At 43.1% G+C, this 57,671-nt stretch carries 45 protein-coding genes, 3 tRNA genes, 3 rRNA genes and 1 other annotated feature (1 of these 52 only partly in view); of the genes, 41 read left to right on the top strand and 10 right to left on the bottom strand.

Features of this window, described 5'->3' with window-relative positions; translation table 11 throughout:
• Window positions 1-158: 158 nt before the first annotated feature.
• The 3 genes from selD (at window position 159) to ACZ5NG_RS04680 (ending at window position 2,113) form a co-directional block, all read left to right on the top strand.
• A complete protein-coding gene (gene selD / locus ACZ5NG_RS04670; protein WP_464252830.1) occupies window positions 159-1,199 on the top strand; it encodes a selenide, water dikinase SelD in 1,041 nt (346 codons plus the stop codon).
• A 12-nt stretch (window positions 1,200-1,211) separates the two neighbouring features.
• Window positions 1,212-1,829, top strand: a complete 618-nt coding sequence (gene yedF, locus ACZ5NG_RS04675) for a sulfurtransferase-like selenium metabolism protein YedF (protein WP_464252831.1) — start codon at window positions 1,212-1,214, stop codon at window positions 1,827-1,829.
• Between the two features lie 207 nt (window positions 1,830-2,036).
• A tRNA-Pro gene (locus ACZ5NG_RS04680) sits at window positions 2,037-2,113 on the top strand.
• Window positions 2,114-2,200: 87 nt separating this feature from the next.
• Here ACZ5NG_RS04680 and ACZ5NG_RS04685 read toward each other — a convergent pair.
• The gene (locus ACZ5NG_RS04685; RefSeq protein WP_464252832.1) at window positions 2,201-3,169 is read right to left on the bottom strand and encodes a zinc-binding dehydrogenase; all 969 of its coding nucleotides are present in this window, start codon (window positions 3,167-3,169) and stop codon (window positions 2,201-2,203) included.
• 223 nt (window positions 3,170-3,392) lie between these two features.
• On the opposite strand from ACZ5NG_RS04685, the gene ACZ5NG_RS04690 reads away from it, so the two are divergent.
• Window positions 3,393-4,040: a cyclase family protein gene (locus ACZ5NG_RS04690; protein ID WP_464252833.1), complete on the top strand. Its 648-nt coding sequence runs from the start codon at window positions 3,393-3,395 to the stop codon at window positions 4,038-4,040.
• A 14-nt stretch (window positions 4,041-4,054) separates the two neighbouring features.
• On the opposite strand, the gene ACZ5NG_RS04695 is transcribed toward ACZ5NG_RS04690, so the two are convergent.
• On the bottom strand, window positions 4,055-4,996 hold the full coding sequence (locus tag ACZ5NG_RS04695) for a hypothetical protein (RefSeq protein ID WP_464252834.1): 942 nt from the start codon (window positions 4,994-4,996) through the stop codon (window positions 4,055-4,057).
• Window positions 4,997-5,531: 535 nt separating this feature from the next.
• Between ACZ5NG_RS04695 and ACZ5NG_RS04700 the strand changes: the two genes are divergently transcribed.
• A complete protein-coding gene (locus ACZ5NG_RS04700; protein ID WP_464252835.1) occupies window positions 5,532-6,950 on the top strand; it encodes an SLC13 family permease in 1,419 nt (472 codons plus the stop codon).
• Between the two features lie 118 nt (window positions 6,951-7,068).
• On the opposite strand, the gene ACZ5NG_RS04705 is transcribed toward ACZ5NG_RS04700, so the two are convergent.
• Window positions 7,069-7,506 (bottom strand): hypothetical protein, encoded by a 438-nt coding sequence (locus ACZ5NG_RS04705; protein ID WP_464252836.1) that lies wholly within the window; start codon window positions 7,504-7,506, stop codon window positions 7,069-7,071.
• Window positions 7,507-7,696: 190 nt separating this feature from the next.
• Between ACZ5NG_RS04705 and ACZ5NG_RS04710 the strand changes: the two genes are divergently transcribed.
• The 3 genes from ACZ5NG_RS04710 to htpG all read left to right on the top strand — a co-directional run bounded on the left by ACZ5NG_RS04710 (window position 7,697) and on the right by htpG (window position 11,118).
• The gene (locus ACZ5NG_RS04710) at window positions 7,697-8,191 is read left to right on the top strand and encodes a sigma-70 family RNA polymerase sigma factor (protein WP_464252837.1); all 495 of its coding nucleotides are present in this window, start codon (window positions 7,697-7,699) and stop codon (window positions 8,189-8,191) included.
• A 4-nt stretch (window positions 8,192-8,195) separates the two neighbouring features.
• Entirely contained in the window at window positions 8,196-9,083 is an 888-nt protein-coding gene (gene rsiV, locus ACZ5NG_RS04715) for an anti-sigma-V factor RsiV (RefSeq protein ID WP_464252838.1), read from the top strand.
• 145 nt (window positions 9,084-9,228) lie between these two features.
• Entirely contained in the window at window positions 9,229-11,118 is a 1,890-nt protein-coding gene (gene htpG, locus ACZ5NG_RS04720) for a molecular chaperone HtpG (RefSeq protein ID WP_464252839.1), read from the top strand.
• 51 nt (window positions 11,119-11,169) lie between these two features.
• Here htpG and proC read toward each other — a convergent pair whose 3' ends face one another.
• Genes proC through proB form a run of 3 tightly spaced genes read right to left on the bottom strand, consistent with a single transcriptional unit; the run spans window position 11,170 to window position 14,366 of the window.
• Complete coding sequence (gene proC, locus ACZ5NG_RS04725; protein WP_464252840.1) at window positions 11,170-11,994, bottom strand: pyrroline-5-carboxylate reductase; 825 nt, start codon at window positions 11,992-11,994, stop codon at window positions 11,170-11,172.
• 36 nt (window positions 11,995-12,030) lie between these two features.
• A complete protein-coding gene (locus ACZ5NG_RS04730) occupies window positions 12,031-13,278 on the bottom strand; it encodes a glutamate-5-semialdehyde dehydrogenase (protein WP_464252841.1) in 1,248 nt (415 codons plus the stop codon).
• Window positions 13,269-14,366: a glutamate 5-kinase gene (gene proB / locus ACZ5NG_RS04735; protein ID WP_464252842.1), complete on the bottom strand. Its 1,098-nt coding sequence runs from the start codon at window positions 14,364-14,366 to the stop codon at window positions 13,269-13,271. The genes ACZ5NG_RS04730 and proB overlap by 10 nt, the downstream gene beginning before the upstream one ends.
• A gap of 51 nt (window positions 14,367-14,417) precedes the next feature.
• Window positions 14,418-14,630, bottom strand: a binding site (T-box leader).
• Between the two features lie 178 nt (window positions 14,631-14,808).
• Here proB and ACZ5NG_RS04740 point away from each other — a divergent pair.
• Window positions 14,809-15,009 carry a hypothetical protein gene (locus ACZ5NG_RS04740; protein WP_464252843.1) on the top strand — a complete coding sequence of 67 codons (201 nt, stop codon included), beginning with the start codon at window positions 14,809-14,811 and terminating at the stop codon, window positions 15,007-15,009.
• Between the two features lie 95 nt (window positions 15,010-15,104).
• Here the strand turns inward: ACZ5NG_RS04740 and ACZ5NG_RS04745 are convergent, their stop codons facing one another.
• Window positions 15,105-16,607, bottom strand: coding sequence for a potassium/proton antiporter (locus ACZ5NG_RS04745; protein ID WP_464252844.1), 1,503 nt, complete (start codon window positions 16,605-16,607; stop codon window positions 15,105-15,107).
• 217 nt (window positions 16,608-16,824) lie between these two features.
• Here ACZ5NG_RS04745 and ACZ5NG_RS04750 point away from each other — a divergent pair, with 217 nt between their 5' ends.
• The 4 genes from ACZ5NG_RS04750 (at window position 16,825) to ACZ5NG_RS04765 (ending at window position 21,250) form a co-directional block, all read left to right on the top strand.
• Window positions 16,825-18,099: a double-cubane-cluster-containing anaerobic reductase gene (locus tag ACZ5NG_RS04750; RefSeq protein ID WP_464252845.1), complete on the top strand. Its 1,275-nt coding sequence runs from the start codon at window positions 16,825-16,827 to the stop codon at window positions 18,097-18,099.
• A 1-nt stretch (window position 18,100) separates the two neighbouring features.
• Complete coding sequence (locus ACZ5NG_RS04755; RefSeq protein ID WP_464252846.1) at window positions 18,101-18,859, top strand: acyl-CoA dehydratase activase; 759 nt, start codon at window positions 18,101-18,103, stop codon at window positions 18,857-18,859.
• Window positions 18,860-19,177: 318 nt separating this feature from the next.
• On the top strand, window positions 19,178-19,714 hold the full coding sequence (locus ACZ5NG_RS04760) for an RNA polymerase sigma factor (RefSeq protein WP_464252847.1): 537 nt from the start codon (window positions 19,178-19,180) through the stop codon (window positions 19,712-19,714).
• Between the two features lie 15 nt (window positions 19,715-19,729).
• The gene (locus ACZ5NG_RS04765; RefSeq protein WP_464252848.1) at window positions 19,730-21,250 is read left to right on the top strand and encodes a sigma-E factor regulatory protein RseB domain-containing protein; all 1,521 of its coding nucleotides are present in this window, start codon (window positions 19,730-19,732) and stop codon (window positions 21,248-21,250) included.
• A gap of 71 nt (window positions 21,251-21,321) precedes the next feature.
• Here ACZ5NG_RS04765 and ACZ5NG_RS04770 read toward each other — a convergent pair whose 3' ends face one another.
• Window positions 21,322-21,903, bottom strand: a complete 582-nt coding sequence (locus ACZ5NG_RS04770; RefSeq protein WP_464252849.1) for a YjgB family protein — start codon at window positions 21,901-21,903, stop codon at window positions 21,322-21,324.
• A gap of 108 nt (window positions 21,904-22,011) precedes the next feature.
• Window positions 22,012-23,211, bottom strand: coding sequence for an HD-GYP domain-containing protein (locus ACZ5NG_RS04775; RefSeq protein ID WP_464252850.1), 1,200 nt, complete (start codon window positions 23,209-23,211; stop codon window positions 22,012-22,014).
• A 439-nt stretch (window positions 23,212-23,650) separates the two neighbouring features.
• Between ACZ5NG_RS04775 and abc-f the strand changes: the two genes are divergently transcribed.
• From abc-f to ACZ5NG_RS04900, 25 genes are all read left to right on the top strand, one after another.
• Window positions 23,651-25,405, top strand: a complete 1,755-nt coding sequence (abc-f, locus tag ACZ5NG_RS04780) for a ribosomal protection-like ABC-F family protein (protein ID WP_464252851.1) — start codon at window positions 23,651-23,653, stop codon at window positions 25,403-25,405.
• A gap of 115 nt (window positions 25,406-25,520) precedes the next feature.
• Window positions 25,521-25,925 carry a PaaI family thioesterase gene (locus tag ACZ5NG_RS04785; RefSeq protein WP_464252852.1) on the top strand — a complete coding sequence of 135 codons (405 nt, stop codon included), beginning with the start codon at window positions 25,521-25,523 and terminating at the stop codon, window positions 25,923-25,925.
• 142 nt (window positions 25,926-26,067) lie between these two features.
• A complete protein-coding gene (locus tag ACZ5NG_RS04790; RefSeq protein WP_464252853.1) occupies window positions 26,068-27,039 on the top strand; it encodes a sulfite exporter TauE/SafE family protein in 972 nt (323 codons plus the stop codon).
• A gap of 151 nt (window positions 27,040-27,190) precedes the next feature.
• Window positions 27,191-27,670: a spore coat protein gene (locus ACZ5NG_RS04795; protein WP_464252854.1), complete on the top strand. Its 480-nt coding sequence runs from the start codon at window positions 27,191-27,193 to the stop codon at window positions 27,668-27,670.
• 262 nt (window positions 27,671-27,932) lie between these two features.
• Complete coding sequence (gene lpdA, locus ACZ5NG_RS04800; protein WP_464252855.1) at window positions 27,933-29,312, top strand: dihydrolipoyl dehydrogenase; 1,380 nt, start codon at window positions 27,933-27,935, stop codon at window positions 29,310-29,312.
• Between the two features lie 127 nt (window positions 29,313-29,439).
• Entirely contained in the window at window positions 29,440-30,597 is a 1,158-nt protein-coding gene (locus ACZ5NG_RS04805) for an iron-containing alcohol dehydrogenase (protein WP_464252856.1), read from the top strand.
• Window positions 30,598-30,618: 21 nt separating this feature from the next.
• Window positions 30,619-32,607 (top strand): GAF domain-containing sensor histidine kinase, encoded by a 1,989-nt coding sequence (locus ACZ5NG_RS04810; protein WP_464252857.1) that lies wholly within the window; start codon window positions 30,619-30,621, stop codon window positions 32,605-32,607.
• A 6-nt stretch (window positions 32,608-32,613) separates the two neighbouring features.
• Window positions 32,614-33,252 carry a response regulator transcription factor gene (locus ACZ5NG_RS04815; protein ID WP_464252858.1) on the top strand — a complete coding sequence of 213 codons (639 nt, stop codon included), beginning with the start codon at window positions 32,614-32,616 and terminating at the stop codon, window positions 33,250-33,252.
• Window positions 33,253-33,540: 288 nt separating this feature from the next.
• Entirely contained in the window at window positions 33,541-33,825 is a 285-nt protein-coding gene (locus ACZ5NG_RS04820) for a hypothetical protein (RefSeq protein ID WP_464252859.1), read from the top strand.
• Window positions 33,826-33,843: 18 nt separating this feature from the next.
• Complete coding sequence (gene nuoE, locus ACZ5NG_RS04825; RefSeq protein WP_464252860.1) at window positions 33,844-34,374, top strand: NADH-quinone oxidoreductase subunit NuoE; 531 nt, start codon at window positions 33,844-33,846, stop codon at window positions 34,372-34,374.
• Window positions 34,367-36,166 carry an NADH-quinone oxidoreductase subunit NuoF gene (gene nuoF, locus ACZ5NG_RS04830; RefSeq protein WP_464252861.1) on the top strand — a complete coding sequence of 600 codons (1,800 nt, stop codon included), beginning with the start codon at window positions 34,367-34,369 and terminating at the stop codon, window positions 36,164-36,166. Before nuoE ends, nuoF begins: the two co-directional genes overlap by 8 nt.
• Window positions 36,167-39,574, top strand: coding sequence for an NAD(P)-binding protein (locus ACZ5NG_RS04835; protein ID WP_464252862.1), 3,408 nt, complete (start codon window positions 36,167-36,169; stop codon window positions 39,572-39,574).
• Window positions 39,575-39,644: 70 nt separating this feature from the next.
• Complete coding sequence (locus ACZ5NG_RS04840; protein ID WP_464252863.1) at window positions 39,645-40,703, top strand: NADP-dependent isopropanol dehydrogenase; 1,059 nt, start codon at window positions 39,645-39,647, stop codon at window positions 40,701-40,703.
• A 122-nt stretch (window positions 40,704-40,825) separates the two neighbouring features.
• Window positions 40,826-41,566, top strand: a complete 741-nt coding sequence (locus ACZ5NG_RS04845; protein ID WP_464252864.1) for an SDR family NAD(P)-dependent oxidoreductase — start codon at window positions 40,826-40,828, stop codon at window positions 41,564-41,566.
• 332 nt (window positions 41,567-41,898) lie between these two features.
• Entirely contained in the window at window positions 41,899-42,480 is a 582-nt protein-coding gene (locus ACZ5NG_RS04850; protein ID WP_464252865.1) for an accessory gene regulator ArgB-like protein, read from the top strand.
• Entirely contained in the window at window positions 42,480-42,599 is a 120-nt protein-coding gene (locus ACZ5NG_RS04855) for a cyclic lactone autoinducer peptide (RefSeq protein ID WP_464252866.1), read from the top strand. Before ACZ5NG_RS04850 ends, ACZ5NG_RS04855 begins: the two co-directional genes overlap by 1 nt.
• Window positions 42,600-42,611: 12 nt before the next feature.
• Window positions 42,612-43,067, top strand: coding sequence for a hypothetical protein (locus ACZ5NG_RS04860; protein WP_464252867.1), 456 nt, complete (start codon window positions 42,612-42,614; stop codon window positions 43,065-43,067).
• A gap of 43 nt (window positions 43,068-43,110) precedes the next feature.
• Window positions 43,111-45,051, top strand: coding sequence for an ATP-binding protein (locus tag ACZ5NG_RS04865; RefSeq protein ID WP_464252868.1), 1,941 nt, complete (start codon window positions 43,111-43,113; stop codon window positions 45,049-45,051).
• A gap of 395 nt (window positions 45,052-45,446) precedes the next feature.
• Window positions 45,447-46,982: ribosomal RNA gene (locus ACZ5NG_RS04870) — 16S ribosomal RNA — on the top strand.
• A 181-nt stretch (window positions 46,983-47,163) separates the two neighbouring features.
• A 23S ribosomal RNA gene (locus ACZ5NG_RS04875) occupies window positions 47,164-50,110 on the top strand.
• 302 nt (window positions 50,111-50,412) lie between these two features.
• Window positions 50,413-50,527: ribosomal RNA gene (gene rrf, locus ACZ5NG_RS04880) — 5S ribosomal RNA — on the top strand.
• Together the 16S, 23S and 5S rRNA genes with 2 tRNA genes alongside form the textbook arrangement of a ribosomal RNA operon.
• A gap of 11 nt (window positions 50,528-50,538) precedes the next feature.
• Window positions 50,539-50,613, top strand: a tRNA-Asn gene (locus tag ACZ5NG_RS04885).
• 9 nt (window positions 50,614-50,622) lie between these two features.
• Window positions 50,623-50,699, top strand: a tRNA-Arg gene (locus tag ACZ5NG_RS04890).
• Window positions 50,700-51,238: 539 nt separating this feature from the next.
• On the top strand, window positions 51,239-52,108 hold the full coding sequence (locus tag ACZ5NG_RS04895; protein WP_464252869.1) for a radical SAM protein: 870 nt from the start codon (window positions 51,239-51,241) through the stop codon (window positions 52,106-52,108).
• Window positions 52,109-52,318: 210 nt separating this feature from the next.
• On the top strand, window positions 52,319-52,519 hold the full coding sequence (locus ACZ5NG_RS04900) for a hypothetical protein (protein WP_464252870.1): 201 nt from the start codon (window positions 52,319-52,321) through the stop codon (window positions 52,517-52,519).
• A gap of 201 nt (window positions 52,520-52,720) precedes the next feature.
• Here ACZ5NG_RS04900 and asnS read toward each other — a convergent pair whose 3' ends face one another.
• A complete protein-coding gene (asnS, locus tag ACZ5NG_RS04905; protein ID WP_464252871.1) occupies window positions 52,721-54,010 on the bottom strand; it encodes an asparagine--tRNA ligase in 1,290 nt (429 codons plus the stop codon).
• Between the two features lie 365 nt (window positions 54,011-54,375).
• Here asnS and ACZ5NG_RS04910 point away from each other — a divergent pair, with 365 nt between their 5' ends.
• The 3 genes in view from ACZ5NG_RS04910 to ACZ5NG_RS04920 are tightly spaced (at most 18 nt apart) and all read left to right on the top strand, a layout consistent with a single transcriptional unit that may run on beyond the window.
• A complete protein-coding gene (locus ACZ5NG_RS04910) occupies window positions 54,376-54,831 on the top strand; it encodes a MarR family winged helix-turn-helix transcriptional regulator (RefSeq protein WP_464252872.1) in 456 nt (151 codons plus the stop codon).
• An 18-nt stretch (window positions 54,832-54,849) separates the two neighbouring features.
• Window positions 54,850-55,956, top strand: a complete 1,107-nt coding sequence (locus ACZ5NG_RS04915) for an efflux RND transporter periplasmic adaptor subunit (protein ID WP_464252873.1) — start codon at window positions 54,850-54,852, stop codon at window positions 55,954-55,956.
• 1 nt (window position 55,957) lies between these two features.
• Window positions 55,958-57,671, top strand: the 5' portion of a protein-coding gene (locus ACZ5NG_RS04920) for an efflux RND transporter permease subunit (RefSeq protein WP_464252874.1). Its footprint extends 1,418 nt past the window's final position; only the first 1,714 of its 3,132 coding nucleotides appear in the window; it begins with the start codon at window positions 55,958-55,960; its stop codon lies off the right edge, out of view.

The raw sequence follows: 57,671 nt of genomic DNA on the forward strand, positions 1-57,671 counted from the left end.
TTTATGTATTGAGCACAATTTATAACACTGTGTTTGTTAACTGATAAAAATTGTTATATATTACTAATTGGAATACAAAAAATAAAGGGTTATTTATTTTAAAAATAAAATTACTTTAGGGAAGACTAAAGATGACATGAGATCAAGGGAGGCCTATAATGTCAAATAGTGAAATTAAACTCACCCAACTGACCAAAGCAGCGGGGTGAGCGGCGAAAATCGGTCCGGATACTTTGGCGCAGGTGCTGCGCCAATTACCTATAAAAACTGATCCTAACCTGCTGGTAGGGGTGGATACCTCTGATGATGCCGCCGTTTATCGTTTAAATGACGACTTGTATTTAATTCAAACCATTGATTTCTTCCCGCCAATGGTTGACGAGCCGGCGGTTTTCGGACAAATTGCCGCCGCCAATGCGTTAAGTGATATTTACGCAATGGGTGGTCAGCCCACCTTGGCTTTAAATATCGTTTGCTTTCCCAATTGTTTGCCCACTGATGTGCTGGCGGAAATTCTGCGGGGCGGCGCGGAAAAAGTGCATGAGGCCGGTGCGGTAATTGCCGGCGGTCATTCGGTGGAAGATGAGGAACCTAAGTACGGCTTAGCGGTAACCGGTTTGGTGAAAGCACAAGATCTGTTAACCAATGCCGGTGCACAAATGGGGGATGTCTTGATTATTACCAAGCCGCTGGGTTCGGGAATTATCAATACCGCCATAAAAGCAAACATTGCCGCTAAGGAAGTGGCGGAGCAGGCGGTAAAGTACATGGCAATGCTAAATGCGGCAGCCGGTAAGGCGATGACAGAAGTAGGCGTGAACGGATGTACGGATATTACCGGTTTTGGCTTGTTAGGCCATGCGGCGGAAATGGCACGGGCCAGCAATAAAAGTATCGAGTTGTGGTCGAAAAATTGCCCCTTTTTGCCCGGAGCATTGGATTTAGCCCGCATGGGTATTATTCCCGCCGGCGCTTACAACAACCGCCATCACCTAGGCGAACAGGTTTCTTTTGCCGACTCGGTCGTTCGGGAGGTACAAGATATATTATTTGATCCGCAAACTTCCGGCGGTCTATTAATCAGCTTGCCGGAAGATAAGGCCGACAGTTTGCTAAATAAGCTGCAAAAAAACGATGTGCCTGCGGCGGCAATCGGACGGGTGATTGCCCGACAGGAGCAATTAATTAAAGTTATTTAGGAGGGGACAAAAGTGGGTTATAAAGAAGTAAATAATTGCGGACTGAATTGCCCTCAGCCGGTAATTAATACTAAAAAGGCGTTAGATGAAATGACTTCCGGCACGGTGGTATCAATTGTAGACAACGAGGTGGCCAAAGAGAACGTGCTGCGCTTTGCCCAAAATGCCGGCTACGAGGTGACAGTGGAGGAAGCGGAGGGCAATTATCTAATTACCATTACCAAAGGAGAAAAAGCCGCCCCTCAGGTGGAAAAAGCGGTGATAAATAAAGCGGTAACCGATAATAATGGGCGTGAAAGCACCGTTTATTTGGTGATTACCGACTCTATAGGGCAAGGTTCACCGGATTTAGGCTACACCCTAATCCGCAGTTTTTTTAAAACCCTGCGGGAATTAAATCCTGCTCCGGCGGCATTGATTTTCATGAATGCCGGAGTAAAATTGGTGGTTGAAGGTGCCCAAACATTGGAGGATATAGTTGCTTTGCACAATAAAGGTACTGAAATACTGGCCTGCGGCACCTGTTTGGATTATTATAAAATTAAAGAAAAACTGGCGGTCGGTGTAGTAAGCAATATGTTTGAAATAGTAGAAAAAATGGGTACGGGTAAAGTAATTACCATTTCTTAAATATGCATAGCCAATAATAAAAAGCAGTAAAGAGTATTAATTTAACCTACTCTTTACTGCAGTAAGTTAACATAAAACATAACTTTTTAAATTTTTGATATAAGAAAATACATTATAACAATATTTATTACAGAATGTGTACCGCTTTAATTATTAAATTTGTATTGACTTTTTGCTGCAGTTGTTGCATAATAATAATTGCGCCGTCGGGATGTGGCTCAGCTTGGTAGAGCGTTCGGTTCGGGACCGAAAGGTCGCAGGTTCAAATCCTGTCATCCCGACCAGTAAAAATCCCCAATGGATCATTCCGTTGGGGTTTTTTATGTTAAAAAACACGTACAGTGGCAGAGGTTAATTAATTAACTGATTAACTAACGACGATCTTCATCCTTGATGATGGCTACCATTCTGCCCTTCACTTCGCCTCTTTTCAGTTTTTCTAATCCTTCTGCTATTTCTTCAAAGCCAATTTCGATAATTTCAGGGTTAAGTTTTCCTGCTGCCATTAGCTTGTAGCATTCGGCGATATCCTGAACCGTACCGCCGTTACTGCCTACAATCTCAGCCTGTTTTAAAATCAAACTCATAGTGTTAATGGTTGTTTGCAGTTTAGCCATGCCCACTACCACAACCCGTCCCCGATTTCCTACCGCCTCCAGGGCCTTGGCAGTAGTGTGATCTGCACCGGCAAAGTCAACGATCACGTCCAGATTATATGGGGCCAGTTTTTCCGGACTGTCAACCGCATCTTTGCATCCCAGGGCAATGGCTTTTTCCCGGGCTTTCGGATTTCTTGAAGAGGCATAAACTTCACAACCCTGTAAAACAGCGATGCGGGCGCCAAATTGCCCTAAGCCGCCAATGCCGATAATTCCCACTTTCATGCCCGGTTGAACTTTGCCCATTCCCACTACGGCATGATAAGAGGTCATCCCGGCATCGGTCGCTACCGCTGCTTGCGCAAAACTCACTCCTTCCGGAATGGGAACCAGCATTTCTGCAGGCACCGCTGACTTTGTAGCATACCCTCCGTCACGTCCGTAACTGGGACCGGTGCCGTCGGAAGCATACATCGGGCAAACGCCTACTTTATCTCCTACTTTGAATCCTTCAACATTGGGACCGACTTCAGATATCACTCCGGCAAACTCGTGTCCTAAAATAACCGGTCTTTTTGTGATCAGTTCCAACCATTTTTCATCTTCCAATGCGCCGACATCTGAATGACACAATCCGGTGGCCATCACATCCAACACCACATAACCTTCTTTAGCTTTGGGGTCCTCTTTTTCGACCAAAGTAAGGGGTTCGTGGGTGTTTGTGAATTGCCAGCCTCTCATAATTAATACCTCCCTTAAAATTGATGTAATACCATAATTTGGTATTTTATAAACCATATATCAATTACAAATATTTTGTCAATAGATTTTTAAAAAACTTCCATAAAATATTCACAGCTAGAGAATGGCAATTAAATTAAAAGATAATAACTGGATGATATAATGATGATGGGTATTGATTATCAATAAAGCTAGTTTTGATGGGTCATAAGGGAGGATTAAAATGAAAATAATCGATTTGACACACACCGTTACCGAAGATATACCGGTATTTCCCGGCACAGAGAAACCGAAATTAGAATTGGCAAGCACCTACGAGAAAAACGGTTTTAAAGAAACCTTGTTGACGATATTTTCGCACACCGGAACCCATATGGATGCCCCTGCCCATTTGTTTGCAGCAGGAACCACTTTAGATTCATTTCCGGCAACCCAATTTGTCGGCCCGGGATTGGTCATCGATTGCACTGATTTGCAAGCGGGGCAGAGAATTACCATGAACTATATCGAGCAGGTAAAAGAAAAGGCCGATCTGGCGGAATTTATTTTGTTCCACACCGGTTGGGATCGTTATTGGGGTACAGACGCCTATTTTGGCGATTACCCATGCATTAGCGAGGAAGTTGCCGAGTATTTAATTCAAAGTAAGAAAAAGGGCGTTGGCTTAGATCTAATCAGCATTGACCCCATTGCAGATCAAAACTTAACCATGCATAAAAAACTGCTGGCGGCAGCGGACATAGTGATTATTGAAAATTTAACCGGCTTAGGAAAAGTAGGAGGCGATTTATTTACATTTTGCGCCCTGCCGCTAAAATACGGTAACGCTGACGGTGCACCCATACGTGCAATCGCAATTGTACATGATTAAAGAAAATGGAATCTTTAATCTGTCTTTTTGGGTAACACACTTAACAAGAACTTATCTACTTTATCTTTATCTTCGGCGCGTATTTTTAAAATTACGGGACTTTCATTTTTCTTTAAGAAATAGGTTAGAACTTTTCCGTTTTTGTGTGCCAATACCAAGTCATAATATCCAGAGGAGTTGTTAAAAGTTTGTTTTTCATAGCATTTACCCCAGCTATATGAAGCAAATTCTTTCCAATTAAGTATTTTTCCTCTGATAAGAATGCCGATACCGGAAATTGTATCAGTATGCATACCCTTATACAACTGGGACAAACCAAATACGAACAAGACAGCACAATATAATAAACTTGTTAAACGGTCCTGAGCTTGATTTATACTCAATAAAAGTTTTACATTCTCACTGTTATATGCATAATTTTTTAATTTAGTCATAAACTCTGGATTGAACATTTGATTTATATTTTGAATATATCTTTCTTGCATAAGATAATCATATAATTCTCTTATTTGGTTTCCAATCAAGAGTAGGGATATTATAGACGCAGCTAGAAGCACAAGGCCACAAAAAAGTTCTATGTTTAGTTTACTTTTCAATGACTGCGCAATAATATCATTGTTAATTAATTTTATATAATATTTATGTTTAGCTATGTCTCTGACTAATAAAATCAGGAGGATTGCGGTTATTCCAATGAAAATAAATTGTCCGTCAAAGTATTTAAGCAATTGATTAGACAATAACAAGATTAAACTAAAGGCCGCTATAGTAAAAACAATAGCAATTATCGTAGTGATAAAAGGAATTTCTATAGCTTCTGTTTTTTCCTCAGCGGGTCCTTTATTATTCTTCATTATTTGTTGAGCCACATCTTTAGAACTGCATTCTTTGCAAAATACATGGTGGGCATTGCCGTAGTTTATATGTACTGTTTTTTTGCATAATTCACATCTCAAATAAATTACTCCCCTTCTTGGTTTATTACCCTTTTATTCTATAAATAGATGGGGATAACCTGTTAATTAATTTCAATAAATAGCATTTCAAATCGCATTTCGGGAATATGGGATGGTGGGGGAATTTGGTAAAATCCGGCGCAAAGTATTGCCGTGCCGGCAGTATTGTGGTAATATTTAGGACAAAATTCAACAGGGTTGGTTTGCGGCAGTAAGCCTATGGTTTGCTGTTCCAAGCTCCCAAACAATGATATAAGGGCTAAATGCAGGCAGGAGTTAGTTTTGGGCCTTAAACACAACCATAACTAAGTAAAGGTCACCTAACAGGTGGCCTTTTATTTTCTTCACTTTCCATTTAGTACCTGACTTTAGCATATTGAAAATTCAAAATAAAAAGGTAGAATATCATTGTTGGGCAGTATGGGCAAAGTTGCGATGCAAAACCAAAGACAAAGCGCGGAACCTGTGGACAAGGCATATACTAATTTGCTCTACGCATGATTAAAGCAGAATAGAAAGGAGAGTTTTTTTATATATGCAAAGTACCGCCGCAAGTTCTCCTGATAGAAGTTTTGTCAGCCGAAAACCGGTGGGCAAGTGGCTATTAAATCTTTTCTTGCCGTTTTTGGTCTTTTTAATTCCCCAATCAACGGGACTCACCATGGATATGAAGGTTTTCTTTGCCGTTACTCTTTGGGCTATCCTTGCATGGCTTTTAGAAACCATTCCCGGAACCGCAGTTGCCATATTACTGCCGGTTTTCTACATCATATTCGGTTTGGTAGATACGCCAGTGGCGTTTAGCCCTTGGACGACAACGATTCCCTGGCTGGTACTCGGTGGGGCGATCTTTAGTGCGGTTATGCTCAATACCGGTCTGGCAAAAAGAATTGCCTATTTTACCATTTTAAAAACCGGCGGTTCATTTAAAGGTTTACTGCTGGGTATTACGCTGGCGGGTGTGATCCTTGCCCCTTTTATTCCGTCGATCATGGGTAAAATGGCAGTTTTAACGCCAATTGCCATCGGTATTTGTCAGGCGCTAAACTTCCCGGCAAAATCAAGAGCCGCTTCCGCCGTCATGATGACAGCCTTTCTTGCAGTTACCGGACCGGCATTTTCTTATCTTACCGGTGGCGCACATATTGTCATGGCCACAGGGATCATAGCTAATATTTCAAAAGAAACAATTTCTTGGTCTCAGTATGCCTATCAAAACTTTATTCTATGGCTCCTTTGGTCTCTCTTATGCGTCGGCTTGATTATGCTAGTGCTAAAACCGGAAAAGGAAATGGCGGCTAAAGAGGTTATTCAACAGAAGTATCAAGAGTTAGGGCCTATTACCCGACAGGAAAAAAGCGTCCTCTATTTAATGGTTGCCCTGATCATTGCCCTGTTTACAGAATCTTTTCATCATATTGATGCGGCATGGGTATTTTTACTGCTTTGCGCACTGTGCTTTGTGCCGGGTATTGATTTAATGAACCAGGAAAAGCTAAGCAAAGTGAATTTTGGAATTGTGTTCTTTATTACCGGTACCATGACGATCGGCAGTGCGGGTGTCGCCACCGGTGCGGGTGAGTGGCTTGCTCAAGGCATGCTTCCCTATTTAATCGGAAGTGAAGTATATACATTAGCCGCTACCTGGGCTTGCGGTGTTTTATTGAATTTTGTCCTGACACCGCTGCCGGCAACCGGCAGTTTTACCGGCCCGATTGCCGAGATGGCTATGCAAGCAGGGATGAATCCTTACCCGGTTGTTTACAGCTTTTTGCAAGGCCTTGATCAATTTGTGTTCCCCTACGAACATGCCTTGCTGATGTATGTGTTTTCCTTTGGCTTGATTTCCATGAAAAACATGCTAAAAGTGCTGATACCGCGGATACTGCTCAGTCTTATATTTGTCATTACCGTTGCCTATCCTTACTGGAAGCTTATCGGCCTCTTTAATTAAAGTTTTAAGCCTCATGGCACCTTTTACAGAAGAGATTGGAAGGTGTCGTGAGGCTTTTTGTATTAAAGCATGCTTTAGCCGGCATTACCTATTTGCTGTCTGCTACCTGGCATTTAAACTACAGAAATTGCTTTAACTGCTGGATATTATCCTCTTCAAATCGCAACAGCCTTTCCATCAACTCTACAATACCTCTTTCTGCTGTGTCCTTGTACTTTTTAATATTCTTAACTGCATCTATAATTCCCATATTGCTGCCAATAATCAGCATTTCGGCAATATGGGACGGTGATTTGTCAGTCAAAGTCTGTACGTTGATCATTAAGTATGTCCTCACTTTGGTAAGCAGGCCGATACCTTTTTCATCATAACCGTTTTTATTCAGCAGTTCTTTGGCCTTAGCATGAATATCCCGGTATCCGTTTAAATGCTCTTCCAAATACTTTTTAAACTCACCCCGGTCATCTTCCACAATATCTATTAATTGGCTGATAGTATTGACACCCATTTGTGAATTTTGATAGATGAAGTTTAAAAGTTCAGCATTTTCGTTCACTTTGTTAAACCTCCGGTAGATTTACTTTTCTTTAATAATAATAATTGCTAGTATTTCCGGTATCGGTCTCTGAAAATACATTACAGTCAATTAACTTACGCATTTCCTGCCTGAAACTTTTTGTTATTACTCAGGCGTCTAAAGGGTGAAGTAAAAAGATACATATCTTTGATTAAAGGAGTTTCATTAGATGTCAAATCACAATATCGAACAATTAATTGCCGACCACGTGATGGCATATAAAGAAAATTACTACCGCTTGGCCTATAGCTATGTAAAAAATACGCAAGACGCTTTAGATGTAGTACAAGAGTCTATTTACAAAGCCCTGTCCGCTAAGAATTCACTTGATAACACCGCTTATTTAAAGACCTGGTTTTACCGCATTATTGTTAATACCGCCATTGATTTTTTGCGCCGACGAAAAAAACTTGCCTTGGCTGAGGAAGACGTACTAATTAATATGGATAATGGCAGCGTTGACCTTTATCAGGATATCGACCTAAAGCAAGCACTGGATGCACTGCCGGCAAATTACCGCACGATCATCGTTTTGCGTTATTTTGAGGATTTAAAGTTGGAAGAAATAGCCATAATTTTAGATGAAAATGTTAATACCGTTAAAAGCCGATTGTACCGTGCACTAAAAAAGCTTCGGATAGAAATGGATGACAGGGAGGATTAATTTAATGAAGGATAAAAGATTAGAGCATTTGAAGAAAGAGTATCAAAATATACCCATCCCGGCAAATTTAGACGAAGTGGTAAAAAAAGCACTCCGCCAAGGCGGGGTTACCCGGCGTAACAACCCTGGCAAAATTGTTGCAGTTATAGCTGCTTCACTGATTTTGTTTATTGCTGTAATTAATATTAGCCCGGCAGTGGCCAAAAACGCTGCCGAGTTGCCGGTGGTGGGCAGCATTGTTAAAGTGCTAACTGTGAAAAATTACATTGTTAATGAAGAAAGATTTCAGGCAAATATCAATGTACCTAAAATTGAAGGCTTAGAAAACAAGAACTTGGAAAGCAGTTTAAATCAAAAGTATTTGGCCGAAAATAAAGCACTATATCAGCAATTTGTTAACGAAATGGAACAGTTAAAACAGCAGGAGGGAGGAAATATTGCGGTAAACAGCGGTTATGAGGTTATTACCGATACTGAAAAATTATTGACGGTTAAGCGTTATGTGGTGATAACCCAAGCATCTGCTGCCGAAACGGTGCGGTACGATACCGTTGATAAAGAGAAGCAATTATTAATTACTCTGCCCAGCCTGTTTAAAGATGACAGCTACATCCATATCATCAGCGAAAATATTAAAGAACAAATGAAAGCACAAATGCAAGAAGATGAAAGTAAAATTTACTGGGTGGAAATGCCCGGTCAACAACTGGAAATGATCGAACCTTTTAAAACCATAGATCCGGAACAAAGTTTTTACATCAACTCCCAAGGTAAATTGGTAATTGTGTTTGACGAATACCAAGTGGCCCCTGGCTACATGGGTACGCCGGAGTTTATCATTCCTACCGAAGTATTGGCAGATATTTTGGTCGGCAGAGAGTATATCCACTAGCATGTTGCTGCATTTTTGTTCCAATATTGACATAAAAGGTTAGTTTTGATATATAAATGTTATGACTTAGCACTCAATAGGCAAGAGTGCTAACAAAAACATAAATTGTTGGCATATCACGGAAAACTGAGGAGGATGATTTGGTTTGGCATTAAAACAGTTTCAAGCTGAATCAAAAAGGCTGCTGGATTTAATGGTAAACTCAATCTACACCCATAAGGAGATTTTTTTAAGGGAACTGATTTCCAATGCCAGTGACGCGATAGATAAGATTTACTATAAAGCACTAACTGATGATAATTTAACCTTTAATAAGGATGATTATTATATTAAAGTGACAGTGGACAAGGAAAAGCGGATTTTAAAAATTTCCGATACCGGTATTGGCATGACAGAGCAGGAATTGGAAGAGAACTTAGGGGTCATTGCCAAGAGCGGTTCACTGGCCTTTAAAGAAGATAACGAAATGAAAGATGACTTTGACATTATCGGCCAGTTTGGTGTGGGCTTTTATTCTGCCTTTATGGTTGCTGATGTTGTCACGGTGATTACCAAAGCCTTGGGCAGTGACCAAGCTTATAAGTGGGAGTCAACAGGAGCGGAAGGATATACAATTGAACCCTGTGAAAAAGATACCGTCGGAACCGATGTGATCTTGAAAATTAAACAAAATACAGAAGAAGAAGATTTCGACCAGTATTTGAATCAATATAAATTACAGTCAATTATCAAGAAATATTCCGATTATATCAGATATCCCATTAAAATGGATATTACCACTACCAGGCTAAAAGAGGGCAGTGATAATGAATATGAAGAAATTACCGAAGAAAAAATTATCAACAGCATGGTGCCGATTTGGCGAAAAAATAAAAATGAACTGACGAGGGAAGATTACGAAAACTTTTATGCTGAAAGGCACTACGGCTTTGATAAGCCGCTGAAATACATTCACATCAGTGCGGAAGGTACGATAAGCTATAAAGCTATTTTGTTTATTCCGGAGAGAATACCTTTTGATTTTTATACCAAGGAATATGAAAAGGGCTTAGAGCTTTATGCTAACAACGTTTTAATTATGAATAAGTGTGCTGAGCTGCTGCCGGATTATTTTAGCTTTGTCAAGGGAATGGTTGACTCTGAGGATTTATCACTGAACATTTCCCGCGAAATGCTGCAGCATGATCGCCAGTTAAAAGTAATTGCCAAAAATATCAAGAACAAAATTAAAAATGAACTGCTGCAGATGTTAAAGGATGAAAGGGATAAGTATCTAAAGTTTTACGAGTCCTTTGGCCGGCAGTTAAAATACGGCGTTTACAGCGAGTATGGGGCCAATAAAGAAGTACTGCAGGATTTACTGCTGTTTTATTCCTCGAAAGAGAAAAAGATGGTTACCTTATCTGAATACCTTTCCAGAATGCCTGAGGAGCAAAAATACATTTATTATGCTGTCGGCGATTCAGTAGAGAGAATTGAAAAATTGCCGCAAGCTGAACTGGTAGCAGATAAGGGTTATGAAATTTTATACTTCACTGATGATATAGACGAATTTGCCATTAAAATGATGCACAGCTACCAAGGTAAAGAATTTAAGTCGGTATCCAGCAGCGATTTGGGCATTGAAAGTGAAGAACATAAGAAAGCAGAGGCGGCAGAGGAAGAGAACCAAGGGCTGTTTAATGAGATGCAGAACATCTTAGCGGGCAAGGTTAAGGCCGTTCGTGCCTCTAAAAGATTGAAGCAACATCCGGTATGCCTGGCCAATGACGGTGATATATCCATCGAGATGGAAAAAATACTGAATTCCATGCCCTACAACAAAGACAACCCGATTAAGGCAGATAAGGTGTTAGAAATTAACACTAATCACGAGGTGTTTAAATCATTAAAAAAAGCATATCAGGATAATGATCAAGATAAGTTAAAATTATTTGCCGATTTGCTATACAACCAAGCATTGCTCATTGAAGGGTTGCCGATAGAAGACCCGGTAGAGTTCAGCAATAACATTTGTAAAATGATGGTTAGCTAAAACAGCGTTGCCAAACGCTTTTCCGGCTTTGTTAGGCCGGAAAAGCGTTTTTTATTTATATAATCGGCCCAGCTCTTTGGAGCGTTTGGTGGCAGCGGTAACGGCGCGTTCGATGGCTATTTGAAAGCCGCAGCGTTCCAGTTCGGTTATTCCGGCCATTGTTGTACCGTTGGGTGAAGTTACTTGTTTTCTTAATATTTCCGGTTTTTCGCCCGTGGCGACTAGCATGCGGGTTGCTCCCACCAAGGTTTGCAGCACAAGGGGTTGGGATAGTTCCCGCGGCAGGCCAATTGTTTCTCCGGCTTTTTCCATTGCTTCTATTAAGTAATAAATGTAAGCGGGGCCGCTGCCGGACAGGCCGGTTACCGCGTCCAGCAATTGTTCTTCAACAATCACTACCTTGCCGACAATATTAAAAATCTGCTTGGCCAGCTCTAACTGTTCCGCGCTGACATACCGCCCGGCACTAAGTCCGGTGGCTGATTCCAGTACCGCACAGGACGTATTGGGCATTGCCCGCACAACCGGTATTTGACGCTCCAATGTATTTTCAATTAAAGATGTGCTCACTCCCGCGGCAAGGGAGATAATCAACTGCTTTTCGCTAACATAACCCTTTATTTCGTTTAAAGCGCTCGCTGTGTCCTGTGGTTTAATGGCCAGTACAATTACATCTGCTTGGCGGGCGGCGGTTTTTTTATCAAATACCGGCATAATGCCGTAATATCGGCGTAAAAACTGCAGACGCTCAGTGTTGCTGCGGTTGGCTACCCAAATTGCACCGGGACGGATTTGTTCGGTAGATAATAAACCGTTAATCATGGCAGCGGCAATATTGCCGGCACCGATAAATAAAAATTGTTTTTCCGCGACCAAAATATTCTTCCCCCTTTCTCAAAACAGGCAGAAGTTTTACGCTCTGGTTTGTCCCGAGCCCAAAACTATATATTTATAACTTGTTAATTCTTTTAATCCCATCGGTCCGCGGGCATGCAGTTTTTGTGTACTGATGCCGATTTCAGCTCCAAAGCCAAATTCAAAACCGTCGGTAAACCTGGTGGAGGCGTTGTGATAAACTGCGGCGGCATCAACAGAACGCAGGAAGATATCGGCATTTTCCCGGTTGTCGGTGACAATGGCTTCCGAATGACCGGTGCCGTATCGCTGAATATGGGCGATGGCCTCGTTTAAATCGTTGACTACTTTTACTGCGATTATCGGGGCGAGAAATTCCCACTCCCAGTCACTTTCCGTTGCCGGTTCGACATCATTAGCCAGTTTTTGTGTTTGTCCGCAACCCCGTACCGTGACACCTTTGGCTTTAAGCGCCTCAATTGCTTGCGGCAACCAGGGGGCGGCTATTTTTTGATGTACCAGCAATGTTTCAGCGGCGTTGCAAACACCGTAACGTTGACATTTAGCATTGAGGAGGATATCCAATGCCATTTGCGGGTCCGCATCTTGGTCGATATAGATATGGCAGTTGCCCACGCCTGTTTCAATTACCGGTACGGTGGCATTTTGCACCACGCTCTGAATTAAGCCGGCACCGCCCCGCGGGATTACTAGGTCAATCAGGCCCTTTAATTTCAGCAGCTCATTGACATCTGCCCGGTCAGTGCTGTCTACCAATTGCACTGCCGCGGTTGGAACATTTGTTTTTGCCAAGGCTTTTTTTGTCGCCTTTACCAGCGCCCGGTTGCTGTTCAGTGCGGTGGAACTGCCGCGCAGTATCACGGCACTGCCGGCTTTTAAACATAGTGCGGCAGCATCTACCGTAACATTGGGCCGGCCTTCATAAATGATTCCCACCACTCCGATTGGCACCCGTACTTTATTTATTTTCAGGCCGTTGGGGCGGGTCCAACTTTCAATCACTTCACCTATGGGATCCTTTAGCGCCGCTATCTGGTGAATTCCTTCAGCTATGTCGTTTAAACGGGATTGATCCAGCGCCAGCCGATCCAACAGCGGTTCAGGAAGGCCGGATTTTTTCCCCTTTTGCAAATCCAAAGCGTTGGCTTGAATAATTTCTTTGCTGTCGGCAATGAGCTGGTCTGCAATGTAATTTAAGGCTTGGTTTTTCGCTGCCGGCTGTAGACGCGCTAATTCACCGGCAGCTGTTTTGGCATGAACTGCCAGTTCTTTTACTAATGACATTTGACATCCATCCTTTCACAAACTAACCAATCACGGTTAACAACTTCTAAATTGTGCCGTTGTTTACCGGCAATTAGGCGCAGATCTTGAGAGGACAGGTTGCTTATACCCTTGCCTAAAAGCTGGTTATGCTCGCTTTTTATATTGACCGCACTGCCGGCCGGGAAAGTCCCATGCACATCAAGAATGCCTACGGCCAGCAGGCTTTTTTTATGGTGCAAAATCGCCTGGGCGGCGCCTTGGTCTACAACAATGGTGCCTTTAGGTACACTGCCAAAGGCCAGCCATTGTTTGCGGCTGCAGAGTGCCTGCTGGGCCGGTTCAAAGCGGGTGCCCAAATGTTTGCCACGGGCGATAGCAATTATGTTTTTCGGATTTTGGGAATCGGTAATAATGGTACGTATGCCGCTGCGGGCGGCAATGCGGGCAGCCGCCAGTTTGGTGCGCATACCGCCGGTGCCGACTGCACTGCCCCTTCCTCCGGCAATTTGTTCTAATTTTTGATCTATTTCTTTTACTACCGGAATCAGTTTGGCGTTTGGTTCTTTGCGCGGATCGCCGCTATATAAACCTTTGGTGTCGGTGAGGATTACCAACAACTTGGCACCGACCAAACCGGCCACTAAGGCACTTAAAGTGTCGTTATCACCGAATTTTATTTCGGCAAAGGCCACACTGTCGTTTTCATTAACTATTGGCAGTACGGAATGGGCCAACAGTAAATTAATGGTGTTGCGGGCGTTAATATAGCGCTTGCGGTCGGCCAAATCCTCTCGGGTTAAAAGAATTTGTGCCGCTTTAATACCTATCTGTTGCAGCAGTTTGTTGTACTGTTCCATGAGCAAACACTGCCCTACAGCTGCTGCCGCCTGTCTTTCCGGCATGGTTAAGTTGCTGCCGTGCCAACCCAAATGATTTAAACCTGCGGCCACAGCGCCGGAAGAAACCAATACCGGTTGCCAGCCAAGTTGTTGTAATTCGACAATACTTTGGCATAAGCAGGCCATTTTCCCGGTATTTAGCGCACCTTTACTGTCTGTTAAGCTGCTGCTGCCAATTTTAATTACCATTCTCTGTGCATGTGCCAACTTGCTTCCCTCCAAGAACTAAATGACAAGAAAATAAAAAACTCCTTTTGTCCTAAGGACGAAAGGAGCCTCTTTCGCGGTACCACCTTAATTAATGTGCCAGGCACATTCACTCTTGTGCCCTTTATCGGGGGCAGCCGGTTAGGTTAAATCCCTAACTGCTCCGGAGTGGGTAATAAGAATTGCGCTGAAGCACCTTGCAGCCTAAGGGTGCTCTCTCTGAGCAGCGGCAAAATTCTTATCTGTCTCCTTCATGGCATTTGAGTTTGGTTTTTAACGCCTATTATAATCAGCCTCTGATAATATTGCAAGGGTAATTATATATATTCACCAGGAAAAAAATGCAAAATAATGTCAGCTAATTTGTTAAACGCATTTAACAATATCTTTGGCCCTTTTAGGTCAAAATAAAAACATTAAATAAGTTTAAGGAGGTTATTAAATGGCTGAACGCAATCATGATTTAAATCCCGTAGTTCACCGTCCCAAATTGCGGGAGGATTTGCACCGACCGGTGGGGTCACCTCAACCGCGGGAAATAAAATCGCAAAAAGCCCAGCTTAAGAGTACCCACCGCCATGGCGCAAGCAAAGGTGTTAAGTTGGGGATGGCTGCCAAAATAGGTTTGAAAGAGGATGAATAACATAAGGCTGATTAAAAAGGAGGCTGAAGCACAACAAGCTTATGGTGCTTCAGCCTTTTATATCCGTTGGTGATAAGACTGTTGGTTAATTAATTTTACTGTTCATTTTTAGCAGCTAAGGCTGCATGCTGTTTACCCTTGGCTTCTTTTTGTTGTAATTCTTTTTTGCGTCTTTTACTTTGGGCCGCCAATTTTAAAAGAGCTTTTTTCTCTCCCGCCAGCATAAGGGTATCACCGGATTTAATTACCGTTGACCCGCGAGGGGTAATTATCTTATTACCTCGTTTAATCATCACGATTAATACATCGGATGGAATATCCAGATCCATAATTGTTTTATCTGCCATTATACTTCCTGGGTTAACTTTAATATCTAACAGCTTAGCATGAATTTCTCCCGAGTAATCGGTAAAAGTTTTTAATACGGTTTCTTCAGTACTGACCAAGTTAAGTTTTTTAGCAATAGGCATAAAAAAGGTTCCTTGTACTATCACTGACACTAAAGCGACAAAGAATATAGTGTTGAATATTTGTTCGGCTACTGCTATCCCGGCTGTTAAAGGATAGATAGCAAAAACAATGGAAGCAGCACCGCGGAACCCCGCCCAGGAAACCAGCAACTGATCTTTTACCGGTCGTTTAAAGAAAGTGAGAATGCAAAACATTGCCACCGGCCGGGCAATAAAAATGATAAATGCGGCGGTACCTATACCGGTTAATGCTACATCCAGCAAATGAGAAGGGAACACCAGTAATCCGAGAGTAAAGAAGAGAAGAATTTGCATCAGCCAGGATAAACCGTCAAAGTAACGTACTAAGCTTACTTTATGTGTCAGTTTAGTGTTACCCATAAGCAGACCGGCAATGTAGACAGCTAAAAAGCCGTTGCCTGATAGTAAGTCAGCACTGGCATATGCTATCAAAGCAGCACTAATTACCAGAATGGAATAAAGACCTTCAATATCAAGCTTAATGCGGTTGATCAGCCAGACAGCAGTTTTAGCTACTGCAATACCGGCTGCTGCCCCAATTATAAACTGGATGAGCAAAAGCAGAAGAAAATTTTGTTCGCTGCCGGCAGTGAGCATACCTAAGAAAGCGATTGTTAACATGTAGGCCATCGGGTCGTTTGAGCCGCTCTCCATTTCCAGCAGCGGTGCTAAGTTATTCTTAAGATTAAGTTTATTTGAACGTAGAATAGAGAATACTGACGCGGCGTCAGTTGAGGAGACGATTGAGCCAAGCAGCATTCCTTCAAGAAGAGTAAGGCCAAGCGCGAAATGAGCAAAAAAACCAATTAACAGTGCGGTTAAAGCAACACCAAGTGTTGCTAAAATTCCGGCTTGAAGGGCTACTGGTTTGGCAGTTTTCCAGTTAGTGCTGAAACCGCCCGAAAACAAAATAAATAAAAGTGCTAAATTACATATTTCCTTTGCCAGTTCGGAATTATCAAAATAAATTCCTCCCGGCCCTTCCGAGCCCATCAGCATACCAATAGCCAGAAAAACAATCAGCGTGGGTATGCCAAAGCGGTACAAAATTTTGCTGGAAAGGACACATATCAGTAATAGTACACCTGCTACCAACAATGCACTCATATAATTCCCCCAATGCTATAATGAAGTTTAAACTAAATATGGCAAATTGGCAAATAATATTCGGTTGTTTTTTGCTTCAGTTCATAATTATTAACAAACTAGCATATTCAATGATTCTTCACCTTAACATAACATCATTTCATATACATTATAACAGGATGTTTATGGCTTTGTATAGAACGTTTTTACTATCAAAGTCATCGAGGAGTGAAGTTAGTTGTCTGATATTAGAAAAATGTGGGAAGATTTAGGCTTAGATTTAGAAAAACACGATGAGTTTTTGTCTGCCGTTCCTGAACTGTATGGAGATATTTTTCTCAGTCAAAAAAAACGGCCGGCCGGGATGGCTTATTTTGACTCCGTCATGGCGGAAGTTCACGGCTTAAGAGTGAAAGAACTGGTGGATTTAAAAGATGAACATAAAAAAGTGGTTGCCACTTTCTGCGTGTTTGTGCCGGAAGAGCTGGTACTGGCCACCGGCGGGGCCTGCATCGGCCTTTGTGGCGGTGCGCAGTATTCCGTGCCCATTGGCGAAAAGGTACTGCCCCGTTCTTTATGCCCGCTGATTAAGTCATCTTTGGGCTTTAAGTTAGGCGGCTTGTGCCCTTATTTTGAAGTGGCCGACTTTGTGGTTGGGGAAACCACTTGTGACGGCAAAAAGAAGGCTTGGGAAATTTTAAATGAGTACCATCCTACTTATGTGATGGAATTGCCCCAGAAAAAGGATGAAGCGGACAGGCAGTTGTGGCTTAAGGAAATTTATAAGTTCAAAGAAAAAATGGAGGCTGAATCCGGGGTGGAGATTACACCGGAAAAGCTTAGTGCCGCGGTTAAAGTGGCCAACGACCGCCGCCGGGCACTGCAAAGATTATACAACACCCGCAAAAACAAGCCGGTGCCAATCAGCGGCCGCGATGCCATGCTGATTACTCAGCTGGCCTTCTTTGATGATCCGGTCCGCTTTGCTGAAAAAACCAATGCCCTTTGTGATGAATTAGAAGCAATGGTTGCTCAAGGTGAAGGGGTGGCGCAAAAGGATGCACCGCGCATTTTGATTACCGGAACACCGATGCCGCTGCCCAGCTGGAAAATGCACAACATTATTGAAAAATGCGGTGGGGTGGTGGTGTGTGAAGAATCATGTACTGGTACCCGCTACTTTGAAACTTTGGTCGATGAAACACCCACATCATTATCGGAACAGTTAGAGGCAATAAGCCAACGGGCTTTAAATATTAACTGTGCTTGCTATACTCCCAATAGCGGTCGCATTGACGATATCTTACGTTTAGTAAAGGAATATCAAGCTGACGGGGTAATATATTATTCCCTGCAGTTCTGCCAGACTTACGGTATTGAGTACTATGCCGCTGAAAAGGCGCTGCGGGAAGCGGGAATTCCGGTACTGCGTATTGAAAGTGACTACAGTGACGAAGATACCGGCCAAATTCAAACCCGTGTAGAAGCCTTCTTGGAGATGATTAAAGGTTAACATGATTACAGCCGGAGTAGATGTAGGTTCCACAGCTGCCAAGGCTGTGTTGTTAAAGGGAAGGCAAATTTTAAGTCAGGCGATGATACCTACCGGCTGGAGTCCCGGCCGGGCCGGCAAAGATGTCCTGCAGCAAGCGCTGGCAAAAGCCAATGTTAAAGCAAGTGAAGTTAAAAAGATTGTCGGCACCGGTTACGGCCGCGTAGCTTTGAATTTTATCGATCAAGCAGTCACTGAAATTACCTGTCATGCATTGGGCGCTAATTACTATTATCCCGAAAACAGTATGGTTATTGATATCGGCGGCCAGGACAGCAAAGTAATGCTGGTAAACAAAAGGGGCAAAGTGCTGAACTTTGTGATGAATGACAAATGTGCCGCCGGTACCGGACGCTTTTTACAGGTAACGGTAAACGGTTTGGGTTTAGAATTGGCTGAGTTGGATGAACTGCCGGCAGCGGAACCGATTAACTTGAGCAGTATGTGCACCGTATTTGCCGAGTCAGAAGTAATTAGCTTACTGGCTGCCGGGGCGGCCAAAGAAAGAATTGTGGCCGGATTGTTTAAATCAATTGCCAAGCGTATTGCCGCTATGGCCGGCACAATGCAGATACCTGCCAGAGTTACTTTTACCGGCGGTGTTGCTCAAAGCCGTCAGCTTCGTGAAATGTTGGCAAAAGAACTGCAAACTGAAATTGACGTGCCACCCTATCCGCAGTTTACCGGCGCCTTGGGTGCCGCCATTGCGGCCCAACGATAATGCATGTAGTGCTGAAGCACAACAAACTGTAGTGCTTCAGCTTTTTTATATTTTTTATATCAGTTGGGCATTTGTTCAGTACACAGTCAGTCAGTTGGTCAGCGGACAGTTGACAGGGAATGCAAGAAGCGGTTGTTGCAAGGGTAGCGGAAAAGAGCGTCGCCGGCTTGTTTTAGGGCTTAGCGGCGCTTTTGTTGTTTAATAAATAATTTTGTGCAGATAATTTAACATGCCAACGTTTTTTCCTGTAACAAGCTGTTAGTTTTAATCGTTATTAATAGTGAAATAACCGGCCGGAAGAAAGTAGGTGTAAACATTGTGAATTTTGTTGAACAACTGGAAGAAGCCAAAAAAGGTGACTTAAAATCAATTGAACAGGTCTGTTCAGCCACCTGGGAACCTTTGTATCGATTTATTTATTTAAAAGTGCAAAACCGGGAGGAGGCTGAAGATATTACTCAAGAAACCTATGTAAAAACCTTGACTTACCTGCAGAAACATAAAACTCAACCGGACAATTTCTTCAGTTTTATGAAAACCGTTGCCCTAAACCTGGTGCGCGACTGCTGGCGGCAGAAAAAGCGCCGCGGTACTGCGGTAAACATTGCTGAAATTTATACGGAAAAAACAGCGGTAATGGATAGCCAGGATGAAATTGCCCTGCGCCTGCAGCTGGAAAAGGCGCTGGCAGAGTTAAATTCTAATCAACGTACGGTTTTGGAATTGAGAATTATTAAAGGTTACTCGGTAGCGGAAACGGCAAAAATGACGGGAAAAACCGAAGGGGCGGTACGCACTGCTCAATACCGCGCCTTGCAGGCTTTAGCCCGCATTTTAGACAGCTACGAGCAGTAGGGAGGGATAAAAATAATGAACAATTCCCAAAAAGAAAAAATGATTTCGGATTATATCGATGCCTTAAACGAGGAAAAGGATCCGGAAAAAATATTGAGAACCACCGACGACCCGGAATTGGCAAAGCTTTTTTCAACTGTTCGCAAGGTACGCACTTTAAGAGAACCTGCCATGCCTGAACATAATTTTCCGCAACGGCTGGCGCAAAAGGTAGCTGATAAACTGCCAAAAAACAAACCCAAAAAACGTATGTTTTTGCCGGCTGTGGCACTGGTAGCAGGGATATTTTTGTTTGCCCTGTTGATCAGTTGGCCGGGCATATTTAACCATGACGTGGTTTACGCCATGGAAAAGGCAGTTGCCCAATTAACAAGTTATCACGGAACGATGGAAACGCGCTCGCAAAATGCGGCCGGTGAAGAGTGGATGGTATCTCGCGTAGAGTTTTGGGTAGAAGGAGATAAGTATGCGGTGCGGCAGGACGACGGCACGGTAACCGTTAATAACGGGGAGCAAAAATGGCAGATTCGTCCGCAAAGCAATGAAGTAGCTTTGCTGCCGGTAGCACCCGACCCCACTGGCGAGGTATTTGATTTGCGGGACGAAGCTAAACGAGCTAAGCAATATCCCCATAAGGTTGTGGGAACAGAGAAGATTGCCGGGCGCGAGGCAGTAAAACTGGAAATATCGCCACCGGGGGGGCTAAAGTATTATTTATGGATAGACACTGAAACCAATCTGCCCATTCAATTGCAAACGGCAATGCAAAAAGCTTTGCAGACTACTTATACTTTTGTGAAATTTGAACCCAATATTAACATTGATCCTAAAATCTTTGCTTTTCAACCGCCTAAAGGGTATACGGTAGTGGAAAAAGATCCCGGCCAGCTGGTGGCCGGCATCGAGGAGGCGGCGGCCATCAGTGGGTTTACACCGCTCCTTCCCCAAGAGGCTCCCAATCGGATCATTGCCTTTGAAGATAAAATAGTGCTGGATTACGGCGACACTACCATTGTAGAAACAGTCCCGCAAGGCGATTTTCAGCCGGCAGCCAATGCCGCCTTAGGTTCCGCAGCCGGCGGTCCGCTGGAAGTGTTGTGGGAACAGCTGCGCTGGCGACAGGATGGCCTGGAAATTCAGGTTGAAGGACGGCAGCGAGTGGAATTAGCCCGGCAGATTACCGCCGATCTTAAGCTTCCCGACGGCAGCATTAGTTTGGCAGATAAAGCAGAGGTAAAAGTTGAAGTAGACATGGCGGTGGAGAAAGCCAATCAGCAGCAGGTAGATGCCGGCAGCAGCCCTTGGCAGTTGGATCCCATGCAGGTGGCACTTACTTTTGTCAACTTGCAGGTTACTCCGGAAGGAATTGTCGGTGAGCCAACAATTCCCATGTCAGCCTTTAAACTTACATCTAACAATGGCTTAGAGGCGGTAGTAGAGGTGGCTGACGGTCCGGTAGAGCGGGTTTATCTCAAGCGACTGCTACGTCAGGATGAATCCGGCATTTGGACAGTTGTCGGTTATGATCGGCGCTGATAACATAAAATGCACCTAAACAACAAACCCGGGGGGCTGTACCGTCCCCCGGGTTTGTTTAACTTGCAGTACTAATATTTAATCCCCGGGTCACCGGCCATTGAGTTGACGGTACCTCTGGGGTAAAAAACATTATAATGGCTTAGTACCGGTTCGGAGTTTTGTTCGGCGACTTTCGGAAAAATAAACAGCAGCTGGTATTTTTCATTAACTTGGTAAACCAGCATATCTTCGGTAGTATAGTGATGAGTGTTGTCCGGCGGTCCTAAAACTTCTTTTACCTTAGACATGGTAACTTGTTGAAGAATATTATCTTGACATCTTACATCGAAAATTTGCGAACCCTTGTTATAGCCAAAAGTGACTTTTTGTTTGGTGTAAGTAGCATATGTGCCTTTAGCTGCTGCAATGTAATTTTCATGGGTGGGGTTGCCCCATTCTTTTTTTACGGTATCTATTACCGTCGTTTCTACAGGAAATTCACAATTAATAATCTTTCCTTGCCGGGCCTTTTGAAAAATTTGCCATACCAAGTCTGCCAGTTCATCATTTTGCTGTTTGTCAGTTGTTTCAATTGGTTCTTTATTTGTGTTCCGCTCAGTTTGTTTTTCTGCTGCACACCCCACAGCTACGGTTAAAATTAAACAAAGCATTAAAACGAGCAGTTTTTTAAAAATACTTCCACCTCCCCATAAAACAGTTTCATCTATATGACTTGTTAGCAGGGGAAAAGGTTGCGCTGATTGTTAAAAAATTATAGATTATATGCGAATTTCATGGTAATGTTCCAACAATAACTCCACCCAAGTTCTGTCTAACTCATTTTGTTTGGCCATTTCCACCAGTATTTGTTCTACTTTGTGGCGGGGCAGGCTATGTCGGTAGGGGCGGTTTTCTACCAGTGCGGCAAAAACATCGCTTACTGCCAGCAAGCGGCTGCCGGCATCTAAGCCGGAGGCGTCTATTTTAAACGGATAGCCCTGACCGTTAGGCTTTTCATGATGATAAGCGGCCCAGCATTTAATGGTTTCAAATCCGTCTAACATATCTAAAATTTGATAAGTGTAGTAAGTATGCCCTTTAATAATGTTGTATTCTTCAGCTGTCAGCCGACCGGGTTTTTCTAAAATTTCTTCCGGTATGGCCATTTTACCCAAATCGTGCAGCAAACCGGCCACCCGCATTGCCCGACATTGCTCATCGGTAAAACCGGCCAGCTTCGCCAGCCTGCCGCTAACAGCGGCTACCAGTCGGGAATGCCGATGGGTAAAACTGCTTTTGGCATCTATTACCCGGGCAAACACCTCGCTGATACTTAATAAATCTTCAATATAAACATTTCTTGGCGCCACATCTATATTAGCTTTCAAAATCAAATCTACGCGGTTGTTTACTATGTCTAACCAAAAGCTTTCTCTTTCTGACAGTTTTAGCAGCACATCCACCAGCGTGGGGTCAAACACTACACCTGACAGAGGTTTTATCTGCCCGATAATGTGCTTGCGCTGCTGTAAAATATGGGTATTTTCATTAATTAACACGTCAACCCGATCGGCGAGATGAATAATTCTGGCAGCTAGGGGAATACTGCTACCCCTTAAGCCGGTACTATTTCCTCCAATCCAACGGTCGTGATGGCATAAGATAATTTCCGCCTGCGGCTTTAAAAGCGGTGAAGACTCAGCCAACTGATAGCCGCGCCGGCAGTGATCAAAGGTGTTTTTTACTTCAAACTCAGCTAATTTACTTTTTTCATTAAAGGTGCTGACCCCCAGATCATGGATTAATGCCGCGCAAACTAATTGTTCCCTTTCTTCCGCACTCATGTCCAGCTGACGGGCAATTTGCATGGCCATTAACGCTACCCGCACATGATGACGCAGGATACCCTGCCTGTTGAAATCTAAAGCCATGGATAGAGAGATTAAAAGCTTATAAAAATCAATTACCAAAACTGACAAAACTATCAGCCCTTTCTCCTTTGTAGGGACATTTTTTTGCTTATTCGCTAGTTGGCTATATTTTTCCTTTTAAAAAGATTGTGAACTAAACCGCTTAGTTTTTTATACAGATGGGGTTTAGCTTGTCATTCGCACAGGCAGATATTATAATATAGGCATTAAAATGAATTAAAATTTCAATGAGGTGCAAAATGAGGCAAGTGTTTTTTAACTAATCTAATTAAATACTTTTAAACAGCGTACATCGCTCCCAGGGAGTAGTGCGCTTTTTTACGAGATGATAGTTAAAAAACACATCAAGCCTTATACAAATTATTAATAAAAGCTATAACAAAAAGTTATAGCCTTAAATTAGTATGCTTACTGCAGCGGCACGCTTGAGTGTTTGCTGCATTTTTGTTTTTTGCTGTCATCTCAATCAATTCAAGGAGATGATACAATGAATTTGTACTTTCATGGACTGTATAAAAGCTATGGCGGCAAAACCGTTCTTGCCAATATTAGCGGGGCAATTAACGGTAAAGATAAAATCGGTTTGGTGGGAGTAAACGGCATCGGTAAAAGCACACTGGCGGAAATTTTAGCCGGTCGCAAAGCAATGGATAGCGGTGAAATTGAGTATAGCCCTGCTGATGCCCGCATTTTATATATTGAGCAGTATCCGAAATTTGCTGCCTGCATGTCGGTTTTTGATGAAGTTTACCGGATTGCATGGCAAGAGGAAAAAAGTCGGCAGGATGTAACAACAACAGTGAAGAAGGCTCTCAATCAAGTGGGTTTAAAAGAAGAAAAATGGGGGCAGCAGGCACAAAACTTAAGCGGTGGAGAAAGGACAAAATTATCACTCTGCCGGGCGTTGGTGAGGGATTTTGATTTATTGATTCTTGATGAACCCACCAACCACCTTGATATAGAAAGCAGCCATTGGGTGGAACAATTTGCCCAAAGCCTTAAAAAACCGCTGCTAGTAATCTCCCACGACCGCTATTTTCTTGATCAGGTTGTCAATAAAATTTGGGAATTAACGGAACAGGGTTTAAAAGTATATGAGGGCAATTATTCTGCATATAAAAAGCAAAAAGAAATTGAACTGGCCAATATGACCAAAGAATACAATAAGCAGCAAGCCAAGATTCAGCAACTGAAAGCAGAGATTAACGAAAGGGCCAACTGGTATCGAAGGGCCCATAAAGGTGCCGGAAAAAATGATTATTATCGCTCTAGAGCTAAAAAACATGCTAGGGTGCTCAAGGCGAAGCAAAAGGAACTGGAAAAAATTGAAAAGGTGAAGATAGATAAACCTAAAAAGCCGCTTTCCCCCGCTTTTGAAGTAATCAATAAAAATATATTAGGTAAAAAACTGCCACAATTTTTGGTTCAGGGAAAGAACTTAACCAAATCTTTTGGCGAAAAGCTAGTGTTTAAAGATGTTTCATTTAATATTAGGCGCGGCGATAGGATTGCCCTGATTGGGCCAAACGGTGCCGGCAAGACTACTTTATTAAAAACAATTTGCCAATTGGAGAAAAACTACAGGGGAACGATTAACATTAATCCCTCTGTAAAAATTGGCTATTTTGCTCAACAGCTGGAAAATTTAAATCAGCAGGCCACTGTTTTAGAAGATGTATTGACTGTTGAGACCACTGCAGCAGAAGCGAGACTTTTATTAGCATGTTTGCTTTTCCGCGGGGATGATGTTTACAAAAAAATTGCCGATCTAAGCATGGGGGAAAAAGGCAGAGTTGCTTTCGCCAAGCTGATTTTATCGGGTGCCAATTTGCTTGTGCTGGATGAACCAACCAACTATATGGATATTGTATCAAAGGAAAGAATTGAAGATACACTGGAAGAGTATAAAGGAAGCATTCTGTTTGTTTCCCACGACCGATACTTAATTGACCGCTTGGCCAATCGGATTTTTGTCATTGCAGATCAAAAATTACATTGTTATGAGGGCAATTACCGTTATTATTTATCAAAATACAGTGAACAGCAAAAAAGAAAAGAGCTGGGTAATGAATACCGCAGCTTGACAAACAGCATAAGAAAGCTGGAATGTGAACTGGCCTTTTTAAGCGGTAAGCTGAATGAAGAGTTAGAGGAAGAGGAGAAAGAAAAGTTAAATGCAAGGTTTTTGACGATTGCCGAACAGCTTAGACAGAAAAAAGAAAAATTAAATAAGCAGAAATGAGAACCCATACTTCCGTCATAACCGGATGTCACGCCAATTTTTTTTTATTTTAAATAAAAACTTAGAGGAAAATTTCACAAAGTGGCGAACATTAAAGAAAAAGTGAGGGAGCGTCATGAACGAGCAAATACTGGAATACTTTAAAAATGATCGGTTTGCTGCCCATAATGGCATCAAACTGGTTAAAGCTGAGCCCGGGTGGGCGGTAACGGAAATAGATGTTACAGAAATTCATATGAATGCATTAAACATGATTCAAGGCGGGGTAATCTTTACTTTAGGCGATTTTGCTTTTGCCGCAGCGTCAAATGCCGCAGGCCAAGTAACGGTCGGAATTAATGCCCATATATCGTATTTTAAAGAATCCAAGGGAAAAAAGCTAATTGCCGAAGCAAAAGAAGTTTCATCTTCTAATAAACTTACTAACTATCATGTCAATGTTTATAATGAACATAAAGAGCTAATTGCCCAGCTGCAGTTTACCGGCTATCGCAAAAAGACTTCACTTTCATTTGCTTAAAATGAAGCATCTGTCCTTATCGGCATTGCCAAAAAATGAGGTAATTTTTACCCACACCCGAGGTTTGGCGAAGTAGACTTTTCTTTAAGCACCTTGTCGCATAACGGTAATTTTTGTGCCTGTGAGTAAAGGGGGAATTGTGGTGTATTTTCCGGTTTCGGGAGTAGAGGTTTTTCCGCTAATACCGCCGCTTTTGGCATTGATAATTTCATCTTTAACTGCATCTGCCGGGGTATCAGGAGCTTTTCTGCTGCTGCCTTTTCAGGTCAGTGTTTTAAACTTTACCAGCCCGGCAGTCAGCCCCACTAACTTGATTTACAACATTGTAGCTATTCCTGGTGGTTTATACCGTTACATTAAAGAGGGGCGCATGGCTTGGCCGTTGACATTGGCGGTGGTGATTGGTACGCTGCCCGGTGTATTTCTCGGCGCCATAATCAGAATTAAATACCTGCCCGATCCTAAATCATTTAAACTGTTTGTCGGTTTGGTATTACTCTATTTAGGCTATCGCTTATTATCCGAAATAATGGGTTGGAATAAGCAACTTAAAGAACGCAATAAAGCAATGAATGAGAAATTTGCCGAGCAGGTGGCTAAGTTAAAGGAGCAGAACATCAGTCGTTTAAATGCCGGTTTGCCGCCGGAGGCGGTGGTGAAAACCAAAAGTGTTTCCTTGAAAAAAGTTGAGTATGAATTTTGGGGTGAAACCTATTCCTTTGGCACCATGACTATTTTTACCTTGGCACTGGTGGTAGGTATAATTGGCGGTATTTACGGCATTGGGGGCGGTGCTATTATCTCACCGTTTTGTGTGGCTATATTGGGCTTGCCAATTTATACCGTAGCCGGGGCATCACTGGCGGGTACTTTTATTACCTCTATCGTCGGCGTGATTTACTACCATATACTTGCCGTTTCGTCATTTGCCGCAAATCAGGCTGTTGCCCCGGACTGGGCGTTAGGTGTGCTTTTTGGAGTCGGCGGCTTATTAGGTACCTATATCGGAGCTTATGTACAAAAATTTTTGCCGGATAGAATCATTAAAATCATTTTGGTGGCGTTGATTTTGTTCCTGGCACTAAGTTATATCGGACAGTTTTTCTTAAGCTAAAAACAAAAACAGTCCAAGGGCGTTTATGCTCTTGGATTTTTTTATTAATGCATTTGCATTGCCTAATGCTATATCAATCCTTCCTTAATAGTGCATAAAAACTAAAATAAGTTAGATAATAATTTGTAACATTTTTAAGGAGGGATTGCCGATGACTTTAAACTTATCGCAAAAAGAATATATGTTGTTACAAGATCAAAAAAGACACGAAGAGCTTTGCATACAAAAGTATCAAGCCTATGCGCAACAGGCGCAAGATCCACAGCTCAAACAGTTATTTAACACGCTCGCTCAACAAGAGCAGCAGCATTTAGATACCGTAAATCAGTTATTGAGCGGTCAGGTTCCTAATCTACAGCAAGGTCAGAGTCAAAGTGGTAACCAACAAAACCAATATATCAATAACGCTCAAAATGCAGCTCCGGGCAAAGCCAGTCAAAATGATATTGACCTGTGCAACGATATGCTTATTACTGAAAGATACATTTCCGGTACATATGATCAGACAATTTTTGAAACAACCAATAGCAATGTTCGCCAAGTGTTAAACCACATTCAAAAAGAAGAGCAGCAGCACGGAGAGGCTATTACCAACTACCTGCAGAGTCAAGGCATGTATAATATGCAGTAATACTTTTTAAAATTTAAAGGGGTTTACGCAAAAATTAAGTGTTTCAGCTTTTTTATAAGGGCCGGTTTCTATGCCGGCCCCTTTTGTGTTAGTAGCCGGTTATCAGCAGACAGTTAGGCAGGTAATATAAGGAACGGCCCCCGGCAATGTATAAAAATTTATCAAATTATAAAAACTCAAGGCAAATTACTGCCGTAAATGTTATTATAGAAATATATTTTCTACCACAATATACCATAACCAACTTATAGGAGGCTGAAATATGACTTATAATGCAGTAGTTATCGGTGGAGGACCTGGTGGCTATGTCGCCGCAATTAGAATAGCTCAATTGGGGGGAAAAGTAGCGGTAGTTGAAAAAGAAAAACTGGGCGGCACCTGTTTAAACAGAGGTTGTATTCCTACAAAAGCATTGATTGCCGCAGTGGAGAAATTAAAGGCAGTAGAAGATGCTGCCGCTTTCGGCATTGAAGTGAGCAGTCCTAAGGTTAACTTTGATAAAGTACAAGCCAGAAAAGAGGCAGTTGTAGAAAAGTTAGTCAGCGGCATTAATTATTTATTTAAAAAAAATAAGGTTGAGCTTATTAGCGGCACCGCCAAAATTAAAGCTCCCGGCGTAGTGGAAGTAGTAGAGAACAACGGAAACAGGCTTGAATTACAATGTGCCAATATTGTCATTGCTACCGGCTCACGCCCGGCTTTAATTAAAGGGCTGGGCTATAACGGTACTACCGTGATCACCAGTGAAGAAGCATTAAATTTAAGCGAAATTCCCAAGAGCATGCTGATTATCGGTGCCGGTGTAATTGGCTGTGAATTTGCCCATATTTATGGCAGTCTGGGTACGGAGATTACGATGCTGGAAGCGGCACCAAGCATTCTGCCCAACCAAGATAAAGAAATTTCCCGCCGGATGCAGACCATCTTTAAAAAGAAAAAATACAGCGTTAAAACCAATGCCGTTATTAAGAAGGTGGCAGAAGTTGCCGGTGGCGTGCAAGCGGAGTTGGAAAGCGGCGAATTGCTCACGGCTGAAAAAGCACTGATTTCCATCGGCCGTACTCTTAATACGCAGAATTTGGGCTTGGAAGAGATTGGTATTGCCTTTGGTGATAAGGGCGAGATTTTAGTAAATGAGCAAATGAAAACCAACATTGACGGTATTTATGCTATCGGCGATGTGGTGATGAAGTATCAATTGGCTCATGTCGCTTCCGCCCAAGGTATTGTTGCTGCGGAAAATATAATGGGTAAGGAGGCTAAAATGGATTATAAGGCGGTGCCAAGTTGTATTTTCACTGATCCGGAAATTGCCTCAGTGGGTGTAACCGAAAAGCAGGTAAAAAAGCTGGGTATTCCGGTGAAAACCGGTAAATTTAACTTTATGGCTAATGGGAAGGCACTTAGTATGGGAGAAGCGGAAGGTTTTGTTAAAATTATAGCCCATGCGGAAACTGATGAAGTTTTAGGCGTACATATCATTGGCCCTCATGCTTCAGATTTAATTGCCGAGGCTACTTTGGCGGTAAATAACGGTCTTACTGTTAAAGAGCTGGCCGCTACCATACATGCGCATCCCACGCTGGCCGAAGCCATAATGGAGGCCTGCGAGAACGTACACAAGTTAAGCATCCATGGTTAGACCGCTGCAGAATAGTTTTAAGCAGTTAAAGAGCTGGTAACATATAAATAATTTTGAAAATAGAGGAATTAATTACACTTTATAGAATATTTAAATAATTATGTCATTAGAGAGAAGGGTCATAACAATGGATTTTATCCGGGAATTTAGAATTCCGGAAATTATATTTGGACGCGGCTCAATTGAACAGGTGGGCAATTGCGCTCTGCGAGTAGGGGCGGAAAAGGTTTTTTTAGTGACTGATCCGGGTATCATGGCAGCCGGGTGGGTTGACGCAGTGCTCCCTTATTTAAAAGAAGCCGGCGTTAAATATGAAATCTGGCATGATTTGACTCCCAATCCCAAAGACTATGAAGTGGAGCAAGCTACCAAAAGCTACCTGGAATCTAAATGTGATGCCATTATCGCTGTTGGCGGAGGCAGCTCGATGGATGTTGCCAAAGCCGTGGCGGTAATGGCCACTCATGAAGGTACTATTCATGATTACGAAGGCATAGACAAGATAACCAACCCCCTGCCCCCCATGATTATGGTTCCCAGCACTGCCGGTTCCGGCGCTGATGTTACTCAATTTGCCGTGGTGGTAGATTCCAGCCGTAAGGTAAAAATGCTTTTAATGAGCAGATCTTTAGTTCCGGATATTTCTATTACTGACCCATTAATTTTAACCACTAAAGACCCACAGCTTACTGCTTATACCGGTATGGATGCCCTGGCTCATGCCATAGAAGCATATGTTTCCATAGCAGCAAACTTTCTTACCGATTCCTATGCACTTGCGGCCATTCGCCTGATATCAGCATATTTGGGCAAATCTTATGCCAGCAAAACCAATCTGGAAGCCAAAGATGCCATGGCTAAAGCCAGTTTACTGGCGGCTATAGCCGCCTCCAATGCCTTGATTGGCGCGGTTCATGCTCTTGCTCACCAGGTTGGAGGGATGTTTAATTTACCCCACGGTATGGTGAACGCCATCTTGCTTCCTTATGTAATGGAATACAATTTACCGGCCTGTACTGAAAAATTTGCCGAAATTGCAAAAGCAATGGGGCAACCGATTAAAAATAAAAGCACCCATGAAGCGGCAAAGAGTGCAATAGAAGCGGTGCGAATATTAGCCGGTGAGCTGGGAATAGTAAATAATCTGTCAAAGGCGGGATGCAAGCTTACCGACGCAAGCCTGCGAATTTTAAGTGAAAACGCAGCTCGTGATAACAGTTTAATTAGTAATCCTAGGGATGCGGGTGTAGATGAAATTTGTGAAATACTTCGACGTGCAATTTAATTTGCGTAAGAAGGTGATTAAATGGCCTGCAGACTTAAAGCCACGAACAAAAAGCGGACCGTTTTAAGAAGAACTCAGCCAATTGACCTATACGCTGCCGGGCAATCAGCCAAAAGCAATTACTGTTACTACCCAACCGCTTTGATTACTAAAACCGCTGCTTTGGAAAGGCTGAGCGGAGTTAAAAGCTCCGGTAAAACCCATTACAGTGCTTTGAAAAAAAGCATTGCCGAGATGCAAAAATGCAACCTATACCTTACTAAATCACAAAGGGAAGTCGCCAATTTATATGAATTGTTAAAAAAGAAAGCGGACCAAACCTTGGCCATTCTTGAGGTTACGCGTGCCGTGAGCAATATTCTTCCGTTTGAACAAATTTTGCAAGAAACCAACCGCTTGGTTTCAAAATTGATGGGCTCAGTAAAGTGTTATCTGCTTGAGTTAAAAAAAGACAGCAAGATTTCTTTTCAACCTTATGTAGCCGGCGATTTAGGAGATGAATGCCTGAGCAAACTGAGTAATGAAAGCGCTGCTCGCTGGTCGGAATTGATAAAAAACAAAAAGCCCGTTCAGTTTAAAATCGACAGCGGCAATTTTTTAATAGTTCCCCTTGTTTCTCGCGGCAATATCATTGGGGTGTTAGCAATCAATCGCCGTACCGGTAGCAATTTTACGCCGGAAGAAATTGAACTTTGTGTGGGTATAGCCAACCCGGTAGCGGTAGCAATTGAAAACCGTACATTAGTGGAAAAGTTAAAACAAGAGAGTTTTCGTTTAAAAACCGCACTGTTTTCTCTAAAAATCACTTCCGACAATTTAGCAATGTTGAATAAAGGGGTAGAACCCATTTTGCAAGCCAGCGGAGAGGCACTGTTAAAAATTACCGATGCGGATTACGGAATAATTCTGGCAGGTGTCAAACCGACAGTGAGTTTGCATGTGCCTGATGAGATTCCGGAAAAAGAATGGCTTGATAACTACTTTTTCACCCGGCTCCATGAAATAACTAGTGAAAAGAATTTTTGCCCTTACGGAGCGAGAGAAATAAACCTGAAAAAAGTTTCAGAATTGTCTTTCTTAACCGAGCGCTACAGTTTTAAGCAAATGGTTATCTTCCCCATGATTACCAGAGAAAAAGTGTTAGGTTTATTTGTGCTGTTTTTTAAAGATTATTGCGCCGGCAGTTTTTGCCAATACAATTTACAGGTGTTAGCCAATCAAACGGCAATAGTTTTAGAAAACGCCAAGCTGTTTCAAGAAACCATACAATTGAAAGAACAGGCGGAAGCACATTATCAGCTGGCCTGTGCGCAAAAGGAACAGCTGGAAAAGAAGAACTTAGAGTTAAAAAACATGTATAATATACTCTTTAGCACCCGGGAAAAACAAATCATTACCCAAGAAAGAAACCGAATCGCCAGTGACTTGCATGATAATGTGCTGCAGATATTATTTGCCATAGGATTACATTTAGAATGGTGTTTTGAAAAACTTCCCGTGGATTCCCCGGTTTACGAAAAATTAAAAGATCTAAATCAATTAGTCAGTAAAGCGGTAAAAGAAATACGCAAGGTAGTTACGGAATTTAGCTCAACGGAGACGTCAGTTAGTTTGTATGACAGCATTAAAAGTTTGGTTGATGATTTAAACCAAGCCGGTTCGGTGCGGATTAATGTACAGGCAGTGGGCACAATACCTACTTTGCCGGTAGTTACCCGCAATATTGCTTATCGCATTGTGCAAGAAGGGTTGGTTAATGCGTTAAGACATGCTTCTGCTACCGTAATTGACATTGTATTGTCGTACGAAGAAGAAATTTTAAAAATAGCAATTAGAGACAACGGAGTGGGCATTAGTGAATCCGTTATGGATAGTTTAAATCAAGATAAAAATAAGTTTGGACTTAAAAGTATGATGCAGCGTGCCCAATATGTTAACGGCAAACTGGAAATTAACGGCTTAGATACCGGAGGTACTGAAGTTTTGGCGGAAATCCCAATAGGGGGTTGATTTGCAATGAATTACATTTCAATAATTATTGTTGACGACCATGAAATAGTGCGGGAGGGACTGCGCTTAACTTTACAAAACGAACCTGATTTTAAAATAGTCGGAGAAGCTGCCAACGGTAAAGAATTGTTAAAACAAATTAAAAATAGCGCGCCGGATGTCATTTTACTGGATGAACGCATGCCGGATGCCAGCGGTATTGACATTTGCCGCAGACTGACAAAACATAATCCCCATTTAAAAATAATTATACTAACGGCTCATGCCGAGCAAGAAGATTCGATAGTACAGGCAATGATGGCCGGTGCCAAGGGTTTTTTAATCAAGAATGTGGAAATATCCGAGTTAAAAAAAGCTATTCGTGCGGTAGCCAGAGGAGAGACGGTGATGGATTCTCAAGTTGCTGCCTGTATCGTTAATAAATTAAGACAGGCTAACAACCCAAAAAGTTTACCTGTACTAACCGAACAGCAACTAATTATAGCCAAGTTGGTAGCGGAAGGACTAACCAACAGGGAAATTGCGGAACAGCTATACCTCAGTGAAAACACCATAAAATTTCATATACAGAACATTATGCGCAAGCTAGAAGTCCATAACCGGATCGCTATGGTTGCTAAGCTGATCCAAGAAGGCATAATCTAACAGATACCTCCGGGAATTTAAGATAAAATTCCCGGTTTTTTTATTGGTTATTAAGTATTACCTACCTGAAAAATATAGTAACCGAAAAATCATTAGATGCTATCCGTTTTGGTTAATGGATTGTGTATAATAACAACCTTTTCTAGCAATGAAAAAACTACCGACCTTCATGGTGACAGAAATTAACAGAAGTGAAATAATTATTATAAAATTAAAAAAATTTAGTCGAGGAATTGTGTGAATTATTGATTTTAGTAATATACATGCTGAGAGATGGGGGGGAGATAGATGGGGGCAAGAGCGTACCTGATGGTTACAGTGGCGGAGGATGTTGGCAGGGAGCAGTTTGTACAAATACTGCGGGATTTAGAAGATATGCCGGAAGTAGATTTTGTCGATCCCGTTGATGGTATTTATGACTTGGTAATTATGATCGAAGCCCCGATTGACGTACAAACAGTGTCTCGTAAAATTGCCGCCCAGTCATGGGTTAAAGAGTTGCAAATATTAAGAATAGTCAGTCTCTTTGAACGGCACCGTACTTCAAAGAAAATTACCGTTGGATGTGGATAAGAGTAAAGGGGTGAGAGTATGAAAGATGTTGATAAAGCAGCCCTTGATCAAATAATTGATAGTTTTGCCTCAGACAGAGGCGCTGCAATGATGATTTTACAAAAAGTGCAAGCTACTTTTGGCTACGTAAGTCCGGAAATAATTGATTATATTTCCCAGGTTACCGGAACTCCGGCAAGTGATCTTTTTGGTATCGCCACTTTTTATGCCCAATTTAGGTTGGAACCGTTAGGAGAAAATATCATTCAAGTGTGTCACGGTACTGCCTGTCACTTAGCCGGTGCGGAACAAATTTCTGAGGCAGTGATCAATGAAGCCGGTGTTCAACCGGGGGGCACCAGTGCTGACGGCAAGTTTACATTAGAACACGTGGCTTGTTTAGGCTGTTGTAGTCATGGTCCGGTTATAACTTTAAACGGAACCACCCACGCCCGCATGAGCCCGGAAAAAGTAAAGAAACTGGTTAAAGAGGCAAGAAAGGGCAGTAAATGCCCATCAAAAGAGCAAAGTACCCCTGCTAAGGGGAAAGGATGTGATGCCGATGCTTAAAACCGAAACAACGGTCGTGAAAGTTGGCTTAGCCAGCTGCGGTATTGCTGCCGGAGCGCAAGAGGTGTATGACGCCTTTCAAACCGCGTTAGAGGAATTGCCGGTATCGCTTACTTTCACTGGCTGCATGGGTATGTGCTTTAACGAGCCTTTAGTAGAAATTTCTTCTCCCGAAGGCGATCGCTATGTGTACGGAAAGGTTAAGCCGGAACAAGTTGAACAAATTATCGAGGAACATATTAAAAACGGCAAACCGATTTTAGATTGGGTTGTGTACAGCAATAAAGTAAAAACCCCGTATTCTGACTTTATTGATAAGCAACAAAGAATTATCTTGAAAAATTGCGGTGTGATTAATCCCGAGAGTATAGACAGTTATTTGGAAGTGGGCGGTTATAAAGCCCTTGAAAAAGCATTGCAGACCATGACGCCGGAAGAAGTTATTGACGAAATCAGCAGATCAGGGTTAAGAGGCAGGGGAGGTGCCGGTTTTCCTACCGGTACTAAATGGTCCTTTGCCAGGAAAGCAGCCGGTAATGAAAAATATGTCATTTGCAATGCTGACGAAGGTGACCCGGGAGCTTTTATGGATCGCAGTATATTGGAAAGCAATCCGCATAGCGTTATAGAAGGCATGCTGATTGCCGGATATGCTATGGGGGCTGAAACCGGTTACATTTATGCCCGTGCTGAATATCCGTTGGCCATTAAACGCTTGAAAATTGCCATTGCCCAAGCTGAAGAAAGAGGGTATCTCGGTAAAAACATTTTAGGTACTGACTTTAACTTTAAATTAACGATTAGAGAAGGTGCCGGTGCCTTTGTTTGCGGTGAAGAAACAGCACTAATTGCTTCCGTTGAAGGTAAAAGAGGAATGCCGCGCATTCGTCCGCCGTTTCCTGCGCAGTCAGGCGTGTGGGGTAAGCCAACCTCAATCAACAACGTAGAAACATTTGCCAACGTGGCTTGGATTATCTTAAACGGTGCAGATTCCTTTAACCAATACGGCACTGAAAAAAGTAAGGGCACAAAAGTGTTTGCCCTGGCGGGAGGAATTGCTTACGGCGGCTTAATTGAGGTTCCGATGGGTATTACCATCAATGAAATTGTTTATGGCATTGGTGGCGGACTGGCATCGGGAGGAAAATTTAAAGCGGTACAAACCGGCGGACCGTCCGGAGGTTGTATTCCGGCCGAATTGGGGGATACCCCGGTCGATTATGAATCGTTAGCAAAAATTGGGGCCATTATGGGTTCCGGCGGTTTGTTAATTATGGACGATTCGGTTTGCATGGTGGATGTGGCTAAATTCTTCTTAAGTTTTACCAAATCTGAATCCTGCGGTAAATGCACTTTTTGCCGTGTAGGTACCAAGCAGATGTTAAAAATCCTCAACCGCATTACCAGAGGTGAAGGTAAGCCTGAAGATATAGACTTATTAGAAGAATTAGGGCATAAGATTGCAGCCGGGGCATTGTGCGGTTTGGGCAAAACCGTTCCCAATCCGGTTTTAACCACGATTAAATACTTCCGTCATGAATATGAAGCGCATATCAATGATAAAATTTGTCCCGCTAAAGTGTGCAAGTCGCTAATTAGTTATAAAATAACGGCCGACGCTTGTAAGGGCTGTGGACTGTGTAGTAGAGAATGTCCCACCGGTGCTATCAGCGGTGAAAAGAAACAGCCACATACCATTGATCAAGAGAAATGCGCCCGCTGCGGATTGTGCATGAGCATATGTAAGTTTAAGGCAATTGAAGTAGTTACCGGAGAAGGGGGGTTAAACTAGATGGCTAAAGTGAAAATTTATATTGACGGAAAAGAGATTTATGCCGAAGAAAACAGCATTTTAATTGAAGTGGCCAGGGATAACGGATTTGAAATCCCCTCATTTTGCCATGATCCCCGATTAAAACCCTTCGGTGCTTGCCGTCAGTGTTTAGTAGAGATTGAAGGTGCCCGTGGATTGGTTCAAGCCTGTGGAGCCAAAGTGCAAGAAGGAATGATCGTGTGGACCAATACCGAAAAAATTATCGGTGTCCGCCGTTTAGGCTTGGAATTCTTGCTTAGTGAGCATAACGGTGATTGTGTTGGCCCTTGTCAATTGGCCTGCCCGGCGGGAGTTGATATCCAGGGCTTTGTGGCTCATATTGCCAATGGTGAGTATCAAGAAGCGGCAAAATTAATTAGAGAAAAAATGCCGTTTCCCTCCTCTGTGGGCAGAGTATGTCCCAGTTTTTGTGAGGCAGAGTGCCGGCGCAATATCGTTGATCAGCCGATATCAATCTGTGCCTTGAAACGTTTTGCCGGTGATTACGGCCAAGTAGACGGAAAACCCTATGTGCCGCCGGTTAAGCCGGATACCGGTAAACGGGTGGCAGTGGTTGGCGGTGGCCCGGCCGGGTTAACGGCAGCCTACTACCTGGCTTTAGAAGGCCATCAAGTGACAATTTTTGAAGCCGCTCCGGATTTAGGCGGCATGATGCGTTATGGAATTCCTGAGTATCGCTTGCCGAAGGCAATATTAGATCAGGAAATTAAAGTAATAACCGATCTTTGCCAAAACGTGTTCTGCAATCAGGCTTTAGGCCGTGATTTCACCATCAGCCAATTAAGAAGGATGGGTTTTGATGCCGTATTCGTGGGCATCGGAGCTTGGGCTATTTCCACGCTGCGTGTACCGGGAGAGGACTTAGAAGGTATTTATTCCGGAATTGAATTTCTTGGGGATATAGCCCTCGGTAAGCAGGTTGAAATTGGCGAAAAAGTGGTAGTTATCGGCGGTGGCAACGTGGCTATGGACGCTGCCAGAACATCAGTTAGGTTGGGGGCAAAAGAAGTTAGCGTTGTTTACCGTCGCTCACGGGAGCAAATGCCTGCCAATCCAATTGAAGTAACCCAGGCCTTAGAAGAAGGCGTTAAATTTGAAATGCTTACCGCACCGGTTGGTTTTGTGGAAGCAGATGGCAAAGTAAAGGCTGTCAAATGCATTAAAATGCAACTGGGTGAACCGGACGCTTCCGGTCGCCGCAGGCCGATTCCGATTGAAGGTTCTGAGTTTGAAATAGAGACAGATATGGTCATTTCGGCCATTGGCCAAAGAGTAGACCGGTCAAGTTTTGTAGGCAGTGAAGAAGTTGCGTTAACGGATCGGGGATTAATTGTGGCAGATAAAACAACTCTGCAAACAAATATACCGTGGTTGTTTGCTGCCGGCGATTGTGTAACCGGACCGAAAACGGTAGTAGAAGCCGTCGGTGCCGGACGCAAAGCAGCCGTGGCCATAAATCAATATTTAAGTGGGCAACCGGTTAAAGGTGAGAAAAAATATTTTAATGTTACCAGAGGTTCTTGGAAAGAACTTGATCCTAACGATTTTGCCGACATAGAAAAAGCCGATCGCGTTATTATGCCTGAAATAGAACCAAGCAAACGTAAAAATAATTTTGATGAATTTGAGCTGGGATTCACCCCGGAAATGGCCCAAAAAGAGGCAGCCCGCTGCCTATCTTGCGGTTGCTTAGATGTATTTGATTGCCGTCTGCGGGAATATGCTACAGAACTTGATGTAAATGCAGAGCGGCTGGGATATGCTGAAAAACGTCACGTAATCTTTAAAGATCATCCCGATATTATCAGAGATCCCAACAAGTGTGTCTTATGCGGCAATTGCGTGCGCTTCTGTCAAGAAGTTGTGGGCATTGGAGCATTAGGTTTTGTTAACCGCGGTTCAGACACCGTGGTGCTTCCGGAGTTAAAGAAACCGTTAACGGAAACCAAGTGCAATACTTGTGGCATGTGCGTAGCAGTCTGTCCAACCGGGGCATTAAACTTTGCCGGTGCACTGTCTAAACCCGGTCCTTGGAAGACAAAACAAGTGAACTCTGTTTGTAACCAGTGCAACATCGGCTGTAAATTAAATCTGCATGTTGCCGGCAATCAGGTAGTCAAGATAACTTCACCTGTTAAAGGAAACGATGTTAATGACGGTTATCTGTGTGCAAAGGGTACATTCCTATATAAGCAGCCGGATAATTTAGAGAGATTGCAGTGGCCGTTAGTTAGAAAGGACGGCAAACTGCAGGCAGTGGACTGGTCTGAAGGTATCAATGCTGCGGCAGAAATTTTAAAAACAGTTAGAGATGCCGAAGGGTTAGACAGCGTTGCCGTTGCCCTTTCGCCAAAGTTGACCAATGAAGAAATCTATTATGCTGCCAAAGTTGCCCGGATGGCACTGGGGACAAATGAACTTTACAGCACCGACTTTGTATCAACGGGCAGTATTGCCGCTGAAATCATTAATAAAGAGGCAATACCTGCGCTCAGTGACATTGAATCCAGTGATTTGGTGCTGGTGTTTGGCAGTAAAATCAGCGACAATTACCCAATTGTTGATTATAAAATCAGAAAAGCGGTAGCAATGGGCACTAAGCTTATGGTTATTACTCCGGAAAAATACAGCTTAAGCCGTCATGCCGATTATATGTTAGAAGTTCAACCTCAATATATGATCGGTTTTCTGGAGGCTTTGATTAAACATGTGCTGGAATACGGCTTAGCTGCTGAAAGCGCTGCTTTTAATGCCGATACTAAGTGGATAATCAATCAGTCATGGCTGAAAACAGAACAAATTACAGAGTTCATGCAATTATATATGCAGGCTGACAGCCCGGTAATCGTTGTTGACGGTCAGGCTGTTTCTGAGGATGAATTAGTTTTAATTGGCCAATTAGCCGCTATGACCGGTAAAGTCGGCAAGGGGATGATGGTTTTATATCCTTACGGTAACTTGCAGTATCTAATGAGAACAGGCGTTAAAACAGATGCCAAAGATCTGGCCGAATTAACTGACAAAATAAGTAACGGTTTGATTAAAGCACTGCTGATAATCAACGACGGGGCAGAATTAACTGCGGATTTACTGCCGGAAGGCATTAAAAAGATAGTAATTACTCCGTATTTGCAGCCGGATTTACAAGCAGATGTAATTTTGCCGGGATCAACGCTATTTGAAACCAACGGCAGTTTACTAAACTGTGAAGGTAGGCTCCAATATCTTAAGGCCGGACTGTTGCCGCCTGCCGGTAAAGAAAACTGCACTGTTTTGGCAGAGCTGGTCAAGGCTTTAGAGTTGGAAATGCCGGTTTTAAATGAAGCTGAGCTGCAACGGCAGCTTTATAAAACATGTATAAAATAAGGCTTACTTTAGCAAAAGCTCAGTGAAAAGCTACCAAAAAAATTTAAATTTACGGAGGTGCTTTAGTTTTATGAAAGCTTTTGCCATGCTAAGAATTGGTGAGGTAGGTTGGATTGAGAAGGAAAAACCCGTTCCCGGGCCATATGACGCCATTTGCCGCCCCTTGGCCCTAGCCCCCTGCACATCGGACATTCACACCGTATTTGAAGGGGCTATTGGCGAAAGAACCAACATGGTTCTGGGACACGAGGCAGTAGGTGAAGTAGTTGAAGTAGGCAGTGAAGTTAAAGATTTCAAGCCGGGTGATAAGGTAGTAGTACCGGCAATTACTCCGGACTGGCGGAGCATAGAGGCGCAAGCCGGATTTCATCAGCATTCCAATGGTATGCTGGCCGGCTGGAAATTTTCTAACTTTAAAGACGGTTCCATGGCCGAATATTTCCACGTAAATGATGCCGATATGAACTTAGCATTACTGCCGCCGGAAGTTCCATTGGAGTCGGCTGTCATGGTTACCGATATGGTAACTACCGGTTTTCATGGGGCAGAAAATGCGGACATTCAATATGGTGCTACTGTAGCGGTTATTGGTATTGGCCCGGTAGGTTTAATGGCTGTAGCCGGTGCAAAATTGCGCGGCGCCGGTAGATTAATTGCCGTAGGTTCACGACCGGTTTGTGTAGAAGCGGCTAAATTTTACGGGGCTACAGACATTGTCAACTATCGTGACGGTGATATTGTTGAGCAAATTCTTGACCTCACAGGAGGAAAAGGTGTTGATGCAGCAATCATTGCCGGCGGCAAACCGAGTGTAGTAGCCCAAGCGGTTAAAATTACCAAGCCCGGTGGCACTATTTCTAACGTCAACTATCACGGTGAGGGTGAGTTCCTGCCCATTCCGCGCACTGAATGGGGATGCGGGATGGCTCATAAAACCATCAAAGGCGGCTTATGCCCCGGCGGTCGTCGCAGGATGGAAATGCTGCTTGATTTAGTTAAATATAACCGTCTGGATCCCAGCAAACTAGTTACCCATGTATTTAAGGGTTTTGAAAATGCAGAAAAAGCATTGCTGATGATGAAAGATAAACAGAAAGATTTAATTAAGCCGGTGGTAATAGTTGAGTAAAATTAGCTAACTGAAAAGTATTTAGTGCATATTTCATTAGGCATAAGAGGTAGCAGAAGCTGCCTCTTATGTTATAAGTACACAATGAATTTATGCACAAATAAGAAAAGGGGAGTTAAATTATGAGATTAAAAGACAAAGTAGCTATTATTACCGGTTCAACGTCAGGAATGGGCAGAGCAACAGCTGAGCTGTTTGCCCGGGAAGGAGCAAAAGTTGTTGTTACCGGAAGAAATAAGGAAAGAGCGAAAGCGGTAGTAGACAAAATTAAAAAGGAAGGTTTTGAAGCCACTTATGTAATTGTAGATGCCACTAAAATTGAAGATTGTAAAAAAATTGTAGATAAAGCATTAGAGGAATATGGAACAGTTGATATTTTGTTTAATAACGCAGGAATGCTAAGTGTGACACCGATCCTAGATATTTCCTTAGATGAATGGGACAAAGTATTTAAAGTTAACGTAACGGCACCACTTTATTTAACCCAATTGGTTGCACCGATTATGAAGGCCAAAGGAAAAGGGGTTATAATTAATACCTGTTCCGTAGCCGGTTACGGAGCTCACCACGGTTTTGCCGCATATGTATCTTCCAAACATGCCATTAAGGGTTTAACCAGGTCAATGGCTTGGGAATTAGGCCCGGAAATTCGTGTTAACGGTATCGCACCCGGTTTAATTCATACTGCTATGGTAGACAGCATTGGTGGAATAGAGGCATGTAAGGGATTAATTGAAGCCAGTCCGCTGAAAACATACGGAAAGCCGGAAAACATCGCTACAGTAGCTTTGTTCTTAGCTTCTGACGATTCAGCGTTTATTGACGGGCAAGTTATCAGGGTAGACGGTGGTATAGATATTTAAGCTAAGCAGTTAAAAACGGCATTTATAAATAATACATCTAGCTAACTAAATATTTGCTTAGTCGGATCTCCCTTTCCTGTGTCAAGGGGCGGTCTTTAATATGCCGCCCCTATTTTTAAGGGCTGTGTTTTACACTTATTTTGGGACCATAGTCCCGAAATATAAGGCAAATCATGTATATGCAAAAAGAATAATTTACAGCTAAAATATAATCAGAACAGTCTGAATATACATGAAAGTTTTTTTAAAAAATATAGAAGGAAAATTAATCTATTGTGTTGAATATATAAGAAAAAAACTATGTGGAAATATGTGGAGGCAATGCAATATTAATGCAAAAACTAATTGATTGTTGGGCTGGAAAAATAGCTCAGGAGTCAGGTATAAGCCCTAACGTAATAGCTTATGGCATAAAAGTTCTTTGTAATAATCTGTTTAGCTTTATTATCATCATGACGGTAGCAGCAATTTTTGGTTGTTTTTTGCATACTTTTGTGGCTTATTTCACAGCGCTGTTAATAAAAATTTTTGCCGGTGGCCGGCACGCATCAAACCCAATTGTTTGCTACTTGGTTACTGTGCTGCTTTTTGTTGGCATTGGCTTAATATCACCAGTGCTGGTAATGGTTAATAATCACATTACTTTGGCAGTAATTGCTGTTGCACTTTTCGGTTTAGCAGTAATTATAAATTTTGCTCCGCTGGATACACCTAATAAGCCGATCAAGCCGGAACGGCGTAAAACACTGCGCAAATGTGCGGTTGTTTCCTGGATTATATGCAGTACCGTTTTATTAATATTTAGCACTGGAAAATTATTTCCTGTTGATATCAGCTTAATTACCGCAGCCTTATTGGGGATGCTTTTCACAGCTTGCGGTCTGGTTACTAAAAAGAAGGAGGTGAGTATTTAATGAGAAAACATTTATTTATACTTTTAGGGACGGTTTTATTATGGGTATCTCAACTTAACATTGCTCTTGCTTGCTGGATTCACGCTTATGAGCCGGAAGTTCCTGAAGAATTGTTGTAAGGACGTATCGCAATGCTATATATAACTCTACTTATTGTTGAAGCCTTAAGTATAATGTTCCTTGGTTATGTATTGCTAAATAAAAAATGGCAGTGGGGTAACTGGTTGTTTTATTCATTAATATTTGCTTTAATAGTTTGGTTGACCAGAATGCTCCCAATGGCCTATGGGGTTCATTCTTTAATTGCCATGCTGGTTTTGGGTTTGATGTTAAAACACATTACCCAAAAGCCTTTAACAAAAACAATGACCTCTGCAGTAATAATTATGGTGCTGCTAATCATTTTTGAAACCACAACACTGGACATATTTAGAGTTATTACTAATATTGAGTTTAACAAACTAGTCAATAATGAGAAGCTTTGGTTTTTGCTGGGATTACCGCACTGTATTGGCCTATGGCTGTTAGCAATATATATTAAAGCAAAAAAACCAAAAGTTTTAAATAAAATTGGGTTGGATAATTAACACGGTGAAGCCGTGTTGCTTTTTTTATTCATTGAGGTGGCTTATGAAATTAAAAATTAACAACGAGGAAAATCTAATTACTTATTGGGTTTTTTTCTTCAGCTCAATAGTTATTTGTTTAATACCGGTAGTGGACCGATATTCTTTTAATTTTGAACAATTTATAAATTATAAAATTAGATTAGGCATAATTATTGTTATCTGTTTAGTATTAGGACTGGTTTACTTGCAAAGTAAACTTTTTAACAACAGTTTAGAGTATCCTTATCGTGCCCAGCCCAAAGATGTTATCTGCATATTTATTTATCTGATTTTAGTAACTGCTTTAATTTTTTTATCCGGTGCTAATTCCGAACATTATATTTTGTTTGTCTTTCCGGTGGCGATTTGTGCTCTCGGGTATGGGCGCAAAAGCGGTATCACGATCGCGATAGTTGCATCAGCAATGATATTTACCTATGAATTATTTTTTAGATTTGAAGGGCCGAGCTATAATTTTGATAATGTACTGATTCAAATTGCTATTTTGATACTGTTGGGTTATTTAATCGGTGGAATTACAGACAATAATAAAAAAATAACATCCCACTTAATTTTCAAACATAGGTTTTTAAATCAAATTGTTAATAACCTGCCGTTAGGTATTATCACCGTTAATAAAGATAAACAAATTACCTTCTATAACCGGCACCAAGCATCCATGCTGGGCATCACTGATGAAACAAAGTCAGTAGGGGAAGTAGACATTAATAAACATTTTCCGGTCATCAATGAAAATATGCATATCATTGACCGGGTGATAGACACCGGTAAACCGGCAGTGGATTTTAGCGGTCAGGTTGTAAAGAAGGATAAAACCATTGAGGTAGTTGCCAGCGCATACTCTCTTGAGCCGGAGCAGCAAGAAGCACTGGTGATTATCAAGGATATTAGCCAGCAGCTGGAAGCGGAAAATTGGAAAAGAAAATCCCAACACATTTTAGAGTCCCTTAATGTAGGAATTGTGTTTGTGGATAAGGCAGGTTTTGTAGAACTCTGCAATCATGCCGCTAACAGTATTTTACAATTAGATAACTGCCCCATGAAAGGCCTGTTTGTAGAGTTTTTATATGATAATTGCTCAATATCTGATGAGCAGTATAATAGATTAGTTACAGAATCTACAGTCAGCTTGGAGATAGAATTTAACGACAAAATAATATTAATCAGTAAGTGCCCAATAATACAGGGTGAGCAAAAATATGGCGATATGTATGTATTAAATGATGTTACTGAGCTGCGACGGTTGGACAGCGAACTGAGAAAAGCGGCAACTTTAAGTATTATTGGTGAAGTTGCTGCCGGAACGGTACATGAAATAAAAAACCCGCTTACCGTGATTAAAGGTTTCGTTCAATTAATTCAAAGCAATCATGAAAAAACTATTGGGGAATATCAAGATTACTTTCAGATGGTAATTAAAGAAACGGAACGCATAGAAAAGATTCTTTCAGAATTTTTGTTGTTAGCCCGTCCTCGAAAAAGCAACTTTAACAACTTAAATGTAAATAACGTTATTTCAGAAGTATGGGGGCTAATTGAAAGCTATGCGGCATCAAAAAATATCAATACGCGCATTAATTTAAAAGAAGAACTGCCGGAGATTTTCGGTGACGCAGAACAAATCAAACAGGTGATTTTAAATATTGCCAAGAATGCTTGCGATGCAGTTTATGACGGCGGGTTAATAAAAATTAAATCTTATACAAACAGCCAAGGGGCGGTTTGCGTAGATATTGAAGATAACGGCAAAGGTATTCCTGAAGCAATGTTAAATCAAATTTTCAACCCTTTCTTTACCACAAAGGACACCGGAACGGGATTAGGCCTGGCTATTTCCAATCGTATTATGTCAGATCATCGTGGAGAAATATTAGTGCAATCAAATACGTCAAAAGGAACTACTTTTACATTAGTGTTTCCTCAAATAGCATCTATGTCATAAAAGCCGGCTTTGATTCAGAAAGCCGATTTAGCATATAGTTTACACTTTTTTCCACTTGATAATAGCTGCGAATAATGTTAAATTATATTTCCGCGCCAAAATAATAAAAACGGTGGCGGGTAATAACCAATAACTTCCGGTTGAAAACGAATAAACGAGATGTTAAACTAAAAAATGCCGCTTGAGAGCGGCAGAGATAAATTGCCAGTTGACATAAAACATGAAAACTGATAAACTAAAGCTTGCCGCGCTGGAGCGGCAAACAAAATATGGCAGTGAGAAAGATCCTTGAAAACTGAACAGTGAGTAAGAGATGAATGCAAGGAAACACTCGTTTAAGAAGATGAGTAATTCAGGATAACGCAGAGCTTGGAAAAAGCTTTCTGAGATAATTTTTCACGGAGAGTTTGATCCTGGCTCAGGACGAACGCTGGCGGCGTGCCTAACACATGCAAGTCGAGCGAAGGATCGGCAATGAAGTTTTCGGACGGAATTGCCGATTACTTAGCGGCGGACGGGTGAGTAACGCGTGGATAATCTGCCTATCAGACCGGGATAACCCTTGGAAACAGGGGCTAATACCGGATACGAACATCGGGACACAAGTTCTGATGTTGAAAGGGGATACCGCTGATAGATGAGTCCGCGTCCCATTAGCTAGTTGGTGGGGTAAAGGCCTACCAAGGCGACGATGGGTAGCCGGCCTGAGAGGGTGACCGGCCACACTGGAACTGAGACACGGTCCAGACTCCTACGGGAGGCAGCAGTGGGGAATATTCCGCAATGGGCGAAAGCCTGACGGAGCAACGCCGCGTGAGGGAAGAATGTCTTCGGACTGTAAACCTCTGTTGTATGGGAAGATAATGACGGTACCATACGAGAAAGCCCCGGCTAACTACGTGCCAGCAGCCGCGGTAATACGTAGGGGGCGAGCGTTGTCCGGAATTACTGGGCGTAAAGGGCGCGTAGGCGGCAAACTAAGTTAGAGGTGAAACCTGCAGGCTTAACCTGCAGCATGCCTCTAAAACTGGTTAGCTTGAGTGCAGGAGAGGGAAGTGGAATTCCTGGTGTAGCGGTGAAATGCGTAGATATCAGGAGGAACACTCGTGGCGAAGGCGGCTTCCTGGCCTGTAACTGACGCTGAGGCGCGAAAGCGTGGGGAGCAAACAGGATTAGATACCCTGGTAGTCCACGCCGTAAACGATGAGTGCTAGGTGTTGGAGGTATCGACCCCTTCAGTGCCGTAGCAAACGCGTTAAGCACTCCGCCTGGGGAGTACGGTCGCAAGACTAAAACTCAAAGGAATTGACGGGGGCCCGCACAAGCGGTGGAGCATGTGGTTTAATTCGACGCAACGCGAAGAACCTTACCAGGGCTTGACATCCTCCGCCATCCCTAGAAATAGGGAGTTCCCTTATGGGACGGAGAGACAGGTGGTGCATGGTTGTCGTCAGCTCGTGTCGTGAGATGTTGGGTTAAGTCCCGCAACGAGCGCAACCCTTACCGTTAGTTGCCATCATTAAGTTGGGCACTCTAACGGAACTGCCGTTGACAAAACGGAGGAAGGTGGGGATGACGTCAAATCATCATGCCCCTTATGCCCTGGGCTACACACGTGCTACAATGGCCTGTACAGAGGGCAGCGAAGCCGTGAGGCGGAGCGAATCCCAGAAAGCAGGTCCCAGTTCGGATTGCAGGCTGCAACTCGCCTGCATGAAGTAGGAATCGCTAGTAATCGCAGGTCAGCATACTGCGGTGAATACGTTCCCGGGCCTTGTACACACCGCCCGTCACACCACGAAAGTCGACAACACCCGAAGCCGGTGACTTAACCTCGCAAGAGGAGAGAGCCGTCGAAGGTGGGGTCGATGATTGGGGTGAAGTCGTAACAAGGTAGCCGTATCGGAAGGTGCGGCTGGATCACCTCCTTTCTGAGGAGTAACTGAGAGGAGACAAGGTGTTACCTCTCACTCCTAGGTCGATCATTCATCTCTTTGCACTGTTCAGTTTTGAAGGATTAAAGCCTTCAATAAAGCGAATTAGATAGAAATGTTCCTTGAAAACTGCACAGCGAGTAAGAGAAGCGAGAAGTAGGTAGAAACAATTTCACCAGGTCAAGATAGTAAGAGCACATGGTGGATGCCTAGGCGCTTTAGGCCGATGAAGGACGTGGTAAGCTGCGAAAAGCTGCGGGTAGCTGCAAACAAGCGTTGATCCGCAGATCTCCGAATGGGGCAACCCGGCGGGAGCGAACTCCCGTCACCGTTTAGTGAATCCATAGCTAAACGGGGGGCACCCGGGGAACTGAAACATCTAAGTACCCGGAGGAAAAGAAAGAAAACTCGATACCCTAAGTAGCGGCGAGCGAACGGGGTGTAGCCTAAACCGGCAATGCTTGCATTGCCGGGGTTGCGGGACCTCAAGAATTGGATTTGACTTATCTAGCTGAACACAGCTGGAAAGCTGGAGCACAGAAGGTAACACTCCTGTAAGCGAAAGATAAGCAAACCAAAGAGGGATCCCAAGTACCGCGGGACACGTGGAACCCCGTGGGAATCCGGCAGGACCACCTGCCAAGGCTAAATACCTAAAGCGACCGATAGTGCACAAGTACCGTGAGGGAAAGGTGAAAAGCACCCCGGGAGGGGAGTGAAATAGAACCTGAAACCATGTGTTTACAAGCAGTCGGAGCGCGTTAAAAGCGTGACGGCGTACTTTTTGCAGAACGGACCGGCGAGTTACTTTAACGAGCGAGGTTAAGGCAGGGAATGCCGGAGCCGCAGCGAAAGCGAGTCTGAAGAGGGCGCATAGTTCGTTAAAGTAGACCCGAAACCGGGTGATCTACCCATGGCCAGAGTGAAGCTGAAGTAAAATTCAGTGGAGGCTCGAACCGACCGTCGTTAAAAAGACGGCGGATGAGCTGTGGGTAGGGGTGAAAAGCCAATCGAACTCGGAGATAGCTGGTTCTCCCCGAAATAGCTTTAGGGCTAGCCTCGGGAATGAGTGCCGGAGGTAGAGCACTGACTGGGCTAGGGGCCTTCACCGGTTACCGACCCCAATCAAACTCCGAATGCCGGCCACTTGAATCCCGGGAGTCAGACTACGGGTGCTAAGATTCGTAGTCGAGAGGGAAACAGCCCAGACCAACAGCTAAGGTCCCCAAGCATGGCTAAGTGGGAAAGGATGTGGGGTTGCAGAGACAACCAGGATGTTGGCTTAGAAGCAGCCATCATTCAAAGAGTGCGTAATAGCTCACTGGTCAAGTGACCCTGCGCCGAAAATGTAACGGGGCTAAGTCATGCACCGAAGCTTTGGTTTGGATGGTATGGACCATTCAGAGGTAGGGGAGCGTTGCCAACGCGCGGAAGCAGTACCGAAAGGAGCTGTGGAGCGTTGGGAAGTGAGAATGCCGGTATGAGTAAACGAAAAGGCAGGTGAGAATCCTGCCCGCCGAAAGCCTAAGGTTTTCTGGGGAAGGCTCGTCCGCCCAGAGTAAGCCGGGACCTAAGCCGAGGCCGAAAGGCGTAGGCGATGGACAATCGGTTGAGATTCCGATGCCACCAACGACCGTTTGAAGGATGGGGTGACGCAGGAGGGTAGGCTAAGCGCACGGTTGGAAAAGTGCGTCCAAGCCCGTAGGGTGATAAGTAGGCAAAACCGCTTATCAAAAAGCCCGAGAGGTGAAGGGGAGCGAAAAAAAGTAGCGAAGTAGCCGATCCCAAACTGCCAAGAAAAGCCTCTAACGAGGAAGTTGGTGCCCGTACCGCAAACCGACACAGGTAGGCGAGGAGAGAATCCTAAGGCGCGCGAGAGAACCCTCGTTAAGGAACTCGGCAAAATGACCCCGTAACTTCGGGAGAAGGGGTGCCTCATTATCGTGAAGTTAGAACAAACGGAGCGAGAAGAGGCCGCAGAGACCAGGCCCAAACGACTGTTTAGCAAAAACACAGGTTCCTGCTAAAGCGAAAGCTGACGTATAGGAGCTGACGCCTGCCCGGTGCCGGAAGGTTAAGAGGAAGGGTTAGGGAAATGACCCGAAGCTCTGAATTGAAGCCCCGGTAAACGGCGGCCGTAACTATAACGGTCCTAAGGTAGCGAAATTCCTTGTCGGGTAAGTTCCGACCCGCACGAATGGCGTAACGATTTGGGCACTGTCTCAACGAGGGACTCGGTGAAATTGAAGTTCCGGTAAAGATGCCGGATACCTGCGACAGGACAGAAAGACCCCGTGGAGCTTTACTGCAGCTTGACATTGGGTTTCGGTATTTCATGTACAGGATAGGTGGGAGACAGAGAAGCAAGTACGCCAGTATTTGTGGAGTCGACGGTGGGATACCACCCTTGAGATATTGGAATTCTAACTTAGTGCCGAAAGCCGGTACGAGGACAGTGTCAGGTGGGCAGTTTGACTGGGGCGGTCGCCTCCCAAAGGGTAACGGAGGCGCCCAAAGGTTCCCTCAGCGCGGACGGAAATCGCGCCTAGAGAGTGTAAAGGCAAAAGGGAGCTTGACAGCGAGACTGACAAGTCGAGCTGGTACGAAAGTAGGGCTTAGTGATCCGGCGGTATCGAGTGGAAGAGCCGTCGCTCAACGGATAAAAGCTACCCCGGGGATAACAGGCTTATCTCCCCCAAGAGTTCACATCGACGGGGAGGTTTGGCACCTCGATGTCGGCTCATCGCATCCTGGGGCTGGAGTAGGTCCCAAGGGTTGGGCTGTTCGCCCATTAAAGCGGTACGTGAGCTGGGTTCAGAACGTCGTGAGACAGTTCGGTCCCTATCCGTCGCAGGCGTAGGAAACTTGAGGAGAGCTGACCCTAGTACGAGAGGACCGGGTTGGACGGACCGCTGGTGTACCAGTTGTCTCGCCAGAGGCATAGCTGGGTAGCTATGTCCGGAAGGGATAAGCGCTGAAAGCATCTAAGCGCGAAGCCCCCTCCAAGATGAGGTTTCCCATCGTAAGAGTAAGACCCCACGAAGACTACGTGGTAGATAGGCCGGGTGTGTAAGCACAGTAATGTGTTTAGCTGACCGGTACTAATAGGTCGAGGTCTTGACCTGAAAGCTTTTCTTGACTCGCTGTACAGTTTTGAAGGAACAGCAGACATGGTATCCTGCAACGATACTGAACGCCAAGGCATTTGCCGGAGCAAACGATAAGCCGGCGCATTCAAAGAGCGACGCCGCCGGAGGGTAAGTGCCGAGGACTGTTCGAGGAGCTTTGCTCCGAGTTCCGCAGGCACCCGGAGGCGGCGGAGCTCGTACAAGTATATGTGCCGGCGTGTTTGCGGAGCGTAAATGCCTTGGCAGACCGCGAGCGAACAGGCCGTAAGACAGGCCTGCCTAAGAATGAAAACAATATTTTCGGTGGCAATACCGCAGGGGGTACACCCGTTCCCATCCCGAACACGGAAGTTAAGCCCTGCAGGGCCGATGGTACTTGGGCTTGAGCCCTGGGAGAGTAGGTCGCCGCCGAATTTTATATATATTCCTCGATAGCTCAACGGTAGAGCAACCGGCTGTTAACCGGTAGGTTGTAGGTTCGAATCCTACTCGAGGAGCCATTTTTTTTTGTGCCTGTAGCTCAACTGGATAGAGCATCTGACTTCGGATCAGAAGGCTGGGGGTTCGAGTCCCTCCAGGTACGCCACTGAAACCCTTGAGAATATCACTCAAGGGCTTTTTATTTTGTCTAAATGATGGGCATTTTAATAATAATAAAAGAAATTTAAATAATATTAAAATTTAAACATATAGTGAATGTGTTTACATTCACAAGCTTTTATAATAATATAATAAAAAAGGAGGGATTTATATGACAAACAAATCAGGACTTTGGTATCCCGTTCAAACTTTGCCTAAGCAGAGGAGAAAGTATAATAAAAACAACAAAGATAATAAAGACAAGCAGGGGCAATGGTACCCAATACAAACATTGGGGCCTAAGCGGTAATAATGGTGATGGCGCGTGCTTACAAGTTGCCTTAAAGAAGTTTGGAATAAAAGGTCATGTAGTTAATAAAGCCTTGTATCAGTAAGTAAGATACAAGGCTTTGTTCATTTAACCGCAGATTAACAATAGCCCGGTATTGACCGGGTGTTTTTTATTCTCATTACGGCTATATACGCTAATTGCCTTATTATATTTTATATTGTTAAAATAAATTAAATAGCGAAAGGAGTTAGAACATGACTAAACTTGTGTTTGATAATGGAGAAGGTATTGTATATCGCCCTCCGCGTGAAGCCGATAGTTTTATCCTGCGGGTTACCACCGGATGTTCACATAACAAATGCTTGTTTTGCGGCATGTACCGAAGTGTGAAATTTCGCATTCGGGATGAAGATAATATTGCAAAGCAAATAAAACAAGCCGCTCGGCAGTGTCCCAATATTAAGAAGGTATTTTTGGCTGACGGCAATGCTTTGGTTTTGCCTACTGATAAGTTAATAAAAATTATTAAAATGCTAAAAGAAGAGTTACCAAATGTAACCCAAATAAGTTGTTATGCGGGCGCCAAAGATATCTTGCGAAAGAGCGATGAAGAGCTTACTGAGTTAAGAAATATGGGCTTGAAAATGATCTATTTAGGAATTGAAAGCGGCGATGATCAAGTGTTGGCTTTTGTAAATAAGGGCGCGACCGCCGGTGAGATGATTGCTGCCGGCCAAAGGGTTATGGCGGCAGGAATAAAACTTACCGCCATGATTGTGGTTGGCCTGGGGGGAAAGACGCAAACTACCCAACATGCTGTTAATACGGCTAGAGTAATCAATGAGATTAACCCCAATATTTTAGGACCGTTAACGCTGACGGTAGAAGATAATACACCCTTGGCAGAATTGGTAAAGTGCGGTGAGTTTGCTTTACTGACACCGCTGGAAGTTATGCAGGAGTTTAAAACGTTAATTCAACATATAAACGTCACTCGGCCATGTGTCTTTGACAGCAACCATATATTTAACATGCTACCGACAAGATGTGTTCTGCCAAAGGATAAAAAATTATTGTTATCAGAAATTGAGCAAGTGATAGAATTTCTGCAGGAAAATGAGTAATTAAAGTGATATTTAACCCTGTTGAACTACCCGGAAATAATTTTTTCGGTCGCCTCCGAATTAAATTTTATACATTGTAAAACCCTGAGGTTAGCCGCCTCAGGGTTTTGTTAATGATAAAGCAATTTTGTGTTGTTACTAGTAACAAAAACTGGTATTGAGCCATAAAATAATGAAAATTATTAAATAAAGTTTGAGGAGGTAGTTAAAATGAAAAAGGCAATTAAGGCAGCCTATTATCCGGGCGATTATATAAATCCTCTTCAATTAATTAGGTGCTGCTGCTTATTACTGGCCGGGTTTATCATTGGTTTAGCCTTGCTCTTTTGTGGACTGTTAGACTTCAGATTGTTTGGCATGTGGCTGTTCTTAATGCTGGCTATAGCATGCTGTAGTTGCTGCATTTACTAACTTTTGTTTAAGGGGTCGGCATTGGCTGCCGACCCTTACATTTTTATTGATAATATTGTCTTTTGCCTGTAAGGGCAGGGTTCTGCCTCAACTCATTCTCGTAAATGTAACGTTGTTTGTGGGCCGCCAAGGCATTTGACCGATTAGCCGGCAAATTCAAAGAGCATTGCTAACGGGGGAAAGCATGCCCGCCCGCTACATTTAGGGATATAACCGATAGAGCATTCTGGGAAAGGGGATTGCTTCTCTGACATGTTCTAAACCGCAAATCCACGCTATTGTACGTTCTAATCCTAAGCCAAAACCTGAGTGGGGAACGGAGCCGTAGCGGCGCAGATCTAAATACCATTCAAAAGCATCTTTAGGAAGATTATGCTCTGCTATGCGCTGTTCTAACAACTTTAAGTCGTCAATGCGCTGGCCGCCGCCAATAATTTCACCGTATCCTTCCGGAGCAAGCAGATCTGCGCCTAAGACAACTTTTTCATTTTCCGGATCCGGCTTCATATAAAAGGCCTTAATTTCGGCAGGAAACCGGTGAACAAAAACAGGCGCATTAAATTTACCGGAAATCAGAGTTTCGTCAGGGGCCCCGAAGTCATCACCCCATTTAAAATCATGCCCTTCCTTATTTAATAACTCAACTGCCTCAGAATAACTTATCCGCGGGAAGGGCGGCTTAACAGCTTCTAATTTGCTGATGTCTCTGCCTAATAATTTTAAGTCCTCACGATTTTTCTCCAATACCCGTTGAACTATGTAGTAAACCAATTCTTCTTGTAGCTTAAGATTGTCCTCAAAGTCAAAATAGGCCGCTTCAGCTTCAATCATCCAAAATTCCATTAAATGACGCCGGGTTTTAGATTTTTCAGCGCGGAAGGTGGGCCCAAAACAATAAACCCTGCCTAATGCCATTGCGGTGGCTTCGCAGTATAACTGGCCGCTTTGCGAGAGATAAGCCTTTTCATCGTGGTAATCAATTTCAAACAGGGTTGTTGTCCCCTCGCATGCTGCCGGGGTAATAATCGGTGCATCGGCTTGAATAAAGTCGTTCTTATAAAAGAATTCATGCACCGCCATTTCGATTTCTGAGCGTATGCGTAAAATTGCTGACTGCTTGGGAGTTCTAATCCATAAATGCCTGCGATCTAAAAGGAAGTCTACACCGTGTTTTTTCAAGGTAATTGGATATGGTTCAGCCTGTGACACAATTTCTATGTTTGATACGCCAATTTCATAACCACCGGGTGAACGCGGGTTTTCGCGCACCAGGCCTTCAACTATAATAGAACTTTCCTGGGTGATTTTTTTAGCCTGGGCAAAAATTTCCGGTGTCTCTTCTTTTACTACTACACCTTGGGTTAAACCGCTGCCATCTCGAATAATCAAAAAAATAATTTTGCCGGATGAACGTTTGTTATAAAGCCAACCTTTAACAGTTACCTGTTGGTCTACATAAGAACTTAAATTTTTAATTTGCACACTGTTCAATATTATCACCTCATTACTTAGTATAAGTATTTTCCCGAAATTTGTCATGGTTTAAGTAGATATAATCAGTAAATCATAACAAATAATTTTGCATAAAAGAATAGACCAGATGTAGTTTAACAGCCGGTTAAAGTCTTGACGAGGAATAATTACTTTATTTACACTAAATGAGTGTGTTTTAGGTAAGGATTTATGTAACCGGTGGCTGTGAATTAATCAATATTTTCTCTAATTTTACAGCAATATTTACTTTGTAAATTATATATTTTTTTTCTTGCTGACATTATATTGACAACAGTATATTATAACGATAATATTTTAATGGTTAAAATATTTAGCTATTACATAAAAAGGAGGCAGTTGTTTTGTACGATGAGGAATTTCTAAATAAGGTTTATCAGTTAAATTCTTCAATAACTAATTACCATCGTTTATTACATATTTACTTAATGAAAACTTCAAAAGTTTCTTTAACCTGGGCCCAATTATTTTTATTACAAATACTTAAAGAAGACGGCCCTTCTAACCCATCAACAATTGCCGGCAAGATGGGTGTTACCTTGGGTGCGATAACCAGTTTGGCCGATAAACTGGTAAATCAAGGTTTAATTTCTCGGGAAAGAAGCAGCGATGACCGGCGAAGGGTGAAGATCAGCCTGACAAAAGAAGGGGAAGAGCTTTACCAAGAAGCCGTGCATGAATATGCCCGCAATATAGTGCGTGTTTTGTCAGTATTGTCTTTGGAAGAAGTGGAAGCGATGAAGGCAGTGTATCAGAAACTGACGAAAAATTTAAACGAAATTATTGACAGGGAAAAATAGGGCAAAGGGGGGTAGATTGTGCGAAAGCCAGCTGTTACATTATTAATCTTGGCAACTATTATGCTTTTACTGGTGGGATGCGGTAAACAAGAAGAAGAGCAAAAAACGGCAAAGGAAAGTTTAGTACCTGTTGAAGTTATTAAAGTAACTAAGTCAGATTTAAGCAAAGAAATAGAAATGACCGGTGAGGTAGTACCGGGAGAAGAAGTAACGATAACGCCTAAAGTATCAGGGCGAGTGGTAGCGGTACATACTGAAGTCGGTCAGTCAGTTAATCAGGGAGCTGCTATATTTGAAATAGACGATACAGACTATCAAAATCAGTTAGCTAATGCACAGGCCGGATTGTCAATTGCAGAAATAAATCTGGAACAGACCCAAAAAGAATATGACCGTTACAAGCAGTTGTATGATGCCCAAGCTATTTCACAGGCAGACTTTGAAAAAATAGAATATGCTTTAAAAACAGCCCAGGCAAACGTTGAACAAGCAAAGGTAAATTTGCATATTGCTCAAAGTAATTGTTCAGAAGTAACAGTAACATCACCAATTGCCGGCAAGATAGCCGCTTTAAATGTTAGAGTGGGTGAAATTGCTTCACAGCAAGTACCGGCTGCTGTAGTTGTCAGTTTAAACCCGGCTAAAATTAAACTAAATATGCCGGAGAGTTTGGTTGGCAACATAAAATTAGGCCAAAAGGTTAAGGTTGAAATTGCTGCCATTGGCAAAACACTGGAAGGGACAATAACTTCAGTGGCTCCGAAAGCTGATCAGCAGACCAAATCTTTTCCGGTGGAAGTGCAGATTCCTAATAATGATCAGAAAATATTTGCCGGCATGGTAGCCAAGCTTCAGCTTTCTACCGGCACGGTTAAAAATGCTATTGCCGTTCCGCACGATGCGGTGATAGATGATAACGGCATTAAGAAAATATTTGTTGTAGAAGATGGAGTTGCCAAAGAGCGTATAGTTACTTTAGGTGTTAAAAGCATTGATAAAGTGCAAATTGTTGAAGGTTTAAAGGAAAATGAACAGGTAATTGTTAAGGGCAACAGATTGGTAGGCGACGGACAAAAGGTAAAAATTGTTAATAAGCAAATTACAGATAAGTCAGGAGTGAACTAGTGTGAAATTAACAAGTCTGTCTGTTGATCGTCCGGTCGCCATATCAATGGTGCTAATAGCACTGGTTATTTTAGGTTTGTTTTCTCTACCGAGATTAGCGGTTGATTTGTTTCCGGATATGGAACTGCCGGTATTAGTGGTAGTTACTAATTATGAAGGTGCTGACCCCGCTGAGGTGGAAAAAGTGATCACCAAACCACTGGAATCAGCGGTCGGTACTGTTGCTAATTTGGACAGCATCCGATCAACGTCATCTACCGGCAATTCACTGGTGGTGATGATGTTTAAATGGGGCACCGACATTGATAACGCCGCAAATGAAGTGCGCGACAAAATAGATAGGTATAGGAGTATGCTGCCGGATGATGCCGGAACACCGATGATCATTAAAATGGATCCAAGCAGTATGCCGATTATGGCATATTCAATTAGCGGTAGGGATATTGACGAGCTGACCGATATTGCTGAAGATGTCATTCAAAGTAATTTAGAACGGGTTGAAGGTGTTGCTTCCGTTCAATTGTATGGCGGTCAGGAGCGGGAATTTCAAGTGCTTTTGGACCGGGCCAAAATGGAAGCTTACGGTTTGACGGTCAGTCAAGTGATGGCAGCGATTGCTGGAGATAACATTACCGGCACAGCCGGCTCGGTGCAACAGGGCAGAAGTGAAATGGCCATTCGGGTGCGGGGTGACTATACATCCGGCGATGATTTATCAAATATTCAAGTATCGCTGGCTACCGGCGGAACCATTAAATTATCGGATATTGCCGATATAAAAGATACTTATAAAGAAACCACCCAAATGGGTTACGTTAACGGCAAACAAGCCTTGGCACTTATACTGTTTAAGGCGTCAGGAGAAAATACCGTTCAGGTTGCCGAAGTAGCTAAAGCAGAAATTGAGCGACTAAATAAAATATTGCCTGATGATATTGAGTTAACCGAGGTAATGGATACCTCTCAATATATTAGAGATACAATTAATACCGTTATTGAACACGCATTACTTGGTGCCATTTTAGCGGTAATTATCTTATTTATGTTCTTGCGCAGTGTGCGCAGCACCGTTGTAGTAATTACCGTTATACCCTTTGCCATTATCGCTACCTTTACCATGATGTTTTTTGCTGATCAGACTATTAACTTGCTGTCACTGGGTGGTTTAGCATTAGGTCTGGGATCCCTGGTTGACTTTTCCATCGTTGTTTTGGAGAGCATATTCCGTTATCGGGAAAACGGATACAATGCCATTGATGCCGCTAAATCCGGTTCAGCGGAGGTCGGCAGTGCAGTGGTGGCGTCTGCCATGGCCCAATGCGTTGTTTTTGCCCCGATGATATTTGTTGAAGGGCTGGCCGGCATACTAATGGGGCCAATGGCGTTGACGGTAGTGATATCACACATTGCCGCGTTATTTGCCGCCTTAACACTGACACCGATGATGAGTTCCCGACTGTTAAAGAATGTAACGCCCTCTACTGTTCTTCCTGAGGGCAAAACGGCTAATCCCCTTATTTTATTTAACCGGGGCTTTGCTAAGTTAACAAAACGCTACAGCAGGTTGTTAAATTGGTCGTTAGAACACAGAAAAACTGTTATTATAGTTACCCTAGCGTTATTAGTTGCCAGTTTGGCGGCTCTACCGTTGGCAGGAATGGAATTTATGCCGTCAATGGACCAAGGGGAAATGACACTGACCATTGAGCTGCCTC

The organism is Desulfovectis peckii, from assembly GCF_055391705.1.

What these genes read in the sequence shown, in the direction of transcription:
- ACZ5NG_RS04685 (WP_464252832.1), bottom strand. Translation starts at nt 3,169, where the DNA reads ATGAGAGGCTGGCAATTCACAAACACCCACGAACCCCTTACTTTGGTC.
- ACZ5NG_RS04690 (WP_464252833.1), top strand. Translation starts at nt 3,393, where the DNA reads ATGAAAATAATCGATTTGACACACACCGTTACCGAAGATATACCGGTA.
- ACZ5NG_RS04700 (WP_464252835.1), top strand. Translation starts at nt 5,532, where the DNA reads ATGCAAAGTACCGCCGCAAGTTCTCCTGATAGAAGTTTTGTCAGCCGA.
- ACZ5NG_RS04710 (WP_464252837.1), top strand. Translation starts at nt 7,697, where the DNA reads ATGTCAAATCACAATATCGAACAATTAATTGCCGACCACGTGATGGCA.
- rsiV (WP_464252838.1), top strand. Translation starts at nt 8,196, where the DNA reads ATGAAGGATAAAAGATTAGAGCATTTGAAGAAAGAGTATCAAAATATA.
- ACZ5NG_RS04730 (WP_464252841.1), bottom strand. Translation starts at nt 13,278, where the DNA reads ATGTCATTAGTAAAAGAACTGGCAGTTCATGCCAAAACAGCTGCCGGT.
- ACZ5NG_RS04740 (WP_464252843.1), top strand. Translation starts at nt 14,809, where the DNA reads ATGGCTGAACGCAATCATGATTTAAATCCCGTAGTTCACCGTCCCAAA.
- ACZ5NG_RS04745 (WP_464252844.1), bottom strand. Translation starts at nt 16,607, where the DNA reads ATGAGTGCATTGTTGGTAGCAGGTGTACTATTACTGATATGTGTCCTT.
- ACZ5NG_RS04755 (WP_464252846.1), top strand. Translation starts at nt 18,101, where the DNA reads ATGATTACAGCCGGAGTAGATGTAGGTTCCACAGCTGCCAAGGCTGTG.
- ACZ5NG_RS04765 (WP_464252848.1), top strand. Translation starts at nt 19,730, where the DNA reads ATGAACAATTCCCAAAAAGAAAAAATGATTTCGGATTATATCGATGCC.
- ACZ5NG_RS04770 (WP_464252849.1), bottom strand. Translation starts at nt 21,903, where the DNA reads ATGCTTTGTTTAATTTTAACCGTAGCTGTGGGGTGTGCAGCAGAAAAA.
- abc-f (WP_464252851.1), top strand. Translation starts at nt 23,651, where the DNA reads ATGAATTTGTACTTTCATGGACTGTATAAAAGCTATGGCGGCAAAACC.
- ACZ5NG_RS04785 (WP_464252852.1), top strand. Translation starts at nt 25,521, where the DNA reads ATGAACGAGCAAATACTGGAATACTTTAAAAATGATCGGTTTGCTGCC.
- ACZ5NG_RS04795 (WP_464252854.1), top strand. Translation starts at nt 27,191, where the DNA reads ATGACTTTAAACTTATCGCAAAAAGAATATATGTTGTTACAAGATCAA.
- lpdA (WP_464252855.1), top strand. Translation starts at nt 27,933, where the DNA reads ATGACTTATAATGCAGTAGTTATCGGTGGAGGACCTGGTGGCTATGTC.
- ACZ5NG_RS04805 (WP_464252856.1), top strand. Translation starts at nt 29,440, where the DNA reads ATGGATTTTATCCGGGAATTTAGAATTCCGGAAATTATATTTGGACGC.
- ACZ5NG_RS04810 (WP_464252857.1), top strand. Translation starts at nt 30,619, where the DNA reads ATGGCCTGCAGACTTAAAGCCACGAACAAAAAGCGGACCGTTTTAAGA.
- ACZ5NG_RS04815 (WP_464252858.1), top strand. Translation starts at nt 32,614, where the DNA reads ATGAATTACATTTCAATAATTATTGTTGACGACCATGAAATAGTGCGG.
- ACZ5NG_RS04820 (WP_464252859.1), top strand. Translation starts at nt 33,541, where the DNA reads ATGGGGGCAAGAGCGTACCTGATGGTTACAGTGGCGGAGGATGTTGGC.
- nuoE (WP_464252860.1), top strand. Translation starts at nt 33,844, where the DNA reads ATGAAAGATGTTGATAAAGCAGCCCTTGATCAAATAATTGATAGTTTT.
- nuoF (WP_464252861.1), top strand. Translation starts at nt 34,367, where the DNA reads ATGCTTAAAACCGAAACAACGGTCGTGAAAGTTGGCTTAGCCAGCTGC.
- ACZ5NG_RS04835 (WP_464252862.1), top strand. Translation starts at nt 36,167, where the DNA reads ATGGCTAAAGTGAAAATTTATATTGACGGAAAAGAGATTTATGCCGAA.
- ACZ5NG_RS04840 (WP_464252863.1), top strand. Translation starts at nt 39,645, where the DNA reads ATGAAAGCTTTTGCCATGCTAAGAATTGGTGAGGTAGGTTGGATTGAG.
- ACZ5NG_RS04845 (WP_464252864.1), top strand. Translation starts at nt 40,826, where the DNA reads ATGAGATTAAAAGACAAAGTAGCTATTATTACCGGTTCAACGTCAGGA.
- ACZ5NG_RS04850 (WP_464252865.1), top strand. Translation starts at nt 41,899, where the DNA reads ATGCAAAAACTAATTGATTGTTGGGCTGGAAAAATAGCTCAGGAGTCA.
- ACZ5NG_RS04855 (WP_464252866.1), top strand. Translation starts at nt 42,480, where the DNA reads ATGAGAAAACATTTATTTATACTTTTAGGGACGGTTTTATTATGGGTA.
- ACZ5NG_RS04860 (WP_464252867.1), top strand. Translation starts at nt 42,612, where the DNA reads ATGCTATATATAACTCTACTTATTGTTGAAGCCTTAAGTATAATGTTC.
- ACZ5NG_RS04865 (WP_464252868.1), top strand. Translation starts at nt 43,111, where the DNA reads ATGAAATTAAAAATTAACAACGAGGAAAATCTAATTACTTATTGGGTT.
- ACZ5NG_RS04895 (WP_464252869.1), top strand. Translation starts at nt 51,239, where the DNA reads ATGACTAAACTTGTGTTTGATAATGGAGAAGGTATTGTATATCGCCCT.
- ACZ5NG_RS04900 (WP_464252870.1), top strand. Translation starts at nt 52,319, where the DNA reads ATGAAAAAGGCAATTAAGGCAGCCTATTATCCGGGCGATTATATAAAT.